We start from the raw sequence: 56,895 nt of genomic DNA, 5'->3' as shown, positions 1-56,895 counted from the left end.
GCGTTTGCGCGCTTCGCTGCCTGGATGATTTCAGCATCGCTTGCATCCGGACGACCATAGGCGATGTTGTCGCGGATCGAACGGTGCAGGAGCGACGTATCCTGCGTCACGACACCGATCATGCCGCGCAGGCTATCCTGCGTCACCGACGCGATATCCTGACCGTCGATGATGATCTTGCCACCTTCCAGATCGTAGAAGCGTAGAAGCAGGTTCATCAGCGTCGTCTTGCCGGCGCCCGAGCGACCGACGAGACCGACCTTCTGTCCGGCCGCAATATCGAGCGTCAGCCCGTCGATTACGCCCTTGCTCTTTCCGTAATGGAAGCGGACGGTTTCGTAACGGATATGCCCCTTCTGGGTGGCGAGCGCGCGAGCACCAGTAGCGTCCGTAACATCATGCGGCTTGGTCATCATGTTCATGCCGTCATAGACCGTACCGATCGCCTCGAAGAGCGCCGTTACTTCCCACATGATCCATTGCGACATGCCGTTGATGCGCATCGCAAGGCCGATGGCGACCGCGATCGAACCGACGCTGACGCCGCCGGCCATCCAAAGCCAGATACCAAGGGCAGCAACCGCAAACACCGTGAGCGCATTGTTGATATCGACAAAGATGTTCAAGAGGCTGATCTGGCGCATCTGCCGGTGAACCGTGCCGAGGAACTCGTTCATCCCTTCCTTGGCATAGCTTTCCTCCCGCCCGGCATGGGAGAACAGCTTGACCGTACCGATATTGGTATAGCTGTCGACGATGCGCCCCGTCATCATCGAGCGGGCATCGGCCTGCTCGCTGGAAAGCTTGCGCAGTTTCGGAACGAAGTAACGCAGGATCAGCACATAGAAGACGAACCACAGGATCAGCGGCAGCACCAATCTCCACTCGACGGCCACGACAAGCGCCAGCATCGAGACGAAGAAGCCGATGGCGTAGACGAAGACGTCGATGATCTTCATCGTCGCTTCGCGCACCGCAAGCGACGTCTGCATCACCTTGGTCGAAACCCGCCCGGCAAATTCATTGGCGAAGAAGGCCATCGAATGCCGCAGCAGGAAACGATGCATCTGCCAGCGCGCAATCATCGGATAATTGCCGGCGAGCACCTGATGCATGGTCACCGTATGGATCGCACCGGCCAGCGGCAAACCGACAAGCACCAGCGCCGCCATCCAGATAAGCTTGCTCCCCTCGTCCGCGAGGAACGTCTGACGGTCGGCCGCAGCCAGCCAATCGACGATATTGCCGAGGAACTGATAGAGAAGGACTTCCGCCACGGCGATGGCGAGCGAGCAACTGCCGAGCAAAAGCAGCCAGGGCCAGGTCGGCTTGGTATAGTGCCAGCAGAATGCGAAAAGCCCCTTGGGCGGCAAAGTCGGCTGGTCGGCAGGATAAGGATTGAGACGGCGTTCAAACCACGAAAACATGAATAGGCTCCGACGGACGGACATCTCTCAGGCTATCCGGGGGCGAAACGTCTACCCGGCTGCGGCTTGAGAGAAAAATCAGGCATGACCTTGAGCGGCCACGAACGGACAAAAAGCGGATCAGTGAAGAGAAAAGACCTTGCGTGAACCGCGAACGCCTCAGGCCAGACGAAGAACCGACTGACGGAGGCGCGAGAGCACGGTCATATCCATGTAGGCCTCCAAAATGGGCGTTGAACACGCCGCCCTTCTACACGCTCGCGGCAAAATTGAAAAGACCCAATCGCAGTCTCACGCCCTGATGACAAGCTTGCGACGCCCTCGTGACACTCCGATGACGGCACCGGAATGCCGCCGAAAAAGACTTGAGCCAGCGGCGCCATCTCCGCTATTCAGCCCCCATGACAGACCTGCGCATCGCCCTCTACCAGCCCGACATTCCCGGCAATACCGGCACGATCCTGCGCCTCGCCGCCTGCCTGGGGCTCGGCGTCGACATCATAGAACCGGCCGGCTTCGACATTTCCGACCGCAACCTCAAACGCGCGGGCATGGATTATCTGTCGGCGGTCTCGCTCACCCGTCACGTCAACTGGCAGCAATTCGACACATGGCGGCGAGAACACGGCCGGCGTCTGGTGCTTGCCACGACGAAATCGCCCGAACCCTATACTCAGTTTGCCTACCGCGAAGGCGATATCCTGCTCTTCGGCCGCGAAAGCGCAGGTGTGCCGGATCATGTTCATGATGTCGTGGAAGGCCGCATCCTGATCCCGATGCAGGAAGGCCAGCGCTCGATCAACGTCGCCATGTCGGCGGCAATGATCGCCGGCGAAGCCATGCGCCAGACGGCCTGGCAGGGATAGACTTGCGCAAAAACAAAAGAACGCGCCGCACACTGCGACTTGAACGGGGCTGTAAAAGGTCTATCATTCATTAGCCGGCAACGGACCAGCCCTCTCTTTTCCATGATCTTTTCGGGGAGTTTGGAGTGCAATCGACGCTCGTCGTCATCAATATTCTCGGTGCAGTCGCACTGCTTCTGTTCGGCCTTGCGCAGGTGAAGGAAGGCGTGACCCGCGCCTTCGGTGCGCGGTTGAGAACCGGACTGGCCAACAGCACGAGAAGCGGCCTGCGTTCCATCCTGTCCGGCCTCGTCGCCACCATCGCCCTGCAAAGCTCCACCGCCACGGCCCTGATGACGGCCTCCTTTGCCGAACGTGGCCTCGTCAATCCGCGCATGGCGCAGATCGTCCTTCTCGGCGCCAATATCGGCACCGCCATCACCGCCTGGCTGGTCGCAGCCGGTACGGAGGCCTTTGCACCGCTTCTGCTGCTTGTCGGCCTGATTCTGCTGCGCAACGGCTCGGCCGCCCGCAAGGGGCTGGGAACGGCGCTGATCGGCATCGGCCTGATGCTGCTTTCTCTTCAGCTTCTCGGCATGGCGACCGAGCCCATGCGGCAGTCGCCGGCTCTCGCGGCATTCCTCAACCTGCTCGATGCCAGCTGGCTTGTGGCACTTCTCTTTTCCGCCGCCCTCGCCTTCATCTCTTCGTCCAGCCTTGCGATCGTCATCCTCGTCCTGTCGCTGGCCTCGAGTGGCATCGCCTCGCCGGGTCTTGTTGTCGTGCTGATCCTCGGGGCAAATCTGGGCGGCGCCATTCCTCCGGTCGTCGCTACATTGTCAAGCTCGCCCGAAGCGCGCCGCATCACCCGCGGCAATCTTCTCGTCCGCGCCATCGGCTGTGCGCTCGCGCTTCCGCTTGCAGGCGCAGCCGCAGACCTTCTGCAGATGCTGCCGGTCTCGCCGGCAAAGCTGCCGGTCGATGCCCACCTCGCCTTCAATCTGCTTCTGGCACTCGTCGCCTGGCCTTTCGCCGGCCTGATATCAGACCTCATGACCCGCCTGATCCCCGACGAGCCGGAAAAGGAAACCGGGCCACAATTCCTCGATCCCGAAGAACTCGACGATCCGGTACGTGCGCTCGCCAATGCAACGCGTGAGGTGCTGAGCGTCGGCGACCAGATCGAGCGCATGCTGATCCGCACCGAAAACGCCTTCAAGAACAATGATCTTGCCCCATTGAAGGACATCGCCCTTCTGGAAGGCAGGGTCGACCGGTTGCAGCAGGATGTGAAACTCTATCTGTCCAAGCTCGGCCAAAAGGGGCTTGAGCATGACAATGCCAAGCGCTCGATCGCGATCATCGACTACGCGATCAATCTCGAACACATGGGTGACATCATCGAAAAAGGCCTTTGCGACCAGTTGGGCAAGAAGATCGGCAAGGGGCTGAAATTCTCAGACGACGGCTACAAGGAACTGGCCGACCTTTTCGATCTCACCATCGACAACCTGCGCACCGCCCAGAGCGTCTTCGTTACGGGCGACGTAAACCTCGCAAGACGGCTGATGGAGATCAAGGTGGATGTCCGCCGGCTGGAAAAACGCTCCGCGGAAAGTCATCTCGAACGCTTGAGAGCAGGCAAGCTCGAAAGCCTGCAGACGAGTTCGATACATCTCGACATGCTGCGCGATCTCAAGCGCATCAATGCCCATATCGTCTCCGTCGCCCACCCCATTCTGGACGAAAGCGGTTCGCTCATCGAAAGCAGGCTGCGTCAGGCCGACCAGCGTTCCTGAAAGCGCCATTCGGTCGCCGTCGTCAATCCGCCGTCGGCAGCCGCCGCATGGTGAATTCTATCTGGTCGCCATCCATTTGCCGCCAGCTTTCCACCTCGGTCCAATAGGCGGCCTTGGGGAATTCCTCGAACCACTCCCGCGCCTTTTCGCGAGCCTCGATCCGGGACATCTGGAAGGTTTCGCGCACGAACATGCCGGAACGCTCTCCGGCCGTATGCTGCCGGTGGCGGTCGATACGCCGCTTCAAGCCGTCGAGCGGCGGTGGTGTGAATTTTGCCATGAAAGCCTCTCATCCGCACCTTGCTAATAAACGAAGATAAGCGCGGTCTGCACGTTTTGCGAGTCCGATTTTCAATGGATGAGCAGCCCGGGACAGTTGGCGGAATAGCCCGCGATAGCCATTGCTGTTATGGCGATGGCCGAGGAGACGAATCGACCGCGCAATACGAGAGGAACCGCAATGGAACGCCCGAACCTGCCGAAAGGCCTGCCCGAAGATATCGAAGACAAGAAGCAGGCCGCCCGTGCGTGGTTCGAAAACCTGCGCGATACGATCTGCACCTCATTCGAAACCCTTGAGCAGGAATTGGCCGGCCCGCTGTCCGACCAGCCCCCCGGCACTTTCGTTGGCAAGGACTGGCTGCGCCATGATGGTGAAGGCGGCGGTGGCCGTATGTCGATGATGGAAGGCCGCGTCTTCGAAAAGGTCGGTGTCCACACCTCCACCGTCCATGGCGAGTTCTCGCCCGATTTCCGCGGCCAGGTCCCCGGCGCCGAGGAAGATCCGCGCTTCTGGGCCACCGGAATTTCGTTGATTGCTCACCCGGTCAACCCCAATGTCCCGACCGTTCACATGAACACCCGCATGGTGGTGACCTCCAGCAACTGGTTTGGCGGCGGTGCCGACCTGACCCCGATGCTGAATGACCGGCGAACCCAGGAAGACCCGGACACCCAACTCTTCCACCGCGTCATGGAAATCACCTGCAACCGTCATGACGCGATCGCGGAATACCCCCGTTACAAAGCGTGGTGCGACGAATACTTCTTCCTCAAGCACCGCAACGAACCGCGCGGCATCGGCGGCATCTTCTTCGACTGGCTGCAGTCGCCGGAAGAAAAAGGCGGCTGGAATGCCGATTTCGCCTTTGTTCAGGATGTCGGCCGCGCCTTCAACCTTGTCTATCCGAAAATCGTCCGGTCGAATTTCAACACCCCCTGGACGGAAGAACAGCGTGACGAGCAACTCGTGCGCCGTGGCCGCTATGTCGAGTTCAACCTGCTCTACGACCGCGGCACGATCTTTGGCCTGAAGACCGGCGGCAACGTGGAATCGATCCTGTCCTCCCTGCCTCCTGCCGTCCGCTGGCCGTAAGACCGGTAAGCCGGATCACGATCGCTCACGAACTATTTTTCGTACGGCATCGTACATTTGACAAATGTCATACACGAATCTTCTCTCCCGGTGTTAGTCTGTGAAGATCAACCGGGAGGAGTATCCGATGACAGCATCGAATAGCATGCCCCGATCCGTCGCTCCTGTTGAAGGCGACGCAGACTCCAGAGCATTAAGCAAGTCCGAACTGATTGACCGCCTCGCAACGGAAATGCGGGTTAAGAGCGGCGGAGAACTACCACTCTCCTTCTGCATAGCGCAGGTAAAACGCCAGTTGGCCGGCTTGCAGCCGGGCTCGACATCAGCCGATGACAAACCGGCAATTCCCGTCAACCCGCCGGCAGGCTCGGTATTCCACTCCTGGGCAATGCGCGATTAACAGCGGTCTTTTGAAAGGCCGAAGACAGCGAAACTGCGGAACTTCGGCAGCCTTTTCTGGTTTAACTCGGGTCGCCCTGTGCGGGCGACCGATATCAACCACAGGGAGGTAATGGCCATGCGCCTTTTCGAATGCGGCACACTCGTGCCCGGCTGCCAATGGCACACGCGTGCGGAGGAAGATGCGGAGATCGTACGCCGCGCCGTCGCACACATGCGCAGCGATCACGGCGAACAGATCATCCGTGAAAACATGGTGGAGAACATCAAGGCACGCATCCGCAACGAAGAGAAAGCGCCGGCTTGAGACTCGTCAATTGCCGTTGCTCAGCATGTTTTCCAGACGGGCGGCCAGTTCGGGCCGCTCGGGATTGAAATTGCGGCTGATCCAGAAATCCTCGAGTTCCTTCAAAATCTCGCCCACCCGCTTGCCAGCCGGAATGCCAGCCGCGATCACATCGGATCCGGACAGCGGGAAGCTCGGCTTCACATATTTTTCAGTCATCGACAGCAGTTGCGAAAGCCTCGCGCTCTTGCGCATCGCCACCGGATCGCCCTCGGCGACCGCGCGCGCGGAAGCGAGCGCCAGTTTCAGGCGAAAGATCATCCCCTGCCGATCATTGCGATAAAGCAGCCGAGTAAAGCCGACATCCGTTACTTCATCCGGTGGCGCAGTCGTTGCCGCCCATTGCTGCAGCTTCAGCGCATCCGCATTCGACAGCCTCAGCCGCTTTGCAAGCGCCGCCATCCGCTCGACATCCGGTGGCACGATCGCCGCGAGCCGCAACAGCGGCTCGGGCTTCCAGCCGAGTGCCCGTTCGGCCGCGACGAGAGCATGAATGCCGTCAATGCCCCATTTCTCCGTCTCCGGCAGGATCGCCGTCAAAACACCGGCCTGCCGCATCCACAGAAGCGCCCGCGAAGGATCCGGCGCACCTAGCAGCTTCTTCGTTTCGGTCCAGACACGCTCGGCCGAAAGGCTCGACAGCATGTCCTTTGCGCGTGCGCAGGCCCTGAGGCCATCCGCATCCGGCCGGCCCGAGCCATAATAGGCAAAGAACCGGAAGAACCGCAGGATGCGCAGATGATCCTCCGCTATCCGCTGGCTGGCATCACCGATAAAGCGCACCGTGCGCGTCTCGATATCCTTCAAGCCCTCGACGAGATCGATCACCTCGCCCTTGGCGTCCGCATAAAGTGCATTGATCGTCAGATCGCGCCGCTCCGCATCCGCCTTCCAGTCGGTGCCGAACTCGACCACGGCATGGCGTCCGTTCGTCTCGATATCCCGCCGCAGCGTCGTCACCTCGAAACCGCGGCCGTCGAGAACCAGCGTCACCGTACCGTGCTCGATCCCCGTCGGCACCGCCTTGATGCCTGCAGCCTTCGCCCGCTCGACCACGATCTCTGGTCTGAGCGTCGTCGCGATATCGACATCGGCGACGGCGAGCCCCATCAGCGCATTGCGCACGGCGCCACCCGCGACCCGCGCCTCGCCACCATCGGAATTCAGCAGCGCCATCACGCGTTGCAGGGCCGCATCCTGAAACCAGGTCTCGCCAGCCACAGAAGTCATGCATAAAGCCTTTCATAAAGCGTGCGGAGGATACCCGCGGTAATCCCCCAGATATTCCGGTCCTCGTAGGGCATCAGGTAGAAATGCCGCTCCGTTCCGTTGAACTGGCGGCTGCCCTGCTGGTGGTTCGCCTCGTTCATCAGAAACGACAGCGGCACCTCAAACACGTCGTCCACCTCGGTCGGGTTGAGCGTCAGCTCGAAACCGCGCTTCACCACGGAAAGCACCGGCGTGATGCGAAAACCCGATGGCGCATAATAGTTCGGCAGCCGCGCCAATGGTTCGACAAAGCGAGGATCAAGCCCGATCTCCTCGCGCGCCTCGCGCAGTGCCGCCTGCTCCGGCGAAGCATCTTCGGGATCGATGGCCCCGCCCGGAAAGGCGATCTGGCCGGAATGTTTGCGTAGGCTCGCCGTGCGCTGCGTCAGGATGATCTTTGCCTCGTTTCCATCATCGACGACCGGCACCAGCACCGCCGCATCACGCAGCTTCAGGTCACGCGCCGACTGGACGAATTGCGGATTGAGCCGATGATCGCCGTGATCGCCCCAGGCCGCATCGAGCGGCCTGCCGCTTTGATGCAGCGCCCGGCGGCGGAATTCTCCGGCTGAAAACGGCGCGGCCTCATCGATGATCAGGTCACTCATGATGCCAGCCGCTCCAGTTCATCCGCACGCATGATCGGAAAGACCTCGCTCGCCGAGCGAACGGCAAACATCTCTATCCCGTCGATCGTGACCGTCTCGCCGAGCGCGACCAGCTCATACATCATCGCCCGCGAGACCAGCGCCTCCAGCCGTCCGCGTACCAGCACATACGGCTTCAACTGCCGCTCTTCACCAACCGTCTCGAACCTCAAAGGATGGGCCGCATCGACTTCGACGACATCCCCAACATTGGTGCGAAATGTGATCAGCGGCGCGCCATCTCGCTCTCCCGCCTGCATCTCGACCGCCACGAACGGCGCATCGACGACCCGGATGCCGACCTTTTCCACAGGCGTGACGAGATAGGTTTTGCCATCCTCGTCCTTGCGCAAAACGGTGGAAAACAGCCGCACCAGCGGCGCCCGGCCGATCGGCGTTCCCATATAGAACCAAGTGCCGTCAGCCCGGATTTCCATGTCGAGATCGCCGCAGAAAGGCGGATTCCACTTGTCCACTGGCGGCAATCCGCGGCTTTTGTCGCCGGATTGTTCGGCAGCGCGCGAAATCATGGCCGCAAGGCCGGCGGCGTCGGGCGCCGAATTTATCGTCTCTGCTGCCATCATTCAGTCCCGGTTCGAAATTAATCGTTGACCGTCGCGATCATTCCTCACGAGATAGTCATTCGGAACGAGCTTGTCAGCCTTATTTCGGGTAATAGTTTCTGAGGCTAATGTACTTGCTGCGGTGCAACGACTCGTGCTGAGGGCAGACACCCGACCGGCAGATGAATATCGACCTTGATTATGGAGAACGACATGGGCGTGATGAATCCAACCGAGGCCGTTCTTGACGAGAAGGCGATCGTCGCCGCCGCCGAAAAGGCGCTGGCCGATATCGCCGCCGTCCGCGAGGAAATCGCCAAGGTCATTTTCGGCCAGGAACGGGTGGTGGAAAACACGCTTCTCGCAGTCCTCTCCGGCGGTCACGCGCTGCTCGTCGGCGTGCCGGGTCTTGCCAAGACCAAGCTCGTCACCACGCTCGGTACTGTTCTTGGCCTTGATTCCAACCGCATCCAGTTCACGCCCGACCTGATGCCCTCCGATATTCTCGGCTCCGAAGTCATGGATACGGACGAAACCGGCCGCCGTTCCTTCCGCTTCATCAAGGGCCCGATCTTCGCGCAGCTGCTGATGGCCGACGAAATAAACCGCGCCTCGCCGCGTACCCAGTCGGCGCTTCTGCAGTCCATGCAGGAATACCACATCACGGTTGCCGGCCAGCGTTTCGATCTCCCCGCCCCGTTCCATGTTCTCGCCACCCAGAACCCGCTGGAACAGGAAGGCACCTATCCGCTGCCGGAAGCCCAGCTCGACCGCTTCCTGCTGCAGGTCGATGTTCTCTACCCTGATCTCGATGCCGAACGTCAGATCCTGCTCGGCACGACCGGTCTTGCCGAAGCCAAGCCCCGCGGCGTCATCGACAGTGCCCGCCTGCAGGAAATCCAGATGCTGATCCGCCAGATGCCGGTCTCGGACAAGGTAGTCGATGCGATCCTGTCGCTCGTCCGCTCCGCCCGCCCCGGCCATGGCAATGCCGATACCGACCGGCACGTCGCCTGGGGTCCAGGTCCTCGCGCCGGCCAGTCGCTGATGCTGACCGCCCGCGCCCGCGCGCTCTATCAGGGCCGCCTCGCCCCTTCGCTCGACGATGTCTATGCACTGGCGGAACCGGTTCTCGAACACCGCATGGCATTGAATTTCGCCGCCCGTGCCGAAGGCATGTCGGTGCGCGACGTGATCGCCGGATTGGTAAAGCAGGCCCGCGGATAATTTCCCGGCCTTTCGAAAGGACAATGCGTGGCATCAATCGGCCAGATCGTCGAGCAGACACCCAGCAGTGAAGTCCTCTCCCGCGCCCAGGCGCGTGCGGCACTGGTGCCCGACTGCATGGTGGAAGCAAAGCGCATCGCCAACACCGTGATTGCCGGCTGGCACGGAAGGCGCAAGCGCGGCATGGGCGAAAACTTCTGGCAGTTCCGCCCCTATGCCGAAGGTGAAAGCCTGTCGCGCATCGACTGGCGCCGCTCCGCCCGCGACGACCATACCTATGTCCGCGACCGCGAATGGGAGGCAGCCCACACTATCTGGCTCTGGGCCGACATGTCGCCGTCAATGATGTACAAGTCGACCTTCGCCATGGTCTCGAAGGAAAGCCGCGCGCTGGTTTTGATGCTGGCGCTTGCCGAAATCCTCGCCCGCTCCGGCGAACGCATCGGGTGTCCCGGCATCATGGAACCGGTCTCGGCCCGCAACGCCGCCGAACGGCTGGCGACCGCCATCATGCATGCGCCGCCGACCACCGGCATGCCGGAAACCGCGATGATCAGAGGCCAGAGCGATATCGTCCTGATCGGCGATTTTCTCGATGATGCCGACAGCGTTATGTCGCGCATCTCGCCGCTTGGAAAACGCGGCCTGCGCGGCCATGTCATCGAAGTGGCAGATCCTGCCGAAGAAACCTTCCCCTATACCGGCCGAACCGAATTCACCGATCCGGAAACCGGCGAAAAGCTCACCTCCGGCCGCGCCGAAATGATCCGCGATGACTATCAGCGCGCCTATCTCGCCCGCCGCGAAGCGCTAGGCGATGGCCTGCGCCGTCTCGGCTGGAGTTTTACCTTCCACCGCACCGATCACCTCGCCTCCGAAGCGCTGGTTGCGGTCCACGGCCAACTGTCCGGCATGCCCGCGACATTCCCGGGAGGCCGCACATGAACGCGCTTGCCTTCGCCAATCCACTGATCCTTTTCGGCCTCCTGTCGCTGCCGGTCATCTGGTGGCTGCTGCGCCTCACGCCGCCGCGCCCGAAAGCCGAAATATTCCCGCCGCTCCGAATCCTCGCAACTGTCCTGAAGCGCGAGGAAACCCCGGCCCAGAGCCCCTGGTGGCTGACGCTTCTGCGCATGCTGCTTGCCGCCGCAGTCATTCTCGCGATCGCCGATCCGGTCATGAACCCGCGCGCCAGTTCGCTCAATGCCAATGGCCCGCTGGCTCTTGTCATCGACAATGGCTGGTCTAGCTCGGTTGACTGGGAACGCCGGGTCGAGACCGCCAGCATGCTGATCGACGAGGCTGAAAGCGCCGACGTTCCGGTCTCGCTGACCTTCACCGCCGACACGAACAACGAGCCGACCGCCGGCACCGCCTCTGCCGCCCGCGACAAGCTTGCCGCCGCCGAGCCGAAGCCTCTCGTCCCCGATCGCCTGCGCGCCATCCGCACCCTGCAGGAAGCGCTGGACGGCAATCCGCTTGGTACCGTCGCTCTCATTTCCGATGGCATAGCAGCCCCCGGCGACGGTGATGCCATGACCGCCCTTGCAGCCTTCGCGCCAAACGATGTTCGTCTCTATCAGGGTGAAGGCCGCGGCGCGGTCGCGCTTACCGGCGCCACCAACAATTCCGAGACCATGGCCGTCACCGCCACCCGCCTCGATACCGCCGCTCCGCAGCAACTGACGGTCAACGCGCTCGACCAGCAGGGCCGTTCGCTCGCCGCAGGCACGGTCGATTTCGCCGCCGGTTCCGGCACCGCGACGGCTGAAATCTCTGCACCTTTCGAACTGCGCAACGATTTCGCCCGCCTCGGCGTCGAGGGCCTAGCCACCGCAGGCGCCACCCACCTGCTCGATGACGGTTTCAAGCGCCGCCGTATCGCACTGATTTCAGGCGAAAGCGGCAGCGATTTCCAGCCGCTTCTGCAGCCGCTCTATTATATCAACAGGGCGCTTTCGCCCTATGCCGATATCATCCAGACAAATACCGCGGACCTTGCCGTCGCGATCCCGCAGATCCTCGAAAACAACCCATCCGCCATCATCATGGCCGATGTCGGCCGCCTTCCGGCCGAAACCTATGAGCCGCTGGAACGCTGGATCGCCCGCGGCGGCACGCTGATCCGGTTTGCTGGTCCACGCCTTGCAGCAGCTCCCGCCGATGATCCGCTTGTGCCGGTAAGATTGCGCCAGGGCGAACGTGCGCTTGGCGGCGCCATGTCCTGGTCGGAGCCGCAGTCGCTGGCGAACTTCCCCACATTCGGCCCCTTCGCCGGCATGCCGCGCGCAACCGATATCACCGTCACCCGCCAGGTTCTTGCCGAACCAACGCCGGATCTTGCTGAGCGCACCTGGGCAAGCCTTGCCGATGGAACCCCGCTCGTCACCACGCGTGATGTCGATGCCGGCCGCCTCGTGCTCTTCCACACCAGCGCCGAAGCCACATGGTCGAACCTGCCGCTCTCCGGCAATTTCGTCGAAATGCTGCGCCGTGTCGTCCAGATGGCCCGTGCCGGCGGTGCAACGACCGCATCGGCAGGCTCGGAAAACGCCGCCGCAACACTGCCCGCCTACCGCCTGCTGACCGCCGACGGCCTTCTCTCGACCGAAACCAGCGGCGTGCGCCCGATCATGATCCGCGCCGGCGAAACGCCCTCGGCGACCTTCGACCATCCTCCGGGCCTTTACGGCACCGAAGACGGCTTTTCCGCGGTCAACCTCTTGCCGCCCGGCGCAGAGCTTGCCGCCTTTGATCCCGCCCCGATCGGCCGCGCAGTCACCCGCGAAGGCCTTGCCGGTGGCGAAGCTGTCTCGCTGCGGCCTGCCCTGTTTGCCGCAGCCTTTGCCATGCTCATTCTCGACAGCCTGATCGTGCTCTTCATCAACGGCGCCTTCTCGCGCCTGCCGAAGGGATCACGACGCCGCACAAGTGCAGCAGCAGCAATTGCCGCCATCGCCTTCGGCCTTATCGCCTTCCAGCCTCACCCGGTTTCCGCGCAGGAAATGCCGGAAGGCAGCGGTGCGAAAGCCGGCGACGAACAGATCCTCGAACATCTCGACACGACCCATCTCGCCTATGTCACGACCGGCGAGGCCGATGTCGATCGCATCTCCGAACAGGGGCTTGCGGGTCTTACCGAGTTCCTCACCTACCGCACGACGCTTGAGCCCGGCGCGCCCGTTGGGCTGGATATCACCAGGGATGAACTCTCCTTCTACCCGATCATCTACTGGCCGATTTCCGCCAATGCGCCGATGCCGTCGCAGGCCGCGGTCTCGCGCATCGACGCCTATATGCGCAATGGCGGCACCGTGCTCTTCGATACCCGCGACCAGTATTCCTCGCTCGGCGGTGGCGGCAGCACGCCGAATGGCGAACGGCTGCAGCAAATCCTCGCCAATATCGACATCCCACCCTTAGAGCCTGTGCCGGAAAACCACGTCTTGGCCCGTTCCTTCTATCTTCTGACCAATTTCCCCGGCCGCTACAATGGCAGCGCCCTTTGGGTCGAGGCCCGTCAGGATGCCCGTAACGCCAATCAGGTCTCCTCTGGCGGCGATGGCGTCTCACCGATCATGATCACCGGCAACGATCTGGCCGGAGCATGGGCCGTCGACCAGCAGGGCGCACCTGTCCTGCCGACCGTTCCGCCGGACGACATGCAGCGCGAATATGCCTACCGCGCCGGCGTCAACATCATGATGTACATGCTGACCGGCAACTACAAGGCCGACCAGGTCCATGTCCCTGCCCTTCTCGAACGGCTTGGCCAGTAGGAAAGAGCATCGATGACACTTGAGTTCTCGCCTTTCTTCCCATGGCCTGTCCTGATCGGTCTCGGCATCCTCGCACTCGTTCTCTGCGCGCTTGCCTTCTGGCGCCGCGTCCGCGGGGCCAGCCTGCGCACGCTGGCGCTCGCCTTCCTGCTTTTGGCGCTCGCCAACCCGACACTGCTGCAGGAAGACCGTGAACAGCTCTCGACCATCGTGCCAATCGTCGTCGACCGATCGCAGAGCCAGCAGACCGATGAGCGCAAGCGACAGACGGACGAGGCGCTGGCCGAACTGCGCGACCGCTTTGCCCGATATCCGAATATCGAGACCCGCATCGTCGAAGTCGCCGACGACCCGGATAGCGACACACCCTCGACACGCCTCTACACGGCCCTGCGCTCCGCAGTGTCAGACGTACCCCCGGCCCGCCTCGGCGCTGCCGTCTTCGTCACCGACGGCCAGATCCACGACCTGCCCGGCACCAATCAGGAACTCGGCTTCAATGCCCCCGTTCACGGTCTGATCACCGGACAACCGGACGAGTTCGACCGGCGCGTCGAAGTCGTCCGCGCTCCGCGCTTCGGCATCGTCAACGAGGAGCAGGAGCTGACGCTGCGCGTCGTCGACGATGGCCGCGCCACCAACACGCCGGCCCAGGTGACCGTGCGCATGAACGGCGAGCAGATCGCCACCTTCCGCGCCTCGCCCGGCGCCAACACGCCCTTCCCCTTCACCGTTCCGCGCGCCGGCAACAACGTCATGGAATTTTCCGTCGACGAGCTTCCGGGCGAAGTGACGACCGCCAACAACCGCGCCGTCCATGTCATCGATGGCATCCGCCAGAACCTGCGCGTTCTGCTGGTCTCCGGCGAACCGCATGCCGGCGAACGCGCATGGCGCAACCTGTTGAAGTCCGACGCATCTGTCGACCTTGTCCACTTCACCATTCTTCGCCCGCCGGAAAAGCAGGATGGCACCCCGATCAACGAACTGTCGCTGATCGCCTTCCCGACCCGCGAACTGTTTGTCGAAAAGATCAAGGATTTCGACCTGATTATCTTCGACCGCTACAAGCATCGCGGCGTGCTGCCGATCCTCTATTACGATTACATTTCGCAATATGTGCAAAACGGCGGCGCGCTCTTGATCGCGGCAGGTCCCGAACACGCAAGCGAGGATTCGATCGCGCTCACCCCGCTGGAACAGGTGCTTCCGGCGTCGCCCACCGGCGATGTCCACAATGCCGGCTTCTACCCGCATCTTTCCGAAGTCGGCCAGAAACACCCCGTCACCCGCGGCCTCGATACTTCCGGCCAGACGCCGCCCGCCTGGGGCCGCTGGTTCCGCACCATCGATGTCGACCAGCCGCGCGGCCAGACGGTCATGGAAGGCGACGGCGACCGTCCGCTTCTCGTCCTGAACCGCCAGGGTCAGGGCCGCGTCGCCATGCTCCTGTCGGATCAGGGCTGGCTCTGGGCGCGTGGGTTCGAAGGCGGCGGTCCGCATGTGGCCCTTTATCGCCGTATCGCTCACTGGCTGATGAAGGAACCGGAACTGGAAGAGGAGGCGCTCACCGCCCGCTCCTCCGGTCGCACTCTGGAGGCAACCCGTCAGACGATCGGCGACGATCCCGGCCCGGCAACCGTGCGCTTCCCCTCAGGCCGCACGGAAACAATCGCCATGACGCAGGCAGAACCGGGTCAGTACCGCCTTGAACGCCGTATGGACGAGGTCGGCCTTTTCCAGGTGTCGAATGGTGAGTTCTCGACGCTCGTGCATGTCGGTGCCGTCGATGCACCCGAGTTCAAGGCGATGATCTCGACCGAAGACGTGCTGAAACCCTATGCGGAAAAGACCCACGGCCTCGTCACCCGCGTCGCCTCTGGTGAAAATATCACCCTGCCGGATATTCTGCCGGTGCGTGGCGAAATCCGCGTCAGCAATCCCAACCGCATGTCGATCCGCATGACCGACGAGAGTGTGTTGCGCGGCGTCAACAGCCTGCCGCTGTTTGCCGGTTTCGCCGGCCTCTCGGCGCTGCTCTTTGCGGTCGCGGCCATGTGGTGGCGCGAAGGACGATAATGGACGTTCGTCTCGAAACCACGTCGGAAGCGTCGGCGGATGATCTGAATATCGTCCTCAACGGCCTCACAGCCTATAACGCGTCGGACGTCGGCCCTGCCGATCGGCTGGTGGTTGTTGTCCTTATCCGTGACGCACGTGACAAGGTGATCGGCGGCATGTTCGGCTACACTTCCTGGGGCTGGCTTTTCACCCAGGCCCTGTTCGTGCCGGAAGAGTTGCGCGGTCAGGGCATGGCCGCACGACTTCTCGAACAGGCAGAAGCCGAAGCTCGTCGTCGCGGCTGCAAGGGCGCCTGGATCGATACGTTCAATCCGCAGGCGCTGAAAGCCTATCAGCGCCATGGCTACGAGATTTTCGGAGAACTCCCCGCTTTCGTCGGCGAGCGCACCCGCACCTTCCTTAAAAAGGCCCTTTAGTTTATCGATGCGTCCCTCTTTGGGAGGGATGAAGAGCATGGAACTGAAAGTAACCGAGGGCATCGCGCCGCTGGAGGAAGACGCAATCCTGCAGAAGCTGCGCGCCTTCAACATTGCCACCTTCGGCGAAAGCGACCGCCGCGAACTGACGATCCCGCTTTACGATGACGATGGCGAGATCAGCGGCGGCCTTGTCGGCTACACCGGCCGCGGCTGGCTCTACGTCTCCATGCTCTACATTCCCGAACACTTGCAGGGTCAGGGTCTTGCCACCCGCATGTTGGAAATGGCGGAAGATGAAGCTCGAAAACGTGGCTGCATCGGCGCCTATATCGACACTATGAACCCTGCCGGCCTGTCGCTCTACCAGAAACTCGGTTACGCCGAGATCGGCAAACTGGATGCACTGTCCGGCGGCCATGTCGTCACATGGCTCGCCAAACGATTCTGACCGGTCACGCAGGCTCCATATCCGGCTCGGAGACGGGCGATGCGAAAACCTTGGTCTCGCCGGAAATGCCACTGGACGAAAAGCTCTCCCGGATCTGCCGGCGCAGCCACGCGTTCGCTGGGTCGCCATCGGCATGGTTTGCCCAGACCATGTTGACCGGCGGAAAGGTCAGCGACACCGGCAGCGGACTGACCTTCAGGCCAAGCAGAGGCGCATAACGCTCGGCAATCCTGCTCGGCACCGTCGCAATCAAAGGGCTGCCCTTTGCCGCCGACAGGACCGACATGTAACCGGGTGCTGCCGTCACGACATTGAGCTCGATACCGGCAATCTCCAGCGCCTCCTTGATACAGCCCTGCAGCGTCTCGTTCTGCGAGATGGTTGCATGCTCGGCAGCAAGATAGGCCTCAAGCCCGACAGAACCGGAAAAATCCAGAAGGTCGGGATTATAGCAGCAGGCAAACTCGGTCCGGTAAAGCGTTTCGAACGATTTGCGGCTCGTCTGCGTATGTGTACAGCCGACCGCGACATCGATACTGCCGTCATCCAAAGACGGATCCATGGCTTCATAGGGAAATACCCGTGCCAGAAGCCGGATGCCCGGCGCCAGAAGCCTCAGCCGCGCCGTCAGGTCGGGGATGAGCAGCAATTCCACCTCCGGCGACATGGCGATGCGAAAGGTCCGCTCTTCGGTTGCCGGATCGAAGATATCACCGCCGGTCAATGCCAGCTGCGCCTGTTTCAGAGCCTTGCGTACCGGAACCGCGAGGCTGCGTGCCTTGGCGGTCGGCTGCATCACCTGCCCCACCCGGATGAAAAGCTCGTCCTGCAGCAGCACCCTCAGGGTCGAGAGCGAATGGCTCATCGCCGGCTGCTGGATCTTCAGCCGCTTCGCCGCCTTGGTGACACTGCCTTCGGAAATGAGTGCGTCGAAGGCGACCAGCAGGTTGAGGTCGAAGGAGCGAAGATTGAAATGATCGATAGTAGTCATGAGCCGCATCGATTTGTTTGCTGATGCTAGGATACATACGTGCTCTCCAGGTCAGTTCAAGACCGCAATCTCAACCTCTCCCTGGAGCGCCTCATGCAGACCCGCCGCAATCTTTTGAAATCCACCACCGGCCTTGCGCTTGCCGCCGGAACCCTTTCCCTGCTCCCATCGACCGTTCTCGCCAAGGCACCGATCATCGGCAGGCAGGCCGCCGGTTACTACCGCCTGAAACTCGGGAACTACGAAATCACAGCGCTCTCCGATGGCACCGTGGCGCTGCCCATGGCCAAAATCTACGAAGGCATCGAGGAAAAGGATGCCGAGACCTATCTCGCCGGCTATTTCCAGAAGAACCCGACGGAAACGTCGGTCAATGCTTTCCTCGTCAATACCGGCGAGCGGCTGGTCCTGATCGATGCCGGCACCGGCAACCTGATGGGCCCATCGCTTGGCAAGCTGGTCAGCAATATCGAGGCCGCCGGCTACAGGGCAAGCGAGATCGACGACGTAATCCTCACCCATATCCATGCCGATCATTCAGGCGGCTTGTCGATCAATGGCAAGCCGGTCTTTGAAAACGCGATGCTCCACGTCAACGAACGAGAGGAACGGTTCTGGCTGAAGGCGGATGCCAAGGCAAAGGCCGATGCCGGGCTCGGGCCTCAGATTGCGCAGGCCGAAGCGGCGGTCGGGCCTTACATCGCGGCAGGCAGGTTCAAGACCTTTGGCGACAACGCCGCCCCGATCCCCGGCTTTGCATCGGTCCTGCGCGCCGGCCACACGCCCGGACACAGCGCCATCATTGTCGAAAGCAAGGGAGAGACGATCGTCTTCTGGGGCGATATCGCCCATGGTGACGTGCTGCAATACGACCGGCCGGAGGTCACCGTCGAGTTCGACGTCGACCAGAAACAGGCGGCCGCCACCCGTGCCGTCGCCTTTGCCGAAGCCGCCGACCGCAAATATCTGGTCGCAGGCGCTCATCACGCCTTCCCCGGCATTGGCCATGTCCGCCGCGACGAGACAAATTATGATTGGGTGCCGCTGCTCTACAGCGCCAACTACTGAACTGGTTTCAGGCACCGCCCGGAAGCGGTGCCTGTTATCTCAGGAAAGCGAGACGTCCCTGGTTTCGAGCCGGATCATCAGCGATGCCACGGCCGCGAGCGCCAGAAGGGCGGCAAAAATGCCGACCGTCAGACCAAATCCATGGCTGACCACATAGACCATTGCCGAAGGGGCGAGCAGCCCGCCGAGCCTTGCCATCGCGCCCGCAGCCCCCATGCCGGTCGCCCTTGAACGGGTCGGGAAAAGCTCGGGCGTATAGGCGTAAAGCGCGCCCCATGTGCCGAGCAGCGCAAAGCTCATGAGAAGAAGCGACGAACCGATCAGGACCGGACCGGAGGCGAGGACGAACAGCAGGCATCCGGCGGCCGACAGGATGCAGAAACCGGTCAGCGTCGGCTTGCGCCCCCAGCGCTCCACACCATAGGCCGCAAGCGCATAGCCCGGAAGCTGCGCCAGCGCCACCAGAACAAGAAAGCCGTAACCACGCACGAAGCCGAATCCTTCGCTGGCAAGTTTCGCCGGCATCCAGGTGAAGATCCCGTAATAGGAAACCGAGACGAGAAACCAGATGGAAAGGATGATCGCACTGGTGCGGCGCAGAGCCGGGGCAAAGATCCCCTCGCGCGGGACGGATGGCGGTGGCGCGATCTCTTCGTCGTCGGAAAGCCCCCGGCCAGTATTGACCGTCATGATCCGGTCGAGCACCTGCCGCGCTTCCTCGTTGCGCCCCGTGCGCAACATATAGATGGGCGATTCGGGAATGAGGACCCGCAATCCGATCCCCACCAGCGCCGGCAGCGCCGTCACCACGAAAATCAGCCGCCAGGCATCCTGCATGCCCGCAAGGCTAGCAGCCCAGGCGGTCAGCGCCACGATCAGCGTACCAATGGCCCAGAAACCTTCCAGCGCCACCAGCCAGCGCCCGCGATTTTTCGCCGGCAGAAATTCAGACATCATCGCATAATCGACCGGCAGCGTGCCGCCGACGGCCATGCCGGTCAGGAAGCGCAGGATGAGCAGAATGGTAAAATCCGGCGCGAATGCCGAAAGAAGACCGAAGAGAGCATCACAGAAAACCGTGATGATCAGCACCGTGCGTCGGCCGATCCTGTCAGCCAGCCTGCCGAACGCCATGGCGCCGACAAGCATGCCGAGAAAGAACAGGCTGCCGGTTTGCAGCGCCTCGGGAATAGTCAGTCCGAACGTGGCGGCAATTGATGCCGCGGTGAACCCGACGGCCAGAACCTGCATCGCATCCGCCGCCCAGACAAGACCGAATATCCCGATCAATCGTCGCTGATATCGTCCTGCGCCGGCGCGGTCGAGCGCCTCATCCACCGTAATTGATCTCATCCCAATGCCTTCTTTATGAGGCCACCGACACCCCATTTTGTCGGCTTCATCCGAGGCATAATTGATTTGTGTTATTTGCGCCAGCCGATGTCGCCATTGAGGCGTGGATGCACGTCGTTCGCCAGCGGAACGATGAGTACCCGCGCCGGATCGACCGGACCGGGAAACTTCAGCGCATCATAGGCGACCTTCTCGAAACCGAGCGGCATGTAGTAAGGCGGGTCTCCGATCAGGATCACGCCCTCCGATCCCTTGCGCTTTGCAGCCTCGATCGCGATCCGCACCAGTTCCCTGCCGATGCCCATATTCTTATGTGTAGGCCGCACCGCAAGCGGCCCGAGCATATGCGCTTTGACCGTTCCGGCGAGCACCGGCGTCATCCGCACCGAAGCGATCGTTTCGCCATCGTCGGCGCAGATGAAGGAAAGTGACCGGTCGTGAGGCCCCTGCTCGCGGATCCGGGCGGCGGCCCGCACATGTCGACCGGGGCCGAACGCTTCTTCGTTGATCAGCTCGATCGCCGCATCATGCGATGCGTCTTCGGTCAGATAGACGAGTTCGTGCTTTGCCAGGGATTTTGTGGCGACAAGATGCAGAGAGGCAGATGAGGACATGGGATAACCGAAGCCGTAGATAAAGAGCGGACAGGACATGCGAAGTCGATGACGCCTCGTCTGGCGTCGTGGTCGATCTTCAGCGTCGTCGCAGTGCCCGTGCTTCGGTCATGTAATTGAGGTATCCCACAAAAATGTGAAAAGCCAACTAGCAGGATTTTTTTCACCCGTCCAATGCAAAAACGCACTGTTCGAAAAATTGCGTCTCGTAATCTCAAACCCTTGCCGTATCTATCCGGGAAACAAAAAGGAGAGCACCATGGGCAGGCTCGTTGACGGCAAGTGGCAGGATGTCTGGTACGATACGAAGGCAACCAAGGGGCGTTTCGAGCGCTCGCAATCGCAGTTCCGCAACTGGGTCACCGCGGATGGCGCAGCCGGCCCATCCGGTAAAGGCGGCTTCAAGGCCGAAGCCGGGCGTTATCATCTTTATGTTTCACTCGCCTGCCCCTGGGCACACCGCACGCTGATCTTCCGCAAGCTGAAGAAGCTGGAAGACCTTATCTCCGTCTCGGTGGTCGATCACCTGATGCTGGAAAACGGCTGGGAATTCAAAAAACGTGACGGCGCGACCGGCGATGGTCTTTTCGGCTCAGATTATCTCTATCAGGTCTATCTGAAGGCCGATCCGCATTATTCAGGCCGCGTAACGGTGCCGGTCCTATGGGACAAGCAGCAAAACACCATCGTCTCGAATGAAAGCGCCGAAATCATCCGCATGATGAACAGCGCCTTTGACGACCTGACCGGCTCCAGCCTCGATTTCCATCCCGCCGACTTGCGGCAGGAGATCGACGCACTCAACGCCATCGTCTACGACAGGGTCAATAACGGCGTCTACAAGGCAGGCTTCGCCACCACGCAGGATGCGTATGAAGAAGCCGTCACCGCCCTGTTCGAGACGCTCGACATGCTGGACCAGCGACTGGAAACAAGCCGCTATCTCTTCGGCAATAGCATTACGGAAGCCGACTGGCGCCTGTTCACCACGCTTTTCCGCTTCGATCCGGTCTATGTCGGCCACTTCAAGTGCAACATTCGCCGCATCGCCGATTATCCGAACCTGTCCGGATATTTGAGGGATCTTTATCAGCAGCCGGGTGTGGCCGAGACCTGCAACATGTTCCACATCAAGGGCCACTATTACGGCAGTCACAAGACGATCAATCCGACCGGCATCATCCCGGTTGGCCCGGCACTTGACCTCGACGCGGCGCATGGGCGCGAAGGGCTGGGCGAGTAGCTACCAGTAATCCGACCGCGCCCCATCTCCGCTCAGCTCTTTCAAGCGGCGGAGCGTGGCGTCGGTGATCTCTTCCGGCAATGCGTCGAGGGGAAAAAAGCCGCTCTCGGCGATCTCCCGGTCCGGCAGCCGCGGTGCCGTCTGCTCGACGGTGACGCGGTAAAACAGCACGTGATCGCGCTTGCTGGTCTTCCGGTTATAGTAGACCTGCACAAGTTCGGGCGTTTCAGTCATGACGAGATTGCCCTCTTCCCGCAATTCCTTGGTCAGCGACTCCAGCGCCGTCTCGCCATGTTCCATGCCGCCACCCGGCATATACCAGCCCGGAACATAGGTGTGGCGCACCAGAAAAATCTCGCCTCGATCGTTGAAACACGCCGCCCGAACGCCCATCGTCATCCCGCGGGAGACGAGAAAAAAGCGATGCAGCAGCCACACGACGATACGCGTCCGCCATGTGCCGATCTCAGCTATCCCTTTAGCCCCCATCAACTCTCCGCTTCGCTCGCGTAAATTTCATAACGAATTTCCGTTTCGTGCGTTATGTCTGGGCCATGTTCAAATTCGCCCATATTTCCGACATCCATCTGGGACCGCTTCCGAAACTGTCGATTCGGGAACTCATGTCCAAGCGTATCACCGGCTTCATCAACTGGCATCGAAACCGGCGCAAGCATCTGTTCGTCAACACACTCGATCTTTTGTTGAGCGATCTCAAGACGCACCATCCGGACCAGCTCTTCATCACCGGCGATCTTGTCAATCTGGCGACGAAGATCGAGACAAGACTGGCGAGGGAATGGCTGGATACGATCGGAGATCCGCACGATACGACCGTGGTCCCCGGAAACCACGACGCCTACGTGCCGGGTGCCCATGATAAATCGGTAGCAGCCTGGTATCCGTTCATCAAAAGCGATGACGACCCGGGCGAGTGGCCGAAGGACGACCATATTTTCCCGACATACCGCCAGCGCGGGCCGCTCGCGATTATCGGCTGCTCCACCTCCAATGCCACGCCGCCATTCTCCGCTTCCGGCTTTTTCAGCCCGCGGCAGGCCAGAGAGACGGTCAACCTTTTGAAGAAGGCTGGCGAAGAGGGCCTCTTCCGCATCGTCCTAATCCATCATCCGCCGATTCAAGGGGCCGCCTCCTCGCACAAGCGCATGATCGGCATCCGACGCTTCGCTGCAGCGATTTCAACCGGTGGCGCCGAGCTCATTTTGCATGGCCATACCCATCTCAACACTGTCTACTGGCTGAAGACGCACGGTCAGCCCGTGCCTGTCGTCGGCATTGCCTCGGCGTCCCAAGGTCCCGGCGGTCACAAACCCCGCGCCGCCTACAATCTCTTCAACCTGTCCGGAAAACCGGGCGCCTGGAACCTTACCTGCGAACGTCACGCCCTGACGGAAAGCGGAGACAGCATCCATCTCGACGAGACGAAACTCTTTTATGGTGAAGCGCAGCCATCGTTCTCGGTGGAGGAAGCTGCAAGAGTTTTGCAAGGTTAGGAGATGCTTGTTGCAGAATCGTCACATTCGATTCATAGTTAGTGCTTTCAAGCATTCATGCGACCGAGAGCAAAAGGCCATATTCCTCTGATGAATCCGTCAGCAGCTTCTACCGATATCCGCCGCGACCTTGTGGCCTTGCTGCCGCGCCTGCGCCGGTTCGCCCAGACGCTGACCGGGGATACGAACGCGACGGACACTCTGGTGCGGGACGTCTGTGCCCGCGTCATTCTCAAAAGCCATCACTGGAAGGGTGAATGCCGCCTGGAAAGCTGGGTCTTCAACCAGATCCGTATCGGATGGAACGAAGAAACCCGCAAGCGCAACCGGCAGGAGCCGCATCCCCGGCAGAGCGCCCAGGCAACGGACGACGGAAGCAGCGCCTCCAAGGCATTTCTCGGCATTCACGAAGGACTGGCAAGCGCGCTTCTTCTCGTCGATGTCGAAGGTTTTGATTATTCCGAAGCGGCATCTATCCTCGGCATCACACCGGAACTGCTCTCGTCCCGTCTCTGCGCCGCACGCCTTGCGCTTGCCTCCCAACCGCCCGGCTTGGCGGAAAGGCGAGCATGATCATGGCGAGTTCAGAACCATCCGCGCTTGAACGGCGTCTTTCGGCGTTCGTCGATGGCCAGGTATCCGATACCGAACGTCAGGACGTCGAATCTCTGCTCGTCAACGATCCGCATGCGCGGGCTCTGCATGACGATTTGAAACGCGGCAGCCAGACCGGCAGGCTCCTTCTCGAGGATATGCTGAAAGAGCCTGTCCCGCTTGATCTCGTTCGCAGCATCAAGAATGCGGCCCTGCCCCGCAAGGCACTCCGCCTTCCCGGCTCGGCGCGCCGAAGCCGGGTCTTTCGCCCTTCAGGCCTGCAGGCTGTTTCGGCCTGTGCGCTCGCACTTCTGCTTGGCTGCGGTCTGGGATACATGGTCGGCGCACGCCCCACAGGCACGCATGTGACGGAAACATTGACCAGCCAGGGTTTTCAGCAGCGCGACTGGCTGGATGACATCGTGTCTCATTATCGCCTCTACAGCCGCCAGCAGAACCGGCTGGTGGAAATAGGCGCAGATAGCCCTGCCGATATTCTTGAATGGCTGACCACCGGCACCGGTGTGGGTTTCCGTATTCCGGATCTGAGAGATAGCGGACTCGCTTTTGTCGGCGCACGCCTGGTCACCGCCGAAAATACGCCGACCGGCGTACTTTTCTATCGCCGCACCACCGGCGACAATGAAGGCGACATTCTGGCTCTGACATTTTCAAGGGCAAGACCCGAGACCACCAAGCCGATCGAGGACATCCGCCTCGACACCAGCCTCGTCTCGTGGAGCACCCCGCTTGCGACCTATGTGATCGTCGCTCCCTCTTCGGCTGCCGATCTCGACGATATCGCCGCCAAGGCCGCCGGCCTGATCTGACGATAATTCAAGCTCAACAAAAAGGCCGCTGCGGGAAACCACAGCGGCCTCTTGATCTATGAGAAACGAGAGGCGCTTAGCGCGCCCTCTCCTCCAGCACCCGGTTCGCCGCCGAAACGATCGCATCGAGCGAAGCCGTGACGATATTGGTGTTGATACCGGCGCCGAACAGTTTTCCGCCCGGATGCTGCATCTCGACATAGGCGATGGCCGACGCGTTCGATCCGTGCTGCAGCGAGTGCTCGGAATAATCATTCACCGACAGATCGATGCCGAGATAGATCGACAGCGCATTGATGAAACCGTCGATCGGACCGGTACCCTTGCCTTCGATGCGCTTCGTCTCGCCATTGTCGATGATCTCTGCCGCAACGACCCGCACGCCCTTGTGGTGAGGCTCGGACGGATAGGTGTGGTGATCGACGAATTTCAGCCGCGCGCCGGGTTGCTCCACATAACGTTCCATGAAGCGCTCGTGGATGCGCTTGGAAGACAGCTCCTTGCCCTCCTCGTCGGTGATCCGCTGGATGTCCTCGCGGAACTCCACCTGCAGATTGCGCGGCAGGTTCAGGCCGTAATCCTGCTGCAGGATGTAAGCGATGCCGCCCTTGCCCGACTGCGAATTGATGCGGATGATCGCCTCGTAGGAACGGCCGACATCCTGCGGGTCGATCGGCAGATAGGGTACTTCCCATACAGGATGGTTGGCGACCTTGATCGCCTTCATCCCCTTGTTGATCGCATCCTGATGCGAGCCGGAAAACGCGGTATAGACCAGTTCGCCGACGTAAGGATGGCGCTCGGGAATGACCATCTCGTTGGAATATTCGTAGACGTCCTTGATCCGCTCGATGTCGGAGCAATCCAGTTCCGGATCGATGCCCTGCGTGAACATGTTCAGCGCCAAGGTTACGACGTCGACATTGCCGGTGCGCTCGCCATTGCCGAACAGCGTACCTTCGACGCGGTCCGCCCCCGCCATCAACGCCAGTTCAGTGGCCGCAATGCCGGTGCCGCGGTCATTATGCGGATGAACCGAGATGATGACATTCTCGCGGTTGTCGATATTGCGGCACATCCACTCGATCTGGTCGGCATAGATATTCGGCGTTGCCATCTCAACGGTGGAAGGCAGGTTGAGGATCAGCTTGTTGTCAGCCGTCGGCTTCACCACCTCGATCACCGCGTTGCAGATCTCCAGAGCCACATCCAGCTCGGTGCCGGTAAAGCTCTCCGGCGAATATTCGAACCGGTAACCGCCACCGGCCTTCGCCGCCATGTCGGTGATCATCTTGGCTGCATCGACAGCGATCTGCTTGATGCCATGCACATCCTTGCCGAACACCACGCGGCGCTGCAGCTCCGAGGTCGAGTTGTAGAAGTGAATGATCGGCTTGTGCGCGCCTTCCAGCGATTCGAACGTGCGCGTAATCAGTTCCGGGCGGCACTGCACCAGAACCTGCAGCGACACGTCTTCCGGCACGCCGCCCTCTTCCACGCACCAGCGCGCAAAGTCGAAATCGGTCTGGGATGCAGACGGGAAACCGATCTCGATTTCCTTGAACCCCATGTCCAGGAGCAGCTTGAACATGCGCGCCTTGCGGTCGTGGCCCATCGGGTTGACCAGCGACTGGTTGCCGTCGCGCAGATCGACCGAACACCAGATCGGCGCCTTCTCGATCACCTTCGACGGCCAGGTACGATCGGGAATGTTGATGGTGGGATAGGCGCGATACTTTACGCCCGCGGAGTGCATACCCTTTGCCGATTCGGAAATCTTGTTGTCCATGTCTTCGTCCTTCACTCGCATCCGCAGGAGCATTTTGCTCGATGCCATCAACGGCAATCCGACTGCGGATATTGGACCTCTTATGGTCCGGTTTCATGTCTGGGATTTGATGCGAGGAGCACTTACGCCGGCTGGCTTTTCGGCCGCCGGGCGCTCCTCAACGGACCCGGCAACCGAGTGTAAGGTCGAGGCTAAGAAGCGAGAGAGGCGCGAAAACCGTCGCCCCGGCAGCGGTGCTGCGGGCGGCAAAACGGTCAAACATGATCGCGCCTGTCATGGTCATGGGGTGATGTATAGCGATACATCAGGCATCCGGCAAGAACGGCTTTCGCGCTTCCGGTACTCCCTGCTTGAACTCACCGATTACTCCGCGACGTCGCGGTCACCCTCAAAACCGTCGCCGGCATATTCTTGCAGCTTTTGTTCAAGCCAGCGCTGTATCAAGATCTCGCGTTTCACATCGAGTTTCTCGGCCACGCGGTCCAGACCATTGACGACACCGAGCGGCAAGGCGACTTCGACAGGCTCGAAATGCTCCAATCCGCGCCGCGCCTGCGACCAATCGAGGTGGTCGTCGATGTCTTCGCCATCGTCGAATTTCCTATCGAGTTCCTCGGCTGTGATTGTCTTCATAGTATCGAACCTCGACTAGTCTTGCTCTCCGCACTGAAATAATTCGAATGGAACCACGCCTGACAGTGTAGAACATTGCCCAAACTTTGTCCCCGATTTTTCCAATTCGAGCGAACCGCCGCTCACCTTCAAGCGACTTGGCAGGCACGGTAAGCGCGTGATCATCCAGCCATAGCGCCTGCGCTTCGATGAAGTCGATGCCGTGCTTTTTCTTATTGGAAGCGCTCTTTTCCGGATCGAATTCGCAACTCATTCCGGATGCCCTGAAAAAATGACACTAAATCACGTTATTCCGCTTCATCAACTTTGCCAAGGCCATCATTGAAGCACCCGCAACAAGCCCCCAGAAAGCCCCGGAAATCCCGGCAAAAGTCGCCCCCGAAGCGGTGACGAGAAAGGTGATCGCGGCAGCCTCGCGCGTCTCCGGCTCGCGCCATGCGGCAAAAGCCGCATTCGAGAATGCCCCGATCAGGCCGAGGCCGGCAACGGCCTGAAGCAGAATCGGTGGCGCCATCGAGACGAAGGCGATGATTCCCCCGGCAATCAAACCGAGCACCGTATAGGCAGCCCCGCCCACCACGGCCGCCCAGTAACGCCGCTTCGGGTCTGGATGCGCATCCTCGCTGGCGCACATCGCCGCGGTGATGGCCGCCAGATTGACCGGCACACTGCCGAAGAAGGCGATGATGGTCGAAAATATGCCCGTCGAAGCAAACAGCGGTCCCGGCGGCGGCTCATAGTGATGCGCCTTGAGGATCGCTATACCGGGAATGTTCTGTGACGCCATGGTGACGATGAAAAGCGGCAGGCCCACCGACACGAACCCATGCCAGGTGAAGAGCGGCGAAACCCAGATGAGTTCTGGATGGATAGCAGCCCCGATCTGACCGAACACGTCATCCGGCAGATCGACGCCGAAGATCAGCACCAGAACGAAGGCGCCAAGTGCGGCAGGAACCGCCCATAGCCGCCAACGGGACACCACGACCATCCATGTCAGCACGATCGGAAGCCCGAGCGCGACATTGAATGCAACAGCCTTCACCGGCGCGAGGCAAAGGCTCAGGAGAATGCCCGCAAGCATCGCATTGGCAATCGGCGCCGGGATCTTGCGGATCATCTGCCCGAGCGGCCGAAAAAGCCCCGATAGCGCAATCATTAGGCCGCAGAGCACGAAAGCTCCGACGGCTGCGGGAAAGCCGCCTTCGATCGCACCGGTCGCAGCCAACAGCGCCCCGCCCGGCGTCGTCCACGCCATCATGATGGGCATGCGATGGCGAAGCGAAAAGAACACCGTGAGCACGCTTTGTGCGATACAGACGGCCAGCAACGCCGAGGCAATCTCCGACGACGACGCACCCATCGCCTGCAATCCCTGCATGATGACCGCAAAGGAACTGACAAAACCGACAAAGGCGGTCAAAAGGCCCATCGTCAGGGCCGAGGGAGAGAAGTCCTTGAGCATGCGCGACGAGATTCCGAAGGGGTGAAGAGGTTATTCTTCAAGATCAAAATCCCCGCTCGCTTGCAAGTCTGCTTACGCTGAAAGCGTTCGGATCAGCCAAGCTTCGATCATGCCGCCGCCTGACGGCATGATCCTCTCATGTAGATATTAGAGAAGCCACTCGCTCTGCTGCGAAGCAGAAGCCGCATTAGAGGCCTCAAGGTCATCGAGAGAATAGGCCCGGATATAGTCGATATTCATTTCGGAACCATCAGGCAGCCCATCAGATGGCGAGCCTGCCATTCCGCCGATCGCAAGATTGACGATCATATACATAGGATCGTGCATGTCGGATGGCGTATCCGTTTGCGCCACGGCTACGTCATCGAAATACCAGGTGATATGATCTTCGTCCCAGAGCAGACCGTAGGTGTGAAAACCCTCGGTATCGGCCACCGCCACATTGTTGATCACCGAGCTCTGCTTGCCGGATTCGTTCGAATGCGCCGACAGGATCAATGTATTCGGGTCCTGACCGCGCATCTCGATCACATCGAGTTCCGGCGGCCACGAGCCGTCCTCCGGCAGCAGCCAGAAGGCGGGCCAAGCCCCCTGTTCGTCCGGCATGTCGGCGCGGATTTCGAAATAACCGTAGGTCTGCGCAAACGACGCATGGGTCGTCAGCATGCCGGACGTATAATCGTACCCCTCGACCTCACCGGAAAGCGCATCCGGCGTCTGCTCGGCACGGATCGTCAGCACGCCGTCCGTCACCGAAAAAGGGTTGGCGGAGGCGGTCGGCCCGTATTCCGGATTGACGTACCATTGCTGTTCGCCATTGGTATGCAGCGAAGCGCCCTTCTCCGGCGCCCACCAGTATTTCGCTTCCCACACGCCATCCTGTCCGTCGAACAGGGACAGTGAGTTGAAGTCGTCATTGAAACTAAGCGTCAGGTTCGATCGATCGAGATTGAGTTCGAATTGATCGGCACCGAGATCATCCGCCGTCGTATTGGCCAGCACGACGCTTTCGCCATTTTCCAGATTGAGCCAGAGATCATTTCCTTGCTGCGAGGACTGGCTGATCAACTGGTCAAAAGACGTTACGCCGTAACCATCAAGCCGGATCGTATCGTCATTGCTGAAGTCGACGATAAGATCGGTCCCGTTCCCCTTGGAAATGATGAATGTGTCGGCGCCACCGCCGCCGATCAGCACATCGTTTCCGGCTCCGCCATCGATCGTCTGTCGGCTGGAACTCCCGGTGATGATATTGTCGGCCGAGTTGCCGAAGGCATAGCGGTTATCGCCGGTTACCCTCAGGTTCTCAAAATTTTCCGGAAGCGTATAGCTCATCCAGGTATCGATCGTATCGATCCCTTCGCCGGGCTTTTCTTCGGCGCGATTGATGCTGGAATAGAGATAATAGATGTCGTCGCCGGCTCCGCCTGTCATCGTGACATTGACGGAACTGTCGCCATACATGGCGTCATTGCCCGCGGTCCCGTTCAGGATAGGACCGGAATTGGTCGCGGAATGCCAGGCCGTCGGGCCTCCGCTGTAATAAAGTGCTACACCAAGCGCATTCGAAATGGAGTTCGTCATTGAAACTGCTCCTGTTTGAGTGGCTCTCCTCCAAAATTCTCCCACCCACAGCCTAACAGTCTGATCCGCTCAGATTTTCAAGAACGCGTCATTTTCCCGAATAACCGATCTCCAGAGTTAAGCGCGGCCTAAACAGGCTGACCTTCTGTATCGAAATGAAACACCCGTCCGCTTTTGGCACATAAAGCCTACGCCGTGCGCCGCAATCGGCACACGGCGCTTTAAACGCCTGCTCCTCGCTCGCAGGCGTCGGCCCGCCAGTCATCAGCGCTTCGCGATGATGACCTCGAGATAGTCGCTCGGCACCACCACTGTGCCGTCCTCCGCCCGGTTGAAGCTCTCGATGAGATCAAGCAGATCCTTTTCCAGACCAGCCTGCTTTTCCGTCGGCAATGCGGCGAAAGCCTTGTGAACGGGGCCGTACCAGGTGCGGAACACGTCCACCCAGTGGCCGGGAGAACGGTAGCGGAAAACGAACTCCTGCTTGGTGGCAGAAACGCCGGCGGCGTGGCCGAAGAGTTCATTCAACCGCTCGGACGTCCCCCAGAGCGACGGCGGTCTGACACCTGCTGGTGGCGTCACATGCCGCCCGATTATCTTGAAGACCTGGCCAACGAAGCTGTCGGGCGTCCAGTTGGCCAGACCTATCCGCCCTCCGGACCGGCACACCCGCAGCAACTCGGCGGCCGCCTTTTCCTGATCCGGTGTGAACATCACGCCGAACGTGGACAGAACCACGTCGAAATGGTTGTCGGCAAACGGCAGCGCCTCCGCATCAGCTGTCTGAAAATTGACGCTCAGCCCCTCCGCCTCGGCTCGCCGCCTGCCCTGCTCCAGCAAGGTTGGCACATAATCGGTCGAGGTCACCGTGCACCAGCGCCTTGCAGCGGCAAGTGTTGCATTGCCATTGCCGGCGGCGACATCCAGTACCGTTTCACCGGCCCGGAGATCGAGCGCCTCGCAAAGCTTTTCGCCGACGATCTGCAACGTCGTGCCCACAACGGCATAATTGCCGGAAGCCCAGGCCCCTTGCTGGCGCGATTTAACCGCGGCCAAATCCACGCCTGCCGGCGCCGCCGGCTGCGCTAGATTGAGATTTGCTGTCTGCATTGTCTTATCCTCCCTACTGGAACAACCCGATCAAGCGGGCAGTGCTCGGAGGATGCTTCAACCCATGCCGGTCTCTCCAGTGTAGAAAATGAACCGAACCCGATACAGAAAATGGATCGGCTCAACAGGCGGCAAACGAGCTGCGCACCATCCAGTCATCGATCCGCGAGGCGATATCTGCGTCACCGATCAATGAAATTCGGCCCCCTTCGATCTCGGCCTTGAGAACGGCAAGCCCCATCCATGCCGCTGTCATCGCCTTCAATTCGGCCGTCACATAAAGATCGACATCATAACCGGGATCGATCAGGCACAAATCCACCGGCTGGCCGGGCTTGTTCACCAGCCAGTAATGACGCTCATCACGCGGCAACTCGGGGTAATTGAACTCGATGACGCTACGCCTGCGCTTGGGCAGCGCCTCTGAATCGATCCTGCGGCGCATATTCCACATCAAAAGCCGCGCATCGAGATTTTCAAGCGTCACATCGGCATCGATATTGCGATGCGCCCAGCGGCCGAGCTCGCGGACGATAGGACCAAGTTCGTCGGCAATCCTGGTCGTAAGATAGGTGATCTCGCCGGTGCGTTGATTGGCCGAACGGGTCACAAGGCCGTTCACCTCCATCTGTTTCAACCGCTTGGACATAAGCGTCGGCGACATTCCGGGCACACCCCGGCGGATTTCATTGAAATGCGTCGAGCCTGACCACATTTCGGAAAGCAGAAGCAGCGTCCAGCGCGGCTCGATCAGTTCGCAGGCCTTGGCGATCGGGCAAAACTGATTGTATCCCTCATCCTGCATCGCCGAACCTCCGGGTGGCAAAGTATGCGCCCTCGGATTTGATGGGTCCAGTCCACAAACTGTAGCGCGCAGAGACAAAGAAAGAACACGGCGAGGATGTGGTTCAGCATCAAACCCGCCCGACATTTACAGTAAAGTGACCATATTCGGATCCAAACATCCGCAGTAAAAGCATAATATTAAATTTTATCCTGTGAAATTACGCCATCATTTGACCGGAATATTCGATGGCTATTTTTAATCATTCGGGAAAACCAGAGCGACTAAGCCAAAAGGCTTTCGGCGTCAGTTATTTTATTCCCGCCATCGTCGTCATTGTTGCCGTTGTTATCGGCATCATCCGGGCTGACCGCGAAGAGCATGAGCGTTTCCTGGCTGAGCAAAGGCTCGTCGCGTCCGAACGCCTTGCCCAGGTTGCGTCCCGCCTGGAAACCAAGATCCATGGCAACGTCAACCTCGTCCAAGGACTGGTCGCAGCGATCGCAGCCAATCCCAACATGACGCAAGCGCAATTCAGCGCATTGTCCGAGCGTATTTTCAGCGTGCCATCACAGTTGCGAAATGTCGCTGCCGCTCCGAATTTGGTCGTTCAACTCGTCTATCCATTCAGCGAAAACAAACAGTTGATTGGGCAGGACTACAGCGCCAACCCGAAACAGTCCGGCTCGGTATTCGAGGCCATCAAGCGACGAAAGACCATGGTGGCCGGCCCGGTAAAGCTCGTACAGGGCGGCCATGGCCTGCTAGCGCGCTACCCGGTATTCGTGCTCGGCAACGGGCATTTCTGGGGTGTCGTCTCGGCCGTCATCGATGCCGAACGCCTTTATCGCGACAGCAATCTCGACTCCGCCCAGCAAACTCTCGACATCGCCATCGCTCGTCGGCCGCAGCCGTCCGAAAAAGATGTCTTCGTCGGCAATCCAGCTGTATTTTCAGAAACCTCGGTCCGTACCCGCGTCGAGCTGGGATATGACACATGGTATCTGTCCGCTCTTCCTAAGGGCGGCTGGATCCAAACACGTCCATCGGCGGCGACGTTCCGGATCTACGCAAGCCTGATCGCCATCGGCGTGATTGCGCCGCTGATATGGGCTGGCCTGCTGATGAGACAGCGGTACCGCAATCTCGTCACGCTTCAACAGCGCGAAGAAGAGCTGGAAGAAGTATCGCATCGGCTTGGGCTTGCGCTGGAATCTTCCGGCATCGGCGTATGGGAATATCATCCGGATTCCGGCAAACTCATCTGGGATCGCCGCATGCGCGAGCTGTATGATGGCTCGCCGGACCGCGACGTATTTTTCTACGAGGACTGGGAAAAGACCATCCATCCGGAGGATCTTGAACCGACCAAGAAGGCACTGCTCCAGACGATGACGGAGGAAGTACCCTATATCACCCAGTTTCGTATCGTCTCTCCCACCGGCGAGATCAGATACATCCGGGCGAATGGCAGGGTTTATCGTCCGGCCGGTCGCGAGATGCGGATCGTCGGCGCCAATTGGGACGTGACCAAGGACCTGCTTTTGCAGGCCGAGTTGCGCGAGGCCCAGTCGCAAGCGGAAGAGCAGAATGTCCAGCTCAGGGCAACTCGCCGGACGCTGGAACACCAGTCGCTTCACGATGCGCTGACCGGACTGCCCAACCGTCGCTTCCTCGACCAGTTCATGGAGGCCGGCAGCGGCAAGGCCGATCCGCTCCACAGAATGGCCTTCATCCATGTGGATCTCGACCGCTTCAAGGAAGTCAACGACACGTTCGGCCACGCAGCCGGCGATGAGGTCCTGAGGCAGACTACGACACGGCTTCTCGATCTCATTACCCCGGACGAATTTGCCTCGCGCGTCGGCGGCGACGAGTTCGTCATCGCCACAAGCGGCCCATCTGTCGAGCGTCGCTCCCGCGAGCTTGCGCAGGCAATCGTCAGGTCGCTGGCGAGGCCGATCGAAATCGGCGGCCACAAATGCCGTATCGGTTGCAGCGCCGGGATTTCCTGCCAGACGGCAGCGATGGAAAAGCCGCGCGAGCTTCTCGTCAACGCGGATATCGCGCTTTACGAGGCAAAGAAGCGTGGACGTAACCGCTTCGAAAAATTCTCCGATGAGCTTCGCATGGCGGCGGTGCTGCGCAAGACCATGTCGGACGAGTTCCTGACCGCGCTGGAACGCGATCAGATCGTCCCCTATTTCCAGCCCCAGTTCGATGCCAGAACTTTGCAGATCGTCGGCGTAGAGGCGCTGGCCCGCTGGCAGCATCCCGATCGCGGAACGCTTGCGCCCGATCGCTTCCTCGATATCGCCGAGAGCCTGAACCGGGCGGCGGATCTGGACGCGATCATTCTGGAAAAGGCGCTGTTCCAGTCTGTTCGCTGGAAGGCGCTCGGGCTGAACGTCCCGCATCTTTCGGTCAACATATCTGCACAACGGCTGAGGGACGAACGCATGTTCGATCGCCTCGCAGGCCTGCAGTTTACCCCCGGCAGCCTCTCCTTCGAGCTGTTGGAATCTATCTCCTTCGACGACCACGACGAGGATCTGCGCGCAGCGATCACTCGGTTGAAATCACTCGGTATCGACATCGAGATCGATGATTTCGGCACCGGCCATGCCTCTATCGTCAGCCTGATCGAACTCGGGCCGAAACGCCTGAAGATCGACCGCAAGCTGATTTCGCCCATAGAAGCCTCGGCATCCCAGCGCCGGCTGGTCGCCTCGATCATCGAAATCGGACGATCGCAGGATATCGAGATCGTCGCTGAAGGTGTCGAAACGGTCGAGCATATCGAAATCCTGCGCAACCTCGGATGCCATGCGCTTCAAGGCTACGCCTTCTCCAAGCCGCTTGCCGCCGCAGAATTCGTGACGTTCGTCGAGAACTGGCAGGCCCGGATCGGCAACGAAGGTATGCCGCTCAGGCAAGCAATATGAAGAGTCTTTGAGACCCGGCGCAGAACGCTACAGAACGGGTCAAAGCCTGAACCATAAACTGAAAAAGCCCCGCCGGATATTCACCGGCGGGGCTTTCGAATTCATCGTTCTGGCGTTTTACGCTCAGATTTCGCTCTGCGAGGTCACGATCTTCGAGACCAGACCATAAGCAATGGCTTCCTCGGCGGAGAGCCAGTAGTCGCGGTCGATATCCTTGGCGATCTTCTCTTCGGTCTGGCCGGTAGCCTTGGCGAAAATCTTGATCAGGCGCTCGTTCATCTTAACGATTTCACGTGCCTGGATCTCGATATCGGATGCCATGCCGCGCGTGCCGCCGGACGGTTGATGGATGAGGAAGCGCGTGTTCGGCAGCGAGAGGCGGCGTTCCTTTGCAGCGGCTGCATAGATCAGCGCGCCTGCGGAAGCCACCCAACCGGTTCCGATCACCCAGACCTTCGGCTTGATGAACTTGATCATGTCATGGATGGAATCGCCCGATTCGACGTGGCCGCCGGGGGAATTCACATAGATGCGAATATCTTCGTCGCTGGCTGCGGAGAGCGCAACGAGCTGCGTGTTGACCTTCTGCGCCAGTTCCTGGGTAATCGGACCGTAGATGAAGATCGAGCGCGACTTGAAAAGGTTCGCCTCTGTTTCCTTGCCGAGCGGCAATTCCTTGGTCTTGTCGTCGTTGTCGTCTTCGTCGTTCAGCACAGTCAGTGTCTCCTGCATGGGATTCATACCATCGGACATAATGCGTTCGCGGCCACAAAACAATGGAGAGTGGCAGCAAGCCACGACTAAGGCGCCCCTTAAGGTGAATGACGTAGAAACCAAATGGAAATTACGGTGAAAATCGGTTTTACATTCAAGATAGCGTCACCATAGAGACCCGGCAGATTACCGAGATTTAATCTCGCGGCGATTTGAAAAGCCGCAATCCCCGCTTAACTGCTTGGGCAGACCAAATGCCCAGGGAGGCAACAATGTCACCGGAAGAACGCCAGCTTCTCGATAACCTGTTCGAACGTGTCCGCACCGCCTCGGCAACGCCGCGCGATAGAGACGCGGAAGACCTGATCGATCAGGAAACCCGCAAGCAGCCTTACGCAACCTATTATCTCGCCCAGGCCGTCGTCGTGCAGGAAAAGGGTCTGGAAGCCGCAGCAAACCGCATTCGCGAACTGGAAAACCGCATCCACGAGCTTGAAGCCGCGCAGGGCGAGCATCGCCAGGCGGAACAGGGCGGCGGTTTCCTGAGCTCGATCTTCGGCTCCCAGCAGTCTCGCCAGCAGGCTCCGTTTCAGCAGGCGTCCGCGCCGGCATCCGGCCCTTGGGGCGCGCGCCAAAGTTCTGAAAGCGCACGCGGATATGACGACGGTTATCGCGCACCTCCCCAACCCTACGGCGCGCAAGCATCCGCGCCTCAGCCATCAGGCCCATGGAGCAACAACGCCTATCGCGGCCCGTCAGCCGGCAGCAGTTTTCTGACCGGCGCTCTGGGCACCGCCGCCGGTGTCGCCGGCGGCATGCTGCTCGCCAACTCGCTGTCCGGCCTGTTCAGCAATCACATGGCCGGCGCAGGCCTGGGCAACCCGCTTGCCGGCGCCAGCGCCTTCGGCGCCTCCGAACAGCCCGCCGTCGAGGAAACCGTGGTCAACAACTATTATGGCGACGACGCGATACGGGAAGCATCGGACAATTCGGATAACGGCAACGGTGACAGTAGCAACGATGGCTGGCAGCAGGCCGACTATTCGAATGACGACGATGGAGCGGATTTCGACAGCAACGACGACAGTTTCGACGTCTGATCGGTCAAGCCCCGAACGAGAAAAAGCGCCGGGCAGTCATGCACCGGCGCTTTTTATTCCGCGAATGCGGCATCGTATCCCGGCCCCCTCGCTTTGGCTCGGGGCCTTCGTCACTGCAATCGATTCATTGGATCGATTGCTCCGGCTGCGCCGGACCGTTCCTCACCCACGTCCGCGATAGGTCGGCACACCCTGGTCCGGCAGCCATACGCCTTCCGGCACGGCACCCGTCTGCCAGAAGACGTCGATCGGAATGCCGCCGCGCGGATACCAGTAGGCGCCGATTCTGAGCCATTTCGGCTGCAGCAACTCCACGAGCCGCTTGGCGATATAGACCGAGCAATCCTCGTGGAAGGCGCCGTGATTACGGAACGAGGTCAAAAACAGTTTCAGCGACTTGGACTCGACCAGAAAGGCATCGGGAATATAGTCGATGACGATATGAGCGAAATCCGGCTGGCCGGTCATCGGGCAGAGCGAGGTGAATTCCGGCGCGGTGAAGCGCGTCACGTAATCCATGCCCTGATTGCTGTTCGGCACCCGCTCCAGCACAGCCTCTTCCGGGCTTTTCGGTGCGTCCACCTGTTTTCCGAGCTGCGACAGCCCGCTGACATCCGTCATCGTCATTCGCTCATTCCTTCCAAACTTGTATGTCCTTCGACTTCGACCTTCTGTCCATGGGCGCGCTCACCTTCGGGCTCCACATGAATGGCCAGTGTGGCGCCGGGAATAGCCTCTTTGATCGCATCTTCCAAGCGGTCGCAGATATCATGCGCCTCACCGACCGTCATCGAAGCCGGCACGACGAGGTGAAAATCGATAAAAGCAGCCGCCCCGGCCCGCCGGGACCGCAAGTCGTGAACACCAAGCGCACCGGCCGAATGCGCGGTGATCGCATCGCGCACTGCCGCCTCTTCATCCGGCTCCAGTGCCTTGTCCATCAACCCGCCGAGAGAATGCGAGATCACCTTGTATCCCTGCCAGAGAATGTTGATCGCAACGAGAATAGCGAGCAGCGGATCGAGGATCGCGTAACCGGTGACGACCGCGAGGATCAGACCGACGAACACACCCGCCGACGTCACCACGTCCGACATGATGTGATGACCATCGGCCGCCAGCGCCGGGGAACGGTGTTCGGTGCCAACCCGGATCAGGATCGTCGCCCAGATGGCATTGACGATGCCAGCCGCGACATTGATCGCAAGACCGAGCGCCGGTGCCTCCATGACGGTCGGAGCAAACAGCGCCCCCCAGGCCTCCTGAATGATCAGGATGGCTGCAACGATAATCAGCACGCCCTCGACAACGGCGGAAATATATTCCGCCTTGTGATGACCGAACTGGTGATCGTGATCGGCGGGCCGCTGCGCATATCGAATGACGAAATAGGCGATGAAGGCGGCAGTGACGTTGACCAGCGATTCCATGCCGTCGGAAAGCAGTGCCACCGAGCCGGTCACCCACCAGGCCAGCATCTTCAGCCCCATAACCCCGATCGAGATGGGAATTCCCCAGAATGCGAGCCTTTCGACAATGGCCCGATCTTTGTTAAGCGCCGTATTCACCGGTTAGTCCTTCATTCGCTGCGCCATGTTTGAAGCGCCCTTTTTGCTGGTGAGAATGACTTGCAGAAGCCATGCCCCGAAACGACGAAACCGCCACGGCGAGCGGTCTCGCAGCAGCGGTTTCGGATAGTCCAGCATATGCCGCAGAGCACCGGTTTTGTCAAAGCGCTTTCCGGTTCAGATCCTCTTGTAAGAGAAATATAACCGTTTATATAACTCGTTATTCAAACACCTGGAGAGGTACGCATGCCTCACGACATCGTCAAAGACTTCGGCTATCTTACACTGGGATCGAGGCTTCGCCGCCTCGGAGAGATGGTGCAGGCCAACACCCAGCTGATCATGCAGCAGCATGGCATCGATCTGCCCGCAGCGCATTATCCCTTTCTCGCGGCGATCGACCGTAACGGCCCGCTGACGGTCGGGGAACTCGCCGACGTCATCGGCATATCGCAACCCGGCGCCACCCGCACGATCGGCCAGTTGGCGGAGGCCGGCTTGCTCGATCTGTCTGTCAGCGACGGCGACCAGCGTCGCAAGCAGGTTTCGCTGACCAAGGCAGGACAGGATCTCGTCGATTATTCCACCCGCGAAGTCTGGCCGGGTGTTGAAGCAGCAGTCCGAAACCTCTGTACCGATCTCGACGGCTCCTTCCTGGAGCAACTCGCATCCATCGAAGACGGCCTCAAACACCGCCCGCTGATCGAGCGCATGACAGAAGACAAGGAAACGAAATGACCCACATCCTCGATCGCCCGGCCTGGAATGCGCTGGCCACCGTCCATTCGGCTTTCGCCGAAGGCAGCCCACACGCCAAACGTTATTCTCCCTCGATCGTGCCCTTCGCCGCGATGCAGGACGATACGCCGGAAAGCATCGCCGCAATCACGGCCCTGCCGCTGACCGGCGAGACGATGGCGTTGGTCGAAGCGGGGCCGATCCCCGCCCTTCCCGGTTTCGAAACCATCATCGATGCCACGCTGGTGCAGATGCTCGCCGACAAGCCGTTTGAAAGGATCGCAGACCCTCGCATCGTAAAACTGGGCGAAGAGGATGCAGCCGATATGCTGGCGCTTGCGACCCTGACCAAGCCCGGCCCCTTCACGCTGAAGGCGCAGTTGCTCGGCGACTTCTGGGGCATACGCATGGAGGGTCGGCTTGTCGCCATGGGCGGCCAGCGCATGCGCCAGCCGGGCTTTGCCGAACTGAGCGGCCTCTGCGTCCACCCGGATTGCCAGGGCAAGGGTCTCGGCAAGCTGATGCTGCGCTTCGTCGCCGGCGAAATTTACGCCGGCAACGAGGCCGTCTATCTGCATGCCTACAAGCACAACGAAGGCGCTGTCGGCCTCTACCGCTCGCTCGGTTTTGCCATCCGCAGCGACATGAATTTCCGCGTTGTGAAGCGGGCGGAGTAGATCAGTCGAAAAGCAACCCCATCTTGACGCTGTCGAAATAACGCCCGTCGATCTTCACCGCATGGCGGGCGATACCTTCGTGCTCAAAACCGACTTTTTCGTAGAGCGCTATGGCACGGCTGTTTTCGACACGCGCATTGAGTTCCACTCGGTGCATGCCGGCCGCCCTCGCGGCATCGAGCACGGCGGTAATCAGCCGCCTGCCCAGTCCACGGTCGCGATAGCCGGGAATGATGCCCATGCCGAGCGAACCGCAATGCGCCTCGGCATTCCGGCTCCCGCGCCTTATATCGCACCATCCGACGACCTTGCCGTCCGCGACAGCCACCATATGCGGATGACCGCCGGCGATGTTATCGCGAACGTAGGCCAGCGATGCCTCGATCGGCGGCGCTTCGAGAAAGATCAGGTATTTCCGCTCACGCGCCACGATGTCGAGGGCCTCGCGAAACCCCTCGACATGATCTTCCCGTATCGGCTCGATACGGATTTCATCAGTCATATTACGCAGCCTTCGTCTCACGTTTGCGCGCCAGATGCGCCACGACATTCTCGATCATCCGCATCCCGGCATCGCCGCCCAGCGTCATGATCGATTCCGGGTGGAACTGCACGGCCGCAATCGGCTCCTTGGCATGTTCGATACCCATGATCGTGCCATCCTCGCTTTCCGCGGTGATGATGAAATTCGGGTCGAGCGTCGCCGGATCGGCAAAGATCGAGTGGTAGCGACCGACCGTCACCTCCTTGGCAAGACCGGAGAAGACGATCCCCGGCTCCAGCACTCTTATACGCGACGGCTTGCCGTGCATTGGGATCGCCAGATGACGAAGCTGCCCGCCATAAGCCTCGGCAAGAGCCTGTAGCCCGAGGCACACGCCGAAGATCGGCAGGTCTCTCGCCCGCGCCGCCTTGATCGTCGCCTTGCAATCAAAATCCTTCGGATTTCCCGGTCCGGGAGACAAAACGACGAGATCGGGATCGATCCGGTCGAACACCTCGTCCGGCACCGGCGTGCGCACGGTGGAAACCGTCGCCCCCGTCTGACGGAAATAATTGGCGAGCGTGTGAACAAAGCTGTCCTCGTGGTCGACGAGCAGGATCTTCACCCCCTCGCCCACCCGGGCAACATCGCGGGAAACCTTGCCGGAATTGCCGGCGCGCGCATCACGAATAGCGGAAATCATGGCCGATGCCTTCAGTTCGGTTTCTGCTTCTTCCTCTTCCGGATTGCTGTCGTTCAGAAGCGTTGCCCCGGCGCGCACTTCGGCAATGCCATCCTTGACGCGAATGGTTCTGAGCGTCAGGCCCGTATTCATGTCGCCGTTGAAGCCGACCATGCCGATCGCACCACCATACCATGCGCGCGGGCTGCGCTCGTGGCTTTCGATGAAGCGCATAGCCCACAGTTTTGGCGCACCGGTGACGGTCACCGCCCAGGCGTGGGAGAGGAACCCGTCGAACGCATCCATGTCCGGCCGCAGGCGGCCCTCGATATGGTCGACGGTGTGGATGAGCCGCGAATACATCTCGATCTGCCGGCGGCCGATCACCTTCACCGAACCCGGCTCGCAAACGCGGCTCTTGTCGTTTCGGTCGACGTCGGAGCACATCGTCAGTTCCGACTCGTCCTTCTTGGAATTCAACAGCTTGAGGATCTGCTCGCTATCGGAAATCGCATCCTCACCGCGCTTGATCGTGCCCGAGATCGGGCAGGTCTCGATCCGGCGGCCCGACACGCGCACGAACATTTCCGGCGATGCGCCGATCAGATATTCCTGATTGCCGAGATTGATGAAGAAGGAATAGGGCGACGGGTTGATCGCCTTCAGCCGGTTGGAAATCTCCGAAGGCTTGCTGTCGCAACGCTCCATGAATTTCTGGCCGGGCACAACTTCGAACAGATCGCCGCGACGAAAGCTCTCCTTCGCTTGCGTGACCAGCTTGGCATATTCGCCCGGTTTGTGATCGCCCTTCGGCGGCGTCACCGTCGTGCGCTGGAACGGGTCGGGTGCGATGTCCTGCCCCTTGCCCTCGGTCGTCACGCCGCCCTTGGCAAAATCGTAACGATCGATCCAGGCTTTGGCCGCATGGTGGTCGACGACGAGGATTTCGTCGGGCAGGAACAACACCATGTCGCGCTGGTCTTCCGGTCGCTGCATGGCAAGCTTGATCGCGTCGAACTGGAAGGCAAGATCGTAACCGAAGGCACCGAACAGGCCGATCGCAGAATCCGCTTCGGAATAGAAGAGATCGACGATCGCACGCAAAACGGTAAACACCGTCGGCATCTTCGAGCGCTCTTCCTCGGTAAACACGCGGGACGGCTGGTTGACCGTCAGGTCGAGACGGCGACTTGTCCGCTCGCCAAGCGTTAGGTCCTCGACACCGGCAAGCCTATCTGCAACGAAGCCGAGCAGCACTTCGCCACGCTCGTTATAGGCCTCGATCCACACCTTGCGGCCATTGCAGGTGATCCCGAGCGGCGGGTCGACGATTGCCGTATCCCAGCGCGTGTAACGGCCGGGATATTCGTAATTCGATGAAAACACAGCACCGCGGCGCTCGTCCAGCCTGTCGACATAGGACGAGATTGCCGTTGCATATTCCGCCGGACGGCGGGCCCGGCTGACGGTAATGCCGCCTCTGGTCTCGTAGGTCTCGGAACCGTCCTCGCGAATGATCGTCACCATTGTAATGCCCTTGCCTCTTCGATCTGGTTCGCCCGGTCCCGCAAAGCGACCAATAAAAAAGCCGCCTCGGTTCTCGGGCGGCTTGGTCTGGTCTTGTCGATGGACATGACTGGTCAAGGCCGCGTTAGCGTGCCCACCACCAGTTACCGTTGTTGTTCATCGAAATCGTCATGGGCGGAATTGTTAGCGTGGCTCTCCCGCACACGCAAGCGCAAAAATATTGCCGCCCGATGCGACCAAAACCGGGACATAAGCGTTGCCCCTTCCGCCCGGCTTTCCGATCTGCCGGCGCATGATGCAGATACGGTCTGGAGGACAGACAGGGAATGAAGCGGTCCATCACACTCCTCGCGCTCGCAGCGCCCCTCATGCTCGGCGCGGCCATGCCCCCGCAACGCCCCATGGTGCCGGACCACAACGCCAAGATCGTCGAGATCAACGTGATCGATCGTTTCCTCAAGGATACAGGCATCCGCAAGCAATCCGCTTCATCGCAGCGCTCGAAATCCCGCACGCGGGTTACGCGCAACTCGATACCCAAACCGCCGCCGCTCGCATCCGTTCCACTGCCGATCCCCAGGCCTGCGGAGGAAGCTCAGACCTCGACAGCAGCCGTGCCCGCCCCGCAGGACGCGCCAGATGGAGTTGAACGCCCGAAAGCAGAGGAGCAGGCTGCATCCCCTCAGGCTGATGCGAAATCGCCTGAGGTAAAGAAGCCCGTCCCCACAGAGACCGCCAAACCGGACGAAGCGACCTCCCCTCCCATCGCACAGCCCACGCAGGATCAGGCCGCAACGCCTGTCGTCGAGCAACCGGCAACCGCCACCGAACCGGCCCACCAAGCAGAAGTCCCCAAACCGACACCCAAGCCCGAAACCGATACGGCAGACGGCAAGACCGGAGAACCGGAGAAACAGGAAGATACCGCACAGAAACCCGCTGATGATCAGCCCGCTCAGGCAGAGACGAAACAGGGCGGCACCAAACCCGAGGAGGGCGAAACGGAGAAGGCCGAGACCCCGCCTCCCCCGCCGCTCGTAAAGGAAGATCCGCAGGAACTGCAGGCCTGCCTCACCGACCTGAAGGCGATCGGCGCAAAGTTCGAGACGACCGATCCGATCAATGAAGGCAATGGCTGCGGCATCGAAAACCCGATCGACGTCGCGGAAGTCTTGCCCGGCGTCGATCTCGGCGGTGCGACCATGCGCTGCAAGACGGCGCTCACCATGGCCCATTGGCTGAAGGACACGGTCCAGCCCGCCATGGACATCGCCATGCCCGGTCGCAAGATCACCGGCCTTGTCCCCGGCTCCACCTACCAGTGCCGCCTGCGCAACAGCGCCGCAACCGGCAAGATCTCCGAGCACGCGCGCGGCAACGCCTATGACGTTGCGGCCTTCAAGCTGGATAACGGCGAGAGGATCGAAATGAAGCCACGGACCGAGGATTCGACGTTGGAAGGTGCCTTCCAGCGCACCGCCACCGCCGGCGCCTGCCTGCACTTCACCACCGTCTTGTCACCGGGCAGCGACGAGGCACACGAAGACCATCTTCATCTCGATATTCTGGAGCGAAGCGGCGGCTATCGCTACTGCCGATAACCGCTTCGACCTCGGTTCGAAGAACCTAGAACAGGCCTTCGATCTCGCCCTCGTCGTTAAGAAAGATCCGCTCGGCGGAGGGCGAACTAGGCAGGCCCGGCATGGTCATGATCTCGCCGGTAATCGCCACGATGAAACCGGCGCCAGCCGAAAGCCTCACCTCGCGCACATGCACGACATGCCCTTCCGGCGCACCGCGCAAGCTTGGATCGGTCGAGAAGGAATATTGCGTCTTGGCGATGCAGACCGGCAGGTTGCCGTAACCCTGCTCTTCCCAGGCCTTCAACTGGTCGCGCACCGCCTTGTCGGCCGTCACTTCGCCCGCATGATAGATTTTTGAGGCAACCGTCTGGATCTTATCGAAAAGCGGCGTCTCGTCGGGATAGAGCGGCTGGAACTTTGCCTGCCCGCCATCGGCAAGCTCGACCACCTTATAGGCGAGTTCTTCGATCCCCGCCGAGCCCTCGGCCCAGTGGCGGCAGACGATCGCATCGGCTCCCAGCCGATCGACATAATCCTTGATCGCAGCGATTTCGGCATCCGTATCCGAAATGAAGTGATTGATGGCGACCACCACCGGCACGCCGAACTTGCGTACATTGGCGACATGCCGGCCGAGATTGGCGCAACCGCGCACCAGCGCCTCGACATTTTCAGCGGAAAGATCTTCCTTCTTTACCCCGCCATTCATCTTCAGCGCCCGGATGGTGGCGACGATGACGGCCGCATCGGGTTTCAGGCCCGCCTGACGGCATTTGATGTCGAAGAATTTTTCCGCCCCGAGATCCGCCCCGAAACCGGCTTCCGTCACAACATAGTCGCCAAGCTTCAGCGCCGCCTTGGTGGCGATCACCGAGTTGCAGCCATGCGCGATATTGGCAAACGGTCCGCCATGCACGAAGGCCGGATTGTTTTCCAGCGTCTGCACCATGTTCGGCTGCATCGCATCTTTCAGCAACACCGCCATCGCCTTGTCGGCCTTCAGATCCCGCGCATAGACCGGCGAGCGATCGAACCGGTAACCGATGACGATCTGCCCGAGTCGGCGCTCAAGGTCGCTGAGGTTTTCGGCAAGGCACAGGATCGCCATCACCTCAGAGGCGACGGTAATGTCGAACCCGCCCTCGCGTGGAAACCCGTTCTTCGCCCCGCCGAGCGACATGACGATTTCGCGCAGCGCTCTATCGTTCATATCCATCACCCGCCGCCAGCTGATGCGGCGGATATCGATATTGAGCTCATTGCCCCAATAGACATGATTGTCGATCATTGCCGAGAGAAGATTATGCGCCGAGGTGATCGCATGGAAATCGCCGGTAAAATGAAGGTTGATATCCTCCATCGGCACGACCTGCGCATAACCGCCGCCGGCCGCACCGCCCTTGACGCCGAAACAGGGTCCAAGCGACGGCTAACGCACGCAGATGACGGCCTTTTTGCCGATCCGGTTCAGCCCGTCGCCGAGGCCCACCGTCGTCGTCGTTTTCCCCTCACCTGCAGGCGTCGGATTGATCGCAGTCACAAGGATCAGCTTGCCGTCTCGCCTGCCGTCCAGTGAGGCAATGAAATCGGCACCGATCTTCGCCTTGTCATGGCCGTATGGAATGAGGTCATCAACCGAAATCCCGAGCTTTTCGCCAACCGCCGCAATCGGCAGCTTTTTCGCCGCCCGCGCAATCTCGATATCCGACTTCACATCTGCCATGTGGCTTCCCTCTTGGCGATTTCTAAGGAGCATTTTGTGCGGCCATGCTTATCGAAGCCGGTCCAACCTGTGAATAGCAGGCTCTGAGCGTCCACCGCCGATCCAAAGAAAAAGGGCGACACGATCACTCGCACCGCCCTCGACTGGAGATTTTGAAAGACTGGCGATCAGAACCGCTGGGTCAGAGAGATTTTGAACGAGCGGCCCGGCTCGGAATAGAAATCGGGACGTGAGGCTGTTCCACTTGTGGGGTTCACATTGCGCGTCCCGACAGCATTGAAATACGTCTTGTCAAAGATGTTGTAGACGCCCGCCTGAATGCGAAGCCCCTTTGTTTGCTCGGGCTCCCACCAGCCCGTGAGGTTTGCGATGCCATAACCCGGAGCGTCGAAGGTTGCCGGATTTCCGTCATCACGCATTCCTGCAGCGAAGATACCTGTCAGGTCGGCACCCCAGCTTTCCTGAGCATAGCCCGCTCCGAGAATGGCCTTGAATGGAGCAACGGTACGGATCAGTTCGTCGGTATCCGTGTCCTTGCCGTAGGCATAGGCAAGCGAACCGCTGAGGTGGAAGCCGTTCGCGAGTTCCTTGGTTGCCTTCAACTCGACACCCGAAATCTGGACACTATCGCGATTAAAGTAGCTGGATACAAACAGCGGGAATTGCGGAGGCTGGGGATCGCCGGTCACAACGTCGATGAAATTTCTATAGCGGTTGTGAAAGGCCGTCAGCTTGGCTGTCATGCCATTGCTTGTGTAGCTAGCACCAACTTCAAACCCTTGCGAGGTCTCCGGTTTCAGGTTCGGATTGCCAATCTGTGCGTAACCCGTCGTCGGATTGCTGAAGTTGAGATAAAGTTCGTTTACGGTCGGCGCGCGGAAGCCCATCGACCACTGCGCGAAAAGTTCGACCTCAGGTGTCAGATCATAGGTTGCCAAGAGTTTCGGGGAAAGACGCATTCCGTCCTGCCCCTCGGGTTCACCCCAGATTCCGAGACCGACATTCTGCTTGTAGCCATCGGAAATCTTCGGATCATAGTCGTACCAGTCAAAGCGTACACCAGGCGTCAGCGAGAAGCCCGTTTCGCCGATACTCATTTCATCTTCAACATAGAGTCCGATTTTCGAACCATCCACATCAGGGAAATCGCCTTGGGAGAAGGTCACCGGACTGGCTGGAGCAACGGTCATGTAGCTGGTAGTGTTCGAGATCGACGCAAGGCCACCGAACCGAAGCTCATGATCGATATTGCCCGTTTCAAAGTGGGAGATCAGGCCGCCAGTGATACCGAATGCGCTCTCTTCCATGTCGTTTTCGCGCAGGTATGGCGTTGTGTTGTTGCGTGTACCTTCCGAACCGGCAACCTTGTTAAGCCGCTGCCAATAAAGCGTAAGCGAAGCGGCGTCGATCAGGCCGCCTGCCTCCGGCGCCTCGTACTCGTAGTCAATAGAAACGCGTTCGCGCCGCGTGTCATCAACACCATTATAATCGTCAGGATTGAACGACGTATCAGCAGCTCCGGCAGCAGATTTCAATTCGGTATCCGTCTGAAGGTCGAACCGTTCGGTAGTAAGACCGATGCGGTGACCTCCGTCGAGATCCTGACGAAGCTTGAAAAGAAGATTGTTCTGATCGAAGTCGGCGGGGTTCGCTTCGGTACGACCGGTTGCACCACCACCAAAACCACCGATATCTCCATTACCCTTTCGTTCTTGGCCCTTCTTGTAACCGCCCTGGAACAGGACCGAAGTGTTCTGGATTCTCTTGGCAACAGCCACAGAACCACCAAAGCTGTTGTTATCTCCGTCATAGGTGAGCTTGGCAACGCCACCCCAGTCGCGCCCCTCGCCAATCAGGTCTTCCGGCTCAAGCGTCCTCAGGATCAATGCACCACCGAGAGCGCCGTTGCCTATGCGGCTCGAGTCAGCACCGCGAACCACGTCCACCGATGACAGAGAGGAAAGGTCGAAGCTATTCGTACCGTCGCTGACACCGGTCGTCGGAGACTGCGCACCCGAACGGGCGTCGTTGCTGAGGAACGGAATCGGTATATTATCAACCAAGGTGGTAATACGTGGACCACCAAGACCGCGGATGAACATGCCGCCAGGCATTCCCGGACGACTCTCGACAAAATCAACACCAGGCTCAGTTGTATTGCCGAGATCCTGAACGCTGTTTATTTCCTTTTTTGCTATGTCATCTGCAGTGGTGGTGCTGGCAAGTGGCGTGTTCGCAGCCGGATCATCGGCCTTAACCTTTACCCTTCCACCGCGGAGCACGATTGGTCGCAGTGTGGTGTCCGTCGCACTCGGCTGAGAGTTAGCCTGCTGAGCAGAAGCTTCGGCAGCAATGGAAAGCAGCGCAAGCGCGGTGCAGGTGGTGAGGATCGATCGCAGACGCCGGCTGGCCATAACTGTCCCTTTTATATGGCCGCACGCCATCCCCCTCGCGCAAGAGCACGATGGCAAAAGCTGGCCTAGTTAAATTTCGTCAAAAATGTGGCAGGAGGCAGAAACCGCCTTATTCATGCCATTAGAAAACATGACTCTGGTTGTCAATTATTAAAATATGACTTGATGAATCATGTTTATGTGAGTTTTGCCAAGTGATTTAAATGCAACAAGGCACACCATCTACGGCCTTGCCGGAACCACCTCTGGCCTATTATGTGAAGCACCCCTGATTAAGCCGGAGAACATCAAATGAAATCGCTGGAACTGCTGGTCGAGAAGATCATCCTCTCGAGCCGCTGGCTGTTGGTCGTCTTCTATATGGGCCTCGTGGCCGCGCTGGCGGTCTATGCGCTTTCCTTTGCCTTCAAATTCTGGAAGATCGCCAAGGATGTCTTCACGCTCGGCGAAGCCGAGATGATCCTCGCCATGCTCGGGCTGATTGATGCGGCGCTGGTTGCAAGCCTCATCGTCATGGTGATGATCTCCGGCTACGAAAACTTCGTCAGCCGGTTTGATGAGACGGAAGCCGACGTTTCCTTCCTCGGCAAGCTCGATGCCGGCAGCCTCAAGATCAAGGTCGCCTCCTCGATCGTCGCAATTTCGTCGATCCACCTTTTGCAGATCTTCCTCAACGCCAACCAATACACCGATGCAAAGCTGATGTGGTACACCATCATCCACCTCGCCTTCGTTGTATCCGCCGTTATGCTCGGCTGGCTGGAACGCATCATGGCGGCCACCAAGGCTGACAAGAACGAAGCCAAACAGGAAGCGCATCTCTGATGCGTTTCTAGAGCCTTCAGTCAGGGGGAATTGAAGGCTGCGGGCACTATTTCGTCAATTGAATGATTGATTAAGCAATTCCGGACGCAAAATCGAAATCCGATTTTGCGTCCGGAATTGCGTTATAACAAGGCGAGATAGAGTTTCCGCATATCAAGGAAATGTGGAAACGCTCTGGTAATTCATGTCGCTTATCAGGCGGCTGAACTGCCCCGGAGGACGACATGACTGTAGGCCGCGAGAATCTGCTTTCCATCAACGGACTGCGCCTGCAGCAGGGGGAAAGAATACTTCTCGTGGAGGATTCCGTCGCGCTGTCGACGCTGTTGACCCAGCGCCTGGAAGAGGAAACCGGCGCGATCGTCACGCGCTGCGGCTCTCTTGCGCAAGCGCGCAAGAACATTGACGAAGGCACGTTCCTGCTCGCCTTGAGCGGCCTCAACCTTCCCGACGCACCGAATGGCGAGATCCTTGATCTCCTCGTGGAGAAGGAGATCCCGACAATCGTCTTCACGGCGATGTTCGACGCAGAGACCAGAGACCGCTGCACCGGCAAGAAGATCGTCGATTATATCGTCAAGGACGGCACCAAAACGGTCGATAAGGTCGTTCAGACTGTCAGCCGCATCATCGCCAACAGCGCCCACAAGATCCTCGTTGTCGATGACGCCCGCACCGCCCGGTCCGAACTCGTGGAAATTCTCAACCGCCAGAACTTTCAGGTTCTGGAAGCCCGGTCTGGCCGGCAGGCGCTGGAAATACTGACGGCGGACGAGACGATCGATATCGTCATCACCGACTATCACATGGCCGATATGGATGGCTACGAACTCACGCGCCGCATTCGCCAGACCCGCAATTCGGAACAGCTTCGCATTATCGGCATTTCCTCGTCCTCCGATCGGCTGCTGTCTGCAAGCTTCCTCAAGGCCGGTGCGTCGGATTTCATCTATCGCCCCTTCGTGCATGAAGAACTCAAATGCCGCATCGACAACAACGTCGAAACGCTGGCGCAGCTCAATCATCTTCGCCGTCTGGCGGAACGGGACGATCTGACCGGCCTTGCAAACCGGCGCCATTTCTTCTCGACCATGCGCCAGCATGGCAAGCAAGCCATACGCGGTTCAATCGCCCTCCTCGATATCGACCATTTCAAGACGGTGAACGACACCTATGGGCATGATGCCGGCGATGCCGTGCTGCAGGCCATCTCGGCAGTCATGGCGGATATGTGCGCGCCCGCAAGACATATGCCCGCCCGCATCGGTGGAGAGGAGTTTGCGATCTACCTCAATCATCTGGACGCGTTTCAGGCACACTCGTTCTGTGAGGAATTACGCAACACTATCGGCGGATTGGCGATCACAGCCGGCAGCCGATCGATCTCGGCGACCATATCGATCGGCGTCGTCGAATTCGAGCCGGACGAAACGTTCGAAAACCAGCTCAACGCCGCCGACCAGCTTCTTTATCTCGCCAAGGCCAAGGGCAGAAATCGGGTCTATTCCACGCTCACCATCCCGGAAGCGATCACCCCGACCGCATCCGTTGAAAGCTGAGACGGAGGACGCAGGCGTCAGCCGGATCGGGCAACAGCGAGTATCGGCTCACAGACACATAAGCCAGGCGTCGGGAAAGCCAGCATTATGCGCCGATGTCGTTGTAACAGACCAAACTTGGCGGCCTCATCTTTGCAGTGCGACAGGAAAACTTGAATTGAGCTTATTTCCACACTTCAGGCATTTGCCCATAAGCCACTGAAATCAAATAATTAACCTGATCACGTATCACGAAAGCTGTTAACTCGCGGATTTTTGACGAGTTTTCTCTGGCTATTCAATGTAACTAGTATATTTATTAACAATAACATAGCTCCTTTGAACCCGAAAAACTGATGATAACTCACGAACGGCAATCGGTGCTGAGCAGCGAGATATCTGCGACCCAATCGCAAGAAGGTCTATTCTTGGCCTTGCGACGGGTAACGCATGAATTCAGCTTGCAGCACGTTACGTTGCTGTCGCTTACCAATCCGGACGAGAAATTTCTGTCGCGGATGATTTTGCAGAGCAGCATTCCCGAGCCCTATTTTGCGGAATTCGACCGAAAGCGGCTTCTGGAAAAATGCGCCCTTGGCGATATCATCCTGCAGTCGAAACTACCCTTTTGCTGGTCGATCGGCGACCCGCGTCAATCCCGTCCCTTTGCGGTGGATAGCGGCATTGAAGATCTTCAACGACGGTACGGATTGATCACCAGCGTCGCGATGACACTTCACTCCATCGAAGGCGAACGCTTCATCATGCGTTTCGATGGCGCCCGCCCCCGCCTTACCCAGGTCGAGCTCAACGAGATCGGCATGATCATCCTGCATGCCTTCGACATGTTCGAGAAGATCCGGCGTAACGAGCGCCAGGCCGCCCCATCCCCTCTCACCGTCCGCGAGCTGGAAGTGGTCCGCTGGACAGCGCAGGGCAAGACATCCGTCGAGATCGGCCGGATACTGACGCTCTCCGATCACACGGTGAACGCCTACATGACCAATGCCATCAAGAAGCTTGATTGCGTCAACCGGACGCAGCTTGTGGCCAAGGCGCTAAGGCTTAGACTTATCGCCTGAATTCAAAACAGCCCCGGCTGGAGATCATCTGAAATTGGCATCCTGGATCGAGCATTCGCGCAAACCATACGAAGCCCAGCATCGGCTTATCGGTTTGAGCGACATGGAAATACTGGAACTCGTCGGCTCCTTCCGCCTGTGTGGCTTCTGGCGCTTCAACATTGATAGCGGACATATTTTCGGCACTGCGGAATATTGCCAGATTTTCGGGATCGAACATGTGGATGGGCCGCTCGATCTTGTCCGGTTGAGTGCGGCCATCCATCCGGATGACCTGACCGGGATGATGGAGACCTTCGAGCGTGCGAGTGCATCGCGGCTGACTTTCCACAATCTCTACCGCGTCAAGAACGGCCCCACGACCTTCAAATTCGTTCGCAGCGTTGGCAAATTCCGGGCAGGAGATGAGGGAGACGGCGACGTTGTCGGCATGACCTACGAGCTTTTCCCGCAGGCAAGCACGACGATCGGCTTCATCCCCGACGACGAACTGAACGGCCTTGTTTAGAGCATGTCTCCCGAAAGTGGTCACCGGCTTCGGGATAAAGACATGCGCAAAAACAAAGAGCTAAAGCACGACAAGCGAGCCTGAAAGATCGCGACGTGCTTTAGCGGTCGAGCACCAGTCGGATCTCCACCAGGTTGGAGCGAACCCGCAGCGTGTAGAAGCCCATCACCGCCAGATGCGTCGGCATGATCCAGCCATCCTCGGCACCGTTAGAGATGATTGCCGGCTGGATGCGCAATGCCGCCTGCATCTGCTTCAGCATATCCGCCCAGAGCGGCGCCAGATTGCGCTCGCGAATGACCTGCGAGAAGTCAGCGCCGGCGGCCGAAAGGATGGCGTAATAACCGTAAAGCTGACCGTAGGCGAACCAGAAGCGATCGTCCGCCCGCGTGTCGAACCATCCGCCATTATAGTTTTCAGAACGCTCGCGCAGGATCGCGGAAGTGCCGCCGAGATCGTTAGCAACGCGATCGATGAACTGGACGAGATTGTCGGCGCGGCTGTCGAATGTGGCAGAGCAATTGCCCAACTCGACATTGAACTTGTTCAGGCTGTTGATCGCGGCCCGATAATAGCTCGGGGTCGGCGTCTTGGGGCCGAACGGGCTCAAGCCGAAATACCAGGAATATTCGTCAAACTGCAGGTTGCTGCGCGCATCCTGAAGATTGGAGTTGACGCCCGAAGTCCCCCTCATCCGCGCCAGCGTATCGACAAGTTCGACGGACGTGCGGCGAACGGCCTGGTTCACACCACGCTGGAACGATGCCTTGTTGTCGAGAAAAGGCGTATGGTCCCAATCGATCCCGAAAAAGCCGAGGCGATAGAGAAGCATGGAAGAGATCCATGCATTCTGGTTGACATTCATGTCGGTGAGATCGGCCGACGCATCCGCGATGGCAGACGTCTGGCATTGCCTTGCAGCTGCGGCGGCCACCCCGGATGTCGCGGCGGCCTGAGCCTGCGCCTCGACGCCGGGCACAGGCAACTCCTGGCCCGCAGGAATGTTGCGCTCCGTCCATCGGTAGCTATCGACGAAATTCGGATCGAACCCGCGCCAGACCTGCGTTTGCCAGATGAAATAACCATAGAAGGCAACGAGCAGGACGAGAACGAGCGCGATCGGCCCCTTTACCATGAGACGGCGCCCCCGGTACCAGCCATGGACGGCCATCAGCGGCCATATCAGCCAGGCGATCAATATCCGGACGCCGCGCCCTATGGCAGCAGCCATGCCTTTGAAGAATCCGGTGATCTGGTCGCGCATCTAGTCCTCCTGGAAGCCGATCGGTCTCCGCTGACATATGATGCCGATCCTAAGAGTACAACAGCTGCGGTGGGATGGATTGGAACAATTTGGACTGAGATAGTGTCACACTCATCCACCCCGGGTCTCACAACGGGTAAGTCACGCGCCTTCGAACCGCTTTGCAAAAGCGACATCCGTCCTCTGCCGGCTGCGTTCCAGGCGTCCTCCCGGCAACAGCTCATGCCCCAGGCGCCATACCGGCCGGGCTAGATGCGGATAGGCATCGGGTGAAAGACTGTGCGCCTCGCGGTCCCGATCGAAGGAGAGAAGGACCGAATAGAGATCGAGCAGGTTTTCGATATCGAGGTTCAGCTTCTGCAAGAGCAGGTTCAGATCGCGAACACCCGCATTCAATGCGCGTGCAACCGTATCGACCTGACCGACCATTCTCTCGAAATCGAGCTTTCCGGACATGTTTCCAACGCCATCCATGGCACTGTGATCCTCTCCGCCCAATGCTGCATCTGACACATCAATTGCCCGGAGCCCTGCCAATCCGGCCAAGGCGTTTTCAGCCGTCGTTCGTTGGCCGGTCACGGTCCGACGATGGGCCTCGATCAGCCCTGCCAACCTGTCCGCCCTGCCGAGCATGGTACGCAATCTCTCGATTCCACCACTTCTTCCGGCGCGCTGCTCGATCCGGCGGCGCATCAGTTTTTTGGAAAAGAAGCCGACGGCAATATCGCTCGGCTGCGGGTTTTCTCGCCGGACGAAAACTGCCCGCTCGTCGTCAACGGCATCTCCGATCCTCATCACATGCGAGGCAAGTTTTCCGTAAGAGGATTTTTGCTCTATCAGGAATTCCAGACGCAACGCACCGAGCTCGGCGGAAGCCTCGCCATCGAAAGGCTGTACGATGGTTGCCGGCTTGGGGATTGCCGCCAGCAACGCTTCCCCCGACTCAAGCACGGCCTTCAGACCGGCATCAAGCTCTGAGACAGTATCCTCAAAACGAGGGGAATTATCCGCTTTCACCATAGTTTCTGCCTCCATGCCCGGAGAAAGAAATAGGGCCGCTGCGCATTTTGACGACAGCGGCCCTGCAATAATAACTAGGTGATAAAAAGGGTAATGATTAGGTAATGAAAAGGTCTGTCTAGAAAAACGGAAAGCTCAGAGACCGAGCTTTGCAATCTCGGCGTCAAGGCGTTCTTTTGCCTTCTTCGGCATCTTGGCAGCCTTGACCGCGTCGATGTTGGACGGCGCTTCACCGACGACGACGAGGGCAACCATGCCCATGCCGAGATGCGGCGTGCATTTGAAAACATAGGCGCCGGGTTGATCGACGGTCACGACGAGATCCTGGCTGATCTTGCCCTTCATCGCGGCGACGCCTTCAGGAACAAGACCCGGCATGGAAGCGGCATCGTGCCCCTTGTCGACGGAGATGAACTTGATCGTGTCTCCGGGCGCGACCTTCACCGCTGCCGGTTCGAAGACCATCGGCTGACCGTCAGAGCCCTTATTGAGCATCTTGATCTCGATTTCGGCGGAAAGTGCCGGCAAGGCCAGCAGAACCGCGCCAGCGGCCAGCGTGGCGGTCTTCAGTATCGTTCTGAACATCGAATTCTCCTGCGAAGGTTCGCGGCACCACCGCGATGTCTGCGTTTTACCGCTGCAGGACTTTGGCGCTTTGACATTGGTCAATAGAACGAAACCTCCCCGTTTTTTTAGGGGGAGATCACGAGAACGTCAGTCGCAGCGCATCTTTTCTTCCCAATGTCGCCGGCACAGTGAAACGTATTTCTCGTTGCCGCCAACTTCGACCTGCGCACCTTCGCGGATCACCGCGCCGCTCTCGTCCACCCTGACGACCATGGTCGCCTTGCGGCCGCAATGGCAGATGGTCCTGACTTCCCGCAATTCATCGGCGATCGCCAGAAGTTCGTAGGAGCCGGGAAACAGCTTGCCCTGGAAATCCGTACGCAGACCATAGGCCATCACGGGAATACCGACCCGATCAGAGACCCGCGCCAGTTGCCATACCTGCTCCGCGGAAAGGAACTGGGCCTCGTCGATAAAGACACAGGCAATCGGCTCCTGCGCATGCATGTCCGCTATCGCGGCAAAAAGATCGTCATCCGAACCGAACGGAATGGCATCCGAAGAAAGCCCGATCCGCGACGCAACCTTGCCCTTGCCCGCCCGCTCATCCAGCGCAGCGATGAAGATCACCGTGCGCATCCCGCGTTCCCGGTAATTGTAGGAGGCCTGCAAGAGCATGGTCGACTTGCCGGCATTCATCGTCGCGTAATGGAAATAGAGCTTGGCCATGGCTGCGTTTTCTTATCCTCCGGCGGCAAGCGGAAGACAGGCCGTCGGATAACCACAGATATTTGCTGACGGTTCGCGGCCGGTTAATCGAACAGAGCCACGATCTGATAGGTCAGATAGGAGATCAGCGCCGCAGCCGGCATGGTCACGATCCAGGCAATGACGATATTGCCCGCAAGCCCCCAACGCACTGCCGAGACACGCCGCGCGGCCCCGACCCCGATGATCGCACCGGTGATCGTATGCGTGGTCGAGACCGGAATGCCGAGCCATGTCGCGCCGAACAAGGTCAGCGCCCCGCCGGTCTCGGCGCAAAAACCCTGCATCGGGTTCAGCCGGGTGATCTTCGATCCCATCGTATGGACGATCCGCCAGCCGCCGAATAGCGTGCCGAGCGCCATGGCCGACTGGCAGGTAATGACCACCCAGAAGGGCACGTAGAACTCAGACCCGAGATAGCCCTGGCTGAACAGAAGCACGGCGATGATGCCCATCGTCTTCTGCGCGTCATTGCCGCCATGGCCCAGCGAATAGAGCGATGCGGAAATAAACTGCATGATGCGAAAAGTGCGGTCGACGGCAAAAGGTGTCTGGCGCACGAAGATCCAGGAGACGGCAAGCACCAGAACAAGTGCCAGAAAGAAGCCGATCGCCGGCGACATGAAGATCGCCCCTGCCGTCTTCAGAAAACCGCCCCAGACGATCGAGGAAATGCCCACCTTTGCAAGCCCCGCCCCGATCAATCCCCCGACCAATGCATGCGAGGAACTGGAGGGAATGCCGAAAATCCAGGTAACGATATTCCAGATGATCGCCCCCATCAGCGCGGCAAAGATCACTGCGGGCGATACGATGCCCGGATCGATGATGCCGGTACCGAGCGTTTCGGCCACATGCAGGCCGAAAAACATGAAGGCGATGAAATTGAAGAAGGCGGCCCAGGCCACCGCATATTGCGGCTTGAGCACCCGCGTCGAGACGATCGTCGCGATCGAGTTTGCCGCATCATG

General features: G+C 59.7%; 53 protein-coding genes and 1 pseudogene (2 of these 54 cut by a window edge). 26 read left to right on the top strand and 28 right to left on the bottom strand.

The features are described 5' to 3' along the window. On the bottom strand, window positions 1–1,427 hold the 5' portion of the coding sequence (locus tag JNB91_RS01720) for an ABC transporter ATP-binding protein (protein ID WP_220323780.1). It extends 427 nt beyond the left edge of the window; only the first 1,427 of its 1,854 coding nucleotides appear in the window; the start codon lies at window positions 1,425–1,427; the stop codon falls past the left edge of the window. A 401-nt stretch (window positions 1,428–1,828) separates the two neighbouring features. On the opposite strand from JNB91_RS01720, the gene JNB91_RS01715 reads away from it, so the two are divergent. Both JNB91_RS01715 and JNB91_RS01710 read left to right on the top strand, forming a co-directional pair. After that, window positions 1,829–2,293 (top strand): tRNA (cytidine(34)-2'-O)-methyltransferase, encoded by a 465-nt coding sequence (locus JNB91_RS01715; RefSeq protein ID WP_220323779.1) that lies wholly within the window; start codon window positions 1,829–1,831, stop codon window positions 2,291–2,293. 125 nt (window positions 2,294–2,418) lie between these two features. Beyond that, window positions 2,419–4,071, top strand: coding sequence for a Na/Pi cotransporter family protein (locus JNB91_RS01710; RefSeq protein ID WP_220323778.1), 1,653 nt, complete (start codon window positions 2,419–2,421; stop codon window positions 4,069–4,071). Window positions 4,072–4,093: 22 nt separating this feature from the next. Here the strand turns inward: JNB91_RS01710 and JNB91_RS01705 are convergent, their stop codons facing one another. Beyond that, the gene (locus JNB91_RS01705) at window positions 4,094–4,351 is read right to left on the bottom strand and encodes a hypothetical protein (protein WP_220323777.1); all 258 of its coding nucleotides are present in this window, start codon (window positions 4,349–4,351) and stop codon (window positions 4,094–4,096) included. Between the two features lie 180 nt (window positions 4,352–4,531). Between JNB91_RS01705 and hemF the strand changes: the two genes are divergently transcribed. The 3 genes from hemF (at window position 4,532) to JNB91_RS01690 (ending at window position 6,152) form a co-directional block, all read left to right on the top strand. Then, window positions 4,532–5,446: an oxygen-dependent coproporphyrinogen oxidase gene (gene hemF, locus JNB91_RS01700; protein WP_220323776.1), complete on the top strand. Its 915-nt coding sequence runs from the start codon at window positions 4,532–4,534 to the stop codon at window positions 5,444–5,446. Between the two features lie 127 nt (window positions 5,447–5,573). Then, window positions 5,574–5,846, top strand: a complete 273-nt coding sequence (locus JNB91_RS01695; RefSeq protein ID WP_223218004.1) for a hypothetical protein — start codon at window positions 5,574–5,576, stop codon at window positions 5,844–5,846. 117 nt (window positions 5,847–5,963) lie between these two features. Further along, the gene (locus JNB91_RS01690) at window positions 5,964–6,152 is read left to right on the top strand and encodes a DUF1059 domain-containing protein (protein ID WP_220323775.1); all 189 of its coding nucleotides are present in this window, start codon (window positions 5,964–5,966) and stop codon (window positions 6,150–6,152) included. A 6-nt stretch (window positions 6,153–6,158) separates the two neighbouring features. Here JNB91_RS01690 and JNB91_RS01685 read toward each other — a convergent pair whose 3' ends face one another. The 3 genes from JNB91_RS01685 to JNB91_RS01675 are packed head-to-tail and all read right to left on the bottom strand — an operon-like array spanning window position 6,159 to window position 8,688. Then, complete coding sequence (locus JNB91_RS01685; protein WP_220323774.1) at window positions 6,159–7,421, bottom strand: CCA tRNA nucleotidyltransferase; 1,263 nt, start codon at window positions 7,419–7,421, stop codon at window positions 6,159–6,161. Continuing rightward, a complete protein-coding gene (locus JNB91_RS01680; RefSeq protein WP_220323773.1) occupies window positions 7,418–8,068 on the bottom strand; it encodes a CoA pyrophosphatase in 651 nt (216 codons plus the stop codon). Before JNB91_RS01680 ends, JNB91_RS01685 begins: the two co-directional genes overlap by 4 nt. Further along, window positions 8,065–8,688 (bottom strand): DUF1285 domain-containing protein, encoded by a 624-nt coding sequence (locus tag JNB91_RS01675; RefSeq protein ID WP_220323772.1) that lies wholly within the window; start codon window positions 8,686–8,688, stop codon window positions 8,065–8,067. The genes JNB91_RS01680 and JNB91_RS01675 overlap by 4 nt, the downstream gene beginning before the upstream one ends. 195 nt (window positions 8,689–8,883) lie before the next feature. On the opposite strand from JNB91_RS01675, the gene JNB91_RS01670 reads away from it, so the two are divergent. From JNB91_RS01670 to JNB91_RS01645, 6 genes are read left to right on the top strand one after another with little or no spacing between them, the layout of a single operon-like run. Further along, on the top strand, window positions 8,884–9,897 hold the full coding sequence (locus JNB91_RS01670) for an AAA family ATPase (protein WP_220323771.1): 1,014 nt from the start codon (window positions 8,884–8,886) through the stop codon (window positions 9,895–9,897). 27 nt (window positions 9,898–9,924) lie between these two features. Next, window positions 9,925–10,842, top strand: coding sequence for a DUF58 domain-containing protein (locus JNB91_RS01665; protein ID WP_220323770.1), 918 nt, complete (start codon window positions 9,925–9,927; stop codon window positions 10,840–10,842). Next, window positions 10,839–13,676 carry a DUF4159 domain-containing protein gene (locus JNB91_RS01660; RefSeq protein ID WP_220323769.1) on the top strand — a complete coding sequence of 946 codons (2,838 nt, stop codon included), beginning with the start codon at window positions 10,839–10,841 and terminating at the stop codon, window positions 13,674–13,676. The genes JNB91_RS01665 and JNB91_RS01660 overlap by 4 nt, the downstream gene beginning before the upstream one ends. 12 nt (window positions 13,677–13,688) lie before the next feature. Beyond that, window positions 13,689–15,755, top strand: a complete 2,067-nt coding sequence (locus JNB91_RS01655; protein WP_220323768.1) for a hypothetical protein — start codon at window positions 13,689–13,691, stop codon at window positions 15,753–15,755. Further along, the gene (locus JNB91_RS01650) at window positions 15,755–16,174 is read left to right on the top strand and encodes a GNAT family N-acetyltransferase (protein WP_220323767.1); all 420 of its coding nucleotides are present in this window, start codon (window positions 15,755–15,757) and stop codon (window positions 16,172–16,174) included. The genes JNB91_RS01655 and JNB91_RS01650 overlap by 1 nt, the downstream gene beginning before the upstream one ends. A 37-nt stretch (window positions 16,175–16,211) precedes the next feature. After that, the gene (locus tag JNB91_RS01645) at window positions 16,212–16,625 is read left to right on the top strand and encodes a GNAT family N-acetyltransferase (protein WP_220323766.1); all 414 of its coding nucleotides are present in this window, start codon (window positions 16,212–16,214) and stop codon (window positions 16,623–16,625) included. 4 nt (window positions 16,626–16,629) lie between these two features. Here the strand turns inward: JNB91_RS01645 and JNB91_RS01640 are convergent, their stop codons facing one another. Beyond that, a complete protein-coding gene (locus JNB91_RS01640) occupies window positions 16,630–17,616 on the bottom strand; it encodes a LysR family transcriptional regulator (RefSeq protein ID WP_220323765.1) in 987 nt (328 codons plus the stop codon). A gap of 93 nt (window positions 17,617–17,709) precedes the next feature. Between JNB91_RS01640 and JNB91_RS01635 the strand changes: the two genes are divergently transcribed. Further along, complete coding sequence (locus JNB91_RS01635; protein WP_220323764.1) at window positions 17,710–18,684, top strand: MBL fold metallo-hydrolase; 975 nt, start codon at window positions 17,710–17,712, stop codon at window positions 18,682–18,684. Window positions 18,685–18,723: 39 nt separating this feature from the next. On the opposite strand, the gene JNB91_RS01630 is transcribed toward JNB91_RS01635, so the two are convergent. Together JNB91_RS01630 and JNB91_RS01625 are read right to left on the bottom strand one after the other, a co-directional pair. Then, the gene (locus tag JNB91_RS01630; RefSeq protein WP_220323763.1) at window positions 18,724–20,037 is read right to left on the bottom strand and encodes an MFS transporter; all 1,314 of its coding nucleotides are present in this window, start codon (window positions 20,035–20,037) and stop codon (window positions 18,724–18,726) included. Window positions 20,038–20,108: 71 nt separating this feature from the next. Then, window positions 20,109–20,609 carry a GNAT family N-acetyltransferase gene (locus JNB91_RS01625; RefSeq protein ID WP_220323902.1) on the bottom strand — a complete coding sequence of 167 codons (501 nt, stop codon included), beginning with the start codon at window positions 20,607–20,609 and terminating at the stop codon, window positions 20,109–20,111. 301 nt (window positions 20,610–20,910) lie between these two features. On the opposite strand from JNB91_RS01625, the gene JNB91_RS01620 reads away from it, so the two are divergent. Next, a complete protein-coding gene (locus JNB91_RS01620) occupies window positions 20,911–21,894 on the top strand; it encodes a glutathione S-transferase family protein (RefSeq protein ID WP_220323762.1) in 984 nt (327 codons plus the stop codon). On the opposite strand, the gene JNB91_RS01615 is transcribed toward JNB91_RS01620, so the two are convergent. Then, entirely contained in the window at window positions 21,895–22,383 is a 489-nt protein-coding gene (locus JNB91_RS01615; RefSeq protein WP_220323761.1) for an NUDIX domain-containing protein, read from the bottom strand. 65 nt (window positions 22,384–22,448) lie between these two features. Here JNB91_RS01615 and JNB91_RS01610 point away from each other — a divergent pair, with 65 nt between their 5' ends. The 3 genes from JNB91_RS01610 (at window position 22,449) to JNB91_RS01600 (ending at window position 24,832) form a co-directional block, all read left to right on the top strand. Beyond that, window positions 22,449–23,408, top strand: coding sequence for a metallophosphoesterase family protein (locus JNB91_RS01610; RefSeq protein WP_220323901.1), 960 nt, complete (start codon window positions 22,449–22,451; stop codon window positions 23,406–23,408). A 90-nt stretch (window positions 23,409–23,498) separates the two neighbouring features. Next, window positions 23,499–23,981 carry a sigma factor-like helix-turn-helix DNA-binding protein gene (locus JNB91_RS01605; protein WP_220323760.1) on the top strand — a complete coding sequence of 161 codons (483 nt, stop codon included), beginning with the start codon at window positions 23,499–23,501 and terminating at the stop codon, window positions 23,979–23,981. Between the two features lie 2 nt (window positions 23,982–23,983). Further along, window positions 23,984–24,832 carry an anti-sigma factor family protein gene (locus JNB91_RS01600; RefSeq protein WP_220323759.1) on the top strand — a complete coding sequence of 283 codons (849 nt, stop codon included), beginning with the start codon at window positions 23,984–23,986 and terminating at the stop codon, window positions 24,830–24,832. Between the two features lie 76 nt (window positions 24,833–24,908). Here the strand turns inward: JNB91_RS01600 and leuA are convergent, their stop codons facing one another. The 7 genes from leuA to JNB91_RS01565 form a co-directional block, all read right to left on the bottom strand. Beyond that, window positions 24,909–26,621, bottom strand: a complete 1,713-nt coding sequence (gene leuA / locus JNB91_RS01595; RefSeq protein WP_220323900.1) for a 2-isopropylmalate synthase — start codon at window positions 26,619–26,621, stop codon at window positions 24,909–24,911. A gap of 363 nt (window positions 26,622–26,984) precedes the next feature. After that, window positions 26,985–27,254, bottom strand: coding sequence for a type II toxin-antitoxin system BrnA family antitoxin (gene brnA / locus JNB91_RS01590; protein WP_220323758.1), 270 nt, complete (start codon window positions 27,252–27,254; stop codon window positions 26,985–26,987). Continuing rightward, on the bottom strand, window positions 27,223–27,507 hold the full coding sequence (locus tag JNB91_RS01585) for a BrnT family toxin (RefSeq protein ID WP_220323757.1): 285 nt from the start codon (window positions 27,505–27,507) through the stop codon (window positions 27,223–27,225). Before JNB91_RS01585 ends, brnA begins: the two co-directional genes overlap by 32 nt. Window positions 27,508–27,531: 24 nt before the next feature. Then, on the bottom strand, window positions 27,532–28,719 hold the full coding sequence (locus JNB91_RS01580) for a benzoate/H(+) symporter BenE family transporter (RefSeq protein WP_220323756.1): 1,188 nt from the start codon (window positions 28,717–28,719) through the stop codon (window positions 27,532–27,534). A 147-nt stretch (window positions 28,720–28,866) separates the two neighbouring features. After that, window positions 28,867–30,303: an endo-1,3-1,4-beta-glycanase EglC gene (gene eglC / locus JNB91_RS01575; protein ID WP_220323755.1), complete on the bottom strand. Its 1,437-nt coding sequence runs from the start codon at window positions 30,301–30,303 to the stop codon at window positions 28,867–28,869. Between the two features lie 264 nt (window positions 30,304–30,567). Next, on the bottom strand, window positions 30,568–31,413 hold the full coding sequence (locus JNB91_RS01570; protein ID WP_220323754.1) for a class I SAM-dependent methyltransferase: 846 nt from the start codon (window positions 31,411–31,413) through the stop codon (window positions 30,568–30,570). Between the two features lie 121 nt (window positions 31,414–31,534). Next, entirely contained in the window at window positions 31,535–32,218 is a 684-nt protein-coding gene (locus JNB91_RS01565; RefSeq protein WP_220323753.1) for a winged helix-turn-helix transcriptional regulator, read from the bottom strand. 227 nt (window positions 32,219–32,445) lie between these two features. Between JNB91_RS01565 and JNB91_RS01560 the strand changes: the two genes are divergently transcribed. Next, window positions 32,446–35,142, top strand: a complete 2,697-nt coding sequence (locus JNB91_RS01560) for a bifunctional diguanylate cyclase/phosphodiesterase (protein ID WP_220323752.1) — start codon at window positions 32,446–32,448, stop codon at window positions 35,140–35,142. A gap of 123 nt (window positions 35,143–35,265) precedes the next feature. On the opposite strand, the gene JNB91_RS01555 is transcribed toward JNB91_RS01560, so the two are convergent. Then, on the bottom strand, window positions 35,266–35,874 hold the full coding sequence (locus JNB91_RS01555) for an ATP-dependent Clp protease proteolytic subunit (RefSeq protein ID WP_220323751.1): 609 nt from the start codon (window positions 35,872–35,874) through the stop codon (window positions 35,266–35,268). 254 nt (window positions 35,875–36,128) lie between these two features. Between JNB91_RS01555 and JNB91_RS01550 the strand changes: the two genes are divergently transcribed. Next, a complete protein-coding gene (locus JNB91_RS01550; RefSeq protein ID WP_220323750.1) occupies window positions 36,129–36,956 on the top strand; it encodes a DUF2076 domain-containing protein in 828 nt (275 codons plus the stop codon). A 162-nt stretch (window positions 36,957–37,118) separates the two neighbouring features. On the opposite strand, the gene queF is transcribed toward JNB91_RS01550, so the two are convergent. After that, window positions 37,119–37,583, bottom strand: coding sequence for a preQ(1) synthase (gene queF / locus JNB91_RS01545; RefSeq protein WP_220323749.1), 465 nt, complete (start codon window positions 37,581–37,583; stop codon window positions 37,119–37,121). Continuing rightward, window positions 37,580–38,524: a cation diffusion facilitator family transporter gene (locus JNB91_RS01540; RefSeq protein ID WP_346269241.1), complete on the bottom strand. Its 945-nt coding sequence runs from the start codon at window positions 38,522–38,524 to the stop codon at window positions 37,580–37,582. Before JNB91_RS01540 ends, queF begins: the two co-directional genes overlap by 4 nt. Before the next feature lie 246 nt (window positions 38,525–38,770). On the opposite strand from JNB91_RS01540, the gene JNB91_RS01535 reads away from it, so the two are divergent. Both JNB91_RS01535 and JNB91_RS01530 read left to right on the top strand, forming a co-directional pair. Beyond that, the gene (locus JNB91_RS01535) at window positions 38,771–39,262 is read left to right on the top strand and encodes a MarR family winged helix-turn-helix transcriptional regulator (protein WP_220323748.1); all 492 of its coding nucleotides are present in this window, start codon (window positions 38,771–38,773) and stop codon (window positions 39,260–39,262) included. After that, entirely contained in the window at window positions 39,259–39,939 is a 681-nt protein-coding gene (locus JNB91_RS01530; protein WP_220323747.1) for a GNAT family N-acetyltransferase, read from the top strand. Before JNB91_RS01535 ends, JNB91_RS01530 begins: the two co-directional genes overlap by 4 nt. A gap of 1 nt (window position 39,940) precedes the next feature. Here JNB91_RS01530 and JNB91_RS01525 read toward each other — a convergent pair whose 3' ends face one another. Beyond that, window positions 39,941–40,441 carry a GNAT family N-acetyltransferase gene (locus JNB91_RS01525; RefSeq protein WP_220323746.1) on the bottom strand — a complete coding sequence of 167 codons (501 nt, stop codon included), beginning with the start codon at window positions 40,439–40,441 and terminating at the stop codon, window positions 39,941–39,943. 1 nt (window position 40,442) lies between these two features. After that, window positions 40,443–42,632 (bottom strand): anthranilate synthase, encoded by a 2,190-nt coding sequence (locus JNB91_RS01520; protein WP_220323745.1) that lies wholly within the window; start codon window positions 42,630–42,632, stop codon window positions 40,443–40,445. 326 nt (window positions 42,633–42,958) lie between these two features. Here JNB91_RS01520 and JNB91_RS01515 point away from each other — a divergent pair, with 326 nt between their 5' ends. Beyond that, entirely contained in the window at window positions 42,959–44,233 is a 1,275-nt protein-coding gene (locus JNB91_RS01515; RefSeq protein WP_220323744.1) for an extensin-like domain-containing protein, read from the top strand. Between the two features lie 25 nt (window positions 44,234–44,258). On the opposite strand, the pseudogene JNB91_RS01510 reads toward JNB91_RS01515, so the two are convergent. Further along, window positions 44,259–45,938: pseudogene (locus JNB91_RS01510) on the bottom strand (formate--tetrahydrofolate ligase). A gap of 167 nt (window positions 45,939–46,105) precedes the next feature. After that, a complete protein-coding gene (locus JNB91_RS01505) occupies window positions 46,106–48,352 on the bottom strand; it encodes a TonB-dependent hemoglobin/transferrin/lactoferrin family receptor (protein WP_220323743.1) in 2,247 nt (748 codons plus the stop codon). A gap of 291 nt (window positions 48,353–48,643) precedes the next feature. Here JNB91_RS01505 and JNB91_RS01500 point away from each other — a divergent pair, with 291 nt between their 5' ends. The 4 genes from JNB91_RS01500 to JNB91_RS01485 all read left to right on the top strand — a co-directional run bounded on the left by JNB91_RS01500 (window position 48,644) and on the right by JNB91_RS01485 (window position 52,305). Next, complete coding sequence (locus JNB91_RS01500) at window positions 48,644–49,177, top strand: TIGR00645 family protein (RefSeq protein WP_220323742.1); 534 nt, start codon at window positions 48,644–48,646, stop codon at window positions 49,175–49,177. A gap of 224 nt (window positions 49,178–49,401) precedes the next feature. Continuing rightward, window positions 49,402–50,736 carry a GGDEF domain-containing response regulator gene (locus JNB91_RS01495; RefSeq protein ID WP_220323741.1) on the top strand — a complete coding sequence of 445 codons (1,335 nt, stop codon included), beginning with the start codon at window positions 49,402–49,404 and terminating at the stop codon, window positions 50,734–50,736. Window positions 50,737–51,176: 440 nt separating this feature from the next. Beyond that, window positions 51,177–51,797, top strand: coding sequence for a response regulator transcription factor (locus JNB91_RS01490; protein WP_430736229.1), 621 nt, complete (start codon window positions 51,177–51,179; stop codon window positions 51,795–51,797). 34 nt (window positions 51,798–51,831) lie between these two features. Further along, window positions 51,832–52,305, top strand: coding sequence for a PAS domain-containing protein (locus JNB91_RS01485; RefSeq protein WP_220323739.1), 474 nt, complete (start codon window positions 51,832–51,834; stop codon window positions 52,303–52,305). 100 nt (window positions 52,306–52,405) lie between these two features. Here JNB91_RS01485 and JNB91_RS01480 read toward each other — a convergent pair whose 3' ends face one another. Together JNB91_RS01480 and JNB91_RS01475 are read right to left on the bottom strand one after the other, a co-directional pair. Next, a complete protein-coding gene (locus tag JNB91_RS01480) occupies window positions 52,406–53,569 on the bottom strand; it encodes a DUF2333 family protein (protein WP_220323738.1) in 1,164 nt (387 codons plus the stop codon). 141 nt (window positions 53,570–53,710) lie between these two features. Beyond that, the gene (locus tag JNB91_RS01475; protein ID WP_220323737.1) at window positions 53,711–54,043 is read right to left on the bottom strand and encodes a hypothetical protein; all 333 of its coding nucleotides are present in this window, start codon (window positions 54,041–54,043) and stop codon (window positions 53,711–53,713) included. A gap of 114 nt (window positions 54,044–54,157) precedes the next feature. On the opposite strand from JNB91_RS01475, the gene JNB91_RS01470 reads away from it, so the two are divergent. Further along, window positions 54,158–54,547, top strand: coding sequence for a hypothetical protein (locus tag JNB91_RS01470; RefSeq protein ID WP_220323736.1), 390 nt, complete (start codon window positions 54,158–54,160; stop codon window positions 54,545–54,547). Between the two features lie 177 nt (window positions 54,548–54,724). On the opposite strand, the gene JNB91_RS01465 is transcribed toward JNB91_RS01470, so the two are convergent. The 3 genes from JNB91_RS01465 to JNB91_RS01455 form a co-directional block, all read right to left on the bottom strand. Beyond that, window positions 54,725–55,174, bottom strand: a complete 450-nt coding sequence (locus tag JNB91_RS01465) for a pseudoazurin (RefSeq protein WP_220323735.1) — start codon at window positions 55,172–55,174, stop codon at window positions 54,725–54,727. A 129-nt stretch (window positions 55,175–55,303) separates the two neighbouring features. Further along, on the bottom strand, window positions 55,304–55,885 hold the full coding sequence (locus JNB91_RS01460; RefSeq protein WP_220323734.1) for a thymidine kinase: 582 nt from the start codon (window positions 55,883–55,885) through the stop codon (window positions 55,304–55,306). Between the two features lie 83 nt (window positions 55,886–55,968). Next, window positions 55,969–56,895, bottom strand: partial view of an inorganic phosphate transporter gene (locus JNB91_RS01455; RefSeq protein ID WP_220323733.1) — the 3' portion only. 78 nt of this gene lie beyond the right edge of the window; 927 of the gene's 1,005 nt are visible here — the last part of the coding sequence; its start codon lies off the right edge, out of view — the gene reads right to left on this strand; it ends in the stop codon at window positions 55,969–55,971.

It is taken from the genome of Aliirhizobium wenxiniae (assembly GCF_019511445.1).
Lineage (GTDB): Bacteria > Pseudomonadota > Alphaproteobacteria > Rhizobiales > Rhizobiaceae > Neorhizobium > Neorhizobium wenxiniae_A.
Note: the sequence above shows the minus strand (reverse complement) of the source record. Positions and strands in the feature narration are given on the sequence as shown.

Bases quoted from the DNA above. Each gene is read 5' to 3' on its own strand.
- JNB91_RS01685 (WP_220323774.1), bottom strand. From the start codon at position 7,421: ATGACTTCTGTGGCTGGCGAGACCTGGTTTCAGGATGCGGCCCTGCAA.
- JNB91_RS01465 (WP_220323735.1), bottom strand. From the start codon at position 55,174: ATGTTCAGAACGATACTGAAGACCGCCACGCTGGCCGCTGGCGCGGTT.
- JNB91_RS01670 (WP_220323771.1), top strand. From the start codon at position 8,884: ATGGGCGTGATGAATCCAACCGAGGCCGTTCTTGACGAGAAGGCGATC.
- JNB91_RS01695 (WP_223218004.1), top strand. From the start codon at position 5,574: ATGACAGCATCGAATAGCATGCCCCGATCCGTCGCTCCTGTTGAAGGC.
- JNB91_RS01675 (WP_220323772.1), bottom strand. From the start codon at position 8,688: ATGGCAGCAGAGACGATAAATTCGGCGCCCGACGCCGCCGGCCTTGCG.
- JNB91_RS01610 (WP_220323901.1), top strand. From the start codon at position 22,449: ATGTTCAAATTCGCCCATATTTCCGACATCCATCTGGGACCGCTTCCG.
- brnA (WP_220323758.1), bottom strand. From the start codon at position 27,254: ATGAAGACAATCACAGCCGAGGAACTCGATAGGAAATTCGACGATGGC.
- JNB91_RS01565 (WP_220323753.1), bottom strand. From the start codon at position 32,218: ATGCAGGATGAGGGATACAATCAGTTTTGCCCGATCGCCAAGGCCTGC.
- JNB91_RS01585 (WP_220323757.1), bottom strand. From the start codon at position 27,507: ATGAGTTGCGAATTCGATCCGGAAAAGAGCGCTTCCAATAAGAAAAAG.
- JNB91_RS01690 (WP_220323775.1), top strand. From the start codon at position 5,964: ATGCGCCTTTTCGAATGCGGCACACTCGTGCCCGGCTGCCAATGGCAC.
- JNB91_RS01530 (WP_220323747.1), top strand. From the start codon at position 39,259: ATGACCCACATCCTCGATCGCCCGGCCTGGAATGCGCTGGCCACCGTC.
- JNB91_RS01470 (WP_220323736.1), top strand. From the start codon at position 54,158: ATGGGCCTCGATCAGCCCTGCCAACCTGTCCGCCCTGCCGAGCATGGT.
- JNB91_RS01555 (WP_220323751.1), bottom strand. From the start codon at position 35,874: ATGCAGGAGACACTGACTGTGCTGAACGACGAAGACGACAACGACGAC.
- JNB91_RS01515 (WP_220323744.1), top strand. From the start codon at position 42,959: ATGAAGCGGTCCATCACACTCCTCGCGCTCGCAGCGCCCCTCATGCTC.
- eglC (WP_220323755.1), bottom strand. From the start codon at position 30,303: ATGACGAACTCCATTTCGAATGCGCTTGGTGTAGCACTTTATTACAGC.
- JNB91_RS01535 (WP_220323748.1), top strand. From the start codon at position 38,771: ATGCCTCACGACATCGTCAAAGACTTCGGCTATCTTACACTGGGATCG.
- JNB91_RS01480 (WP_220323738.1), bottom strand. From the start codon at position 53,569: ATGCGCGACCAGATCACCGGATTCTTCAAAGGCATGGCTGCTGCCATA.
- JNB91_RS01505 (WP_220323743.1), bottom strand. From the start codon at position 48,352: ATGGCCAGCCGGCGTCTGCGATCGATCCTCACCACCTGCACCGCGCTT.
- JNB91_RS01475 (WP_220323737.1), bottom strand. From the start codon at position 54,043: ATGGATGGCGTTGGAAACATGTCCGGAAAGCTCGATTTCGAGAGAATG.
- JNB91_RS01570 (WP_220323754.1), bottom strand. From the start codon at position 31,413: ATGCAGACAGCAAATCTCAATCTAGCGCAGCCGGCGGCGCCGGCAGGC.
- JNB91_RS01715 (WP_220323779.1), top strand. From the start codon at position 1,829: ATGACAGACCTGCGCATCGCCCTCTACCAGCCCGACATTCCCGGCAAT.
- JNB91_RS01600 (WP_220323759.1), top strand. From the start codon at position 23,984: ATGGCGAGTTCAGAACCATCCGCGCTTGAACGGCGTCTTTCGGCGTTC.
- JNB91_RS01580 (WP_220323756.1), bottom strand. From the start codon at position 28,719: ATGCTCAAGGACTTCTCTCCCTCGGCCCTGACGATGGGCCTTTTGACC.
- JNB91_RS01520 (WP_220323745.1), bottom strand. From the start codon at position 42,632: ATGGTGACGATCATTCGCGAGGACGGTTCCGAGACCTACGAGACCAGA.
- queF (WP_220323749.1), bottom strand. From the start codon at position 37,583: ATGACGATGACGGATGTCAGCGGGCTGTCGCAGCTCGGAAAACAGGTG.
- JNB91_RS01680 (WP_220323773.1), bottom strand. From the start codon at position 8,068: ATGAGTGACCTGATCATCGATGAGGCCGCGCCGTTTTCAGCCGGAGAA.
- JNB91_RS01550 (WP_220323750.1), top strand. From the start codon at position 36,129: ATGTCACCGGAAGAACGCCAGCTTCTCGATAACCTGTTCGAACGTGTC.
- JNB91_RS01650 (WP_220323767.1), top strand. From the start codon at position 15,755: ATGGACGTTCGTCTCGAAACCACGTCGGAAGCGTCGGCGGATGATCTG.
- JNB91_RS01705 (WP_220323777.1), bottom strand. From the start codon at position 4,351: ATGGCAAAATTCACACCACCGCCGCTCGACGGCTTGAAGCGGCGTATC.
- hemF (WP_220323776.1), top strand. From the start codon at position 4,532: ATGGAACGCCCGAACCTGCCGAAAGGCCTGCCCGAAGATATCGAAGAC.
- JNB91_RS01630 (WP_220323763.1), bottom strand. From the start codon at position 20,037: ATGAGATCAATTACGGTGGATGAGGCGCTCGACCGCGCCGGCGCAGGA.
- JNB91_RS01660 (WP_220323769.1), top strand. From the start codon at position 10,839: ATGAACGCGCTTGCCTTCGCCAATCCACTGATCCTTTTCGGCCTCCTG.
- JNB91_RS01615 (WP_220323761.1), bottom strand. From the start codon at position 22,383: ATGGGGGCTAAAGGGATAGCTGAGATCGGCACATGGCGGACGCGTATC.
- JNB91_RS01460 (WP_220323734.1), bottom strand. From the start codon at position 55,885: ATGGCCAAGCTCTATTTCCATTACGCGACGATGAATGCCGGCAAGTCG.
- JNB91_RS01500 (WP_220323742.1), top strand. From the start codon at position 48,644: ATGAAATCGCTGGAACTGCTGGTCGAGAAGATCATCCTCTCGAGCCGC.
- JNB91_RS01620 (WP_220323762.1), top strand. From the start codon at position 20,911: ATGGGCAGGCTCGTTGACGGCAAGTGGCAGGATGTCTGGTACGATACG.
- JNB91_RS01645 (WP_220323766.1), top strand. From the start codon at position 16,212: ATGGAACTGAAAGTAACCGAGGGCATCGCGCCGCTGGAGGAAGACGCA.
- JNB91_RS01635 (WP_220323764.1), top strand. From the start codon at position 17,710: ATGCAGACCCGCCGCAATCTTTTGAAATCCACCACCGGCCTTGCGCTT.
- JNB91_RS01640 (WP_220323765.1), bottom strand. From the start codon at position 17,616: ATGACTACTATCGATCATTTCAATCTTCGCTCCTTCGACCTCAACCTG.
- JNB91_RS01495 (WP_220323741.1), top strand. From the start codon at position 49,402: ATGACTGTAGGCCGCGAGAATCTGCTTTCCATCAACGGACTGCGCCTG.
- leuA (WP_220323900.1), bottom strand. From the start codon at position 26,621: ATGGACAACAAGATTTCCGAATCGGCAAAGGGTATGCACTCCGCGGGC.
- JNB91_RS01525 (WP_220323746.1), bottom strand. From the start codon at position 40,441: ATGACTGATGAAATCCGTATCGAGCCGATACGGGAAGATCATGTCGAG.
- JNB91_RS01605 (WP_220323760.1), top strand. From the start codon at position 23,499: ATGAATCCGTCAGCAGCTTCTACCGATATCCGCCGCGACCTTGTGGCC.
- JNB91_RS01560 (WP_220323752.1), top strand. From the start codon at position 32,446: ATGGCTATTTTTAATCATTCGGGAAAACCAGAGCGACTAAGCCAAAAG.
- JNB91_RS01655 (WP_220323768.1), top strand. From the start codon at position 13,689: ATGACACTTGAGTTCTCGCCTTTCTTCCCATGGCCTGTCCTGATCGGT.